A 57,671-nucleotide genomic window follows, 5' to 3' on the forward strand; every position below is an offset into this window, starting at 1 on the left:
ACGCCGGCCCCCGCCCGGTCGTCCGCCCCCCCCGGCCCGCCGCGCGCCCCCCAGCCTCCCCCCCGGGCCCGGTCGGGGGTGACCGTCTTGCCCCCCCGGCGGGGGGCGGGGGGCGCGCCCCCCCGGGCGGGTTCGGCCCGGATCCGGATCCGGGTCAGGCGTCGATGATGACGGGGATGATGAGGGGCTTGCGGCGGTGCGTGCGGAAAGCCCAGTTGGCCACCGCACGGGCGATCAGCTGTTCGAGCTGGCGCGCGTCACCGACGCCTTCCTCGGCGGCCGTGGCCAGGGTCTTCTCGATGACCGGGATGACGGATTCGAACGTCGTCTCGTCGTGGACGAAGCCGCGGGCCAGGAAGTCGGGAGCCTCGGCCAGTGCCCCGGTGTCGGCGTCGACGAGGGCGACGACGGTGACCACGCCCTCCTCGGCCAGCGTGAGACGGTCCTTGAGGGACGCCTCCGTGACGCCGCCGACCTCCGTGCCGTCCACGTACACGTTGCCCGCGGGCACCTTGCCCGTGATGGACGCGCGCCCGTCGACGAGGTCGACGACGACGCCGTCCTCGGCGATGACGACCCGCTCGGGATCCAGGCCCGTGCGGATGGCGAGGTCGCCGTTGGCCCGCAGGTGGCGGAACTCGCCGTGGACCGGCATGACGTTGCGGGGCTTGACGATGTTGTAGCAGTAGACGAGTTCGCCGGCGCTGGCGTGCCCGGAGACGTGCACCTTGGCGTTGCCCTTGTGGACGACGTGGGCGCCCCACCGGGTCAGTCCGTTGATCACCCGGTAGATGGCGTTCTCGTTGCCGGGGATCAGGGAGCTGGCGAGCAGTACGGTGTCGCCCTCGCCGATGCGGATCATGTGGTCGCGGTTGGCCATCCGGGACAGCGCGGCCATCGGCTCGCCCTGGGAGCCGGTGCACACCAGCGTGATCCGGTGGTCGGGGAGCTTCTCCAGCTCCCTGGTCGTCACGATGAGACCGGACGGGACCTTGAGATAGCCCAACTCGCGGGCGATGCCCATGTTGCGGACCATCGAGCGGCCGACGAAGGCGACCTTGCGGCCGTGCTGGTGGGCGGCGTCCAGGACCTGCTGGATGCGGTGCACATGGCTGGCGAAGCTGGAGACGATGACCCGGCGCGGCGCCGTACGCATCACCTGCTCGATCGCCGGATTCAGCTCGCGTTCCGACGTGGTGAAGCCGGGCACCTCGGCGTTGGTGGAGTCGGTGAGGAACAGGTCCACACCCTCCTCGCCGAGCCGTGCGAAGGCACGCAGGTCGGTGATGCGGTCGTCGAGGGGGAACTGGTCCATCTTGAAGTCGCCGGTGTGCAGCACCAGCCCGGCTCCGGTGCGGATCGCCACGGCGAGACCGTCCGGGATGGAGTGGTTGACCGCGACGAACTCGCACTCGAAGGGGCCGAACTTCCGCCGGTCGTCCTCCTTCACCCGTACCGTCCGCGGCCGGATGCCGTGCTCCTTGAGCTTGGCCTCCAGGAAAGCCAGCGTCAGCTTCGACCCGACGACGGGAATGTCGGACCGCTCGCGCAGCAGGTAGGGCACGCCGCCGATGTGGTCCTCGTGCCCGTGGGTCAGGACGACGGCCACGATGTCGTCCAGGCGGTCCCTGATCGAGGTGAAGTCGGGAAGGATCACGTCCACCCCGGGCTGCGTCTCCTCGGGGAACAGCACCCCGCAGTCCACGATGAGCAGTTTGCCGGCGTACTCGAAGACGGTCATGTTGCGGCCGATCTCGCCCAGGCCGCCCAGGGCAACGACCCTCAGGCCTCCGGCGGGCAGCGGCGGGGCGGTCTTCAGGCCAGGATGCGGATGACTCATACCTTGACGTTACCGGAGAGCCGAGCCCATGACGTGACCCCGCCACCGTCGCCGCCCGCACACCCCCCGGTGAGGGGCCGACGCGATGTCGGGGCTGGTCAGGCCCGGGGGCCGCAGCGGGGGCACGCGGCGGCCCGTACGCCTGTGCCTCTCGCCTCGTCGATCGCCTCGCCGCTCGCCCGTGCCGGGCCGGGCACCGAAGCGGGTTGTGGAGGATCTTCGCGAGGTCGTCGCAACGTGGGACGGCCTGCGCGGGGTTGGTCCCCCGACGGAATCGCCCGCGCCTCCCGCAAGCCGCTGCTGATCTACGCGCTCCCGATGGGAGCCGCGATGCTCACCGTGCACGCCTTTCTGCCGCCGCACCCCGGCGCCGTCGCGGTCGCCGCGACGATCGGCGCGAGCCAGGGCCTGATGCTGCTGCTGGGCATTCCCGTCACGGCCGTCGTCTCCCTCCTCGGCTACCTCGTCTCCCGTCGCCTCACCCGCCGCGAGTACCCGATGGACCCGGCGGTGTATGCCGAGGTGTACGGCGAAACGGACGCGGGCGGGGGCACGCCCGGCGCCGCGGTGACAGGTGGCGGTGTGTCGACCGGCCGGGCGACGGCGGTCAGGGCACGGCCGTACTGACCGAGCCGGCCCCCGCGGGCACCGATGTCCGGCCGCCCTCCTTCGGCATGGTCCTGACGCTGATCGTCACCCCCATCCTGCTGATCCTCCTCGGCACCCTCGGTCAGAACACGCTCGCCGAGGGCTCCACCACCCGCGCCGTACTCACCGTCCTCGGTGCCCCGATGGTGGCCCTGCTCATCGACGTCGCCCTGTGCGGCTATCTCCTGGGCGCCCGCCGCGGCTGGAACCGCGCGCACATCGCCGAGGTCATGGGTTCCGCGCTGCCGGCCGTCGCGATGGTCATTCTCGTGGCCGGTGCGGGCGGTGTCTTCGGCAAGGTCCTGGTCGCCGGCGGCATCGGCGACGCGATCGCCGACGTCCTGGAGCGCACCGGCCTGGCGGTGCTGCTGCTGGCGTTCCTGACGTCCCTCGCCCTGCGCGCGGCCCAGGGGTCGGCGACCGTCGCCCTCATCACCACCGCCGGCATCCTCACCCCTGCTCCAGCGGGCCGACCTGTCGACCGGTCAGCTGTCACTGGTCGCCCTGGCGATGGGCGCGGGCGCCCTGGCCCTGTCGCACATCAACGACGCCGGGTTCTGGATGTTCACCAAGCTCGCCGGTCTCGACGTGGCGGCGGGCCTGCGTACCTGGACGGTTTTGACGACCGTCATGGGATGCGCCGGTTTCGCCCTCACCGCGGCGCTGTGGCCGCTGGTCTGACCGCCCTTGACCGCCCTCCCCGCCGAACGTACGGAGCCGCCCGCCCGCGTCCTGACCGGTTCGGGCGGGCGGCTCCGCGCCGCGGCTGCCGACGTGGGTGAGGAAGCCGGCCCAGGTGAAGGCCGCCCGGCCCTCTTCCAGGTGATGAAGGTGTTCTTCGCCAGGTAGGTCTCGCGCTCGCGTCCGGCAGGTCGGCGAGGTGGCTGGTGGCCGAGAGGGCCGGGTTCTGCCTGACCAGCTGGTTCGTCGTAGTCGCGGGCCGTCGGCGTGGCGAAGCCGCTCAGGCCCCGCAGCTTCGGCTGCGCCTGGTGATCGGCGAACTGCGACCGAAGATGCTCGCGCCCACGGAATATTCGGCAGCAGATTGACCGGTTCCATTGACGTGCTCTTGGCCGAAACCTATCTTCCTTTCGAAGTTACGCACGGTGTTCGAAACTTCGAACCCGATGGCCGTCAAAGGGGACAGCCGTGTACCGCACCCGTTACTGGTTCACTCTCGTGGCTCCTCGGCCGGCCATGCCTGCTCCACGCCTCACCCAGCCCGCCGCCGCGCTGTCTCCGGTCGCTGCCCCGCTCAGGCGATGACTGCGGCTCCCGGCCGTTGATCAGCTCAACGCCCCAACGCCTCGACGTCCAAACGCCCCAACGCGACGTTCCGCGTCATGCGACAGCAGGTCCTGTCCCGCGGCACAGCGACGGCGGGTTTCCCCCTCGCCCCACCTTCACCCGATCATGGCACCCGTAGTACGACAGGAGACGCACATGGCCAGGCTCCTCGGCCGGCTGGCGGCGATATTGGTCGCCGCCTGCCTACTCTTCACGTCCCAAGCCTTGACCGCACCGGAGCGGGCCGCTGCCGCCGACCCGGGCTACCTGATGGTGCACTTCACCGGGGAGGGGTCGACCAACCAGCAGATGTACCTCTCGCACAGCACGGACGGTCTGCACTGGAACGACCTCAACGGCTCAGGCATGGTCCTGCGCTCCACGGTCGGCACGAAGGGGGTGCGCGACCCCGCACTGGTGAGATCCCCCGACGGCAGTAAGTACTGGATCATCGCGACCGACCTGTGCATCGGCTGCGGGCAGTCGTGGGGCGACTCCATGTCCAACGGCAGCCGCAATCTGGTGGTGTGGGAGTCGACGGACCTGGTCACCTGGTCGCAGCCGTGGCTGCTCAACGTCGCGGGTGCGATCCCCGACGGGCGCAACGCCTGGGCGCCGGAGGCGATCTGGAATCCGGCGACCAACGACTACGTCCTGTACTGGGCGACGAACGCCACCCTCAACGGCGTGCTGAAGCACCGCATCTACTACGCCCGCACCTCGGACTTCCGCACCGTCACGACCCCGCAGCTCTACATCGACCGCCCCGGCACCCAGGGCATCATCGACACCCAGATCATCGAGGTGCCGTCCGGCGTGGGCGACTACCGCTACGTGCGGGCCTCCGGCGACGGTCAGATCACGCTCGAAGGCAGCAACTCGATCCTGGGGACGTGGACCACCCTCGGCGACCTCTCCGGCGTCGGCCTCACCGGCTCACAGGTCGAAGGCCCGATGTGGATGAAGTTCAACGGCAGCAACAAGTGGGCCCTCTACGTCGACCAGTACGCCTCGAACGGCGGTTACATGCCGGTCGTGACGACGGACCCGTCCGATCCCGGCGCCTACCAGGTCCCGGCGTCGGGAAGCTACGACATGGGCGTCACCAAGAAGCGCCACGGCTGGATCCTGAACATGACGGCCGCCGAGGAGAGCCGCGTGCTCGCACGCTGGCCCAACACCGCGGTCAACCGGCTCCAGTCGTACAACTTCCAGGACCGGTACGTGCGGCACACCAACTTCGACGTGCGCATCGACCCGAACGTCAGCCCCGCCGACGACTCCCGGTTCCGGCTGCGGACCGGCCTGGCGGGCACCGGCACCGTCTCCTTCGAGTCGGTGAACTTCCCCGGGTACTTCCTGCGGCACTCCGCATTCGACTTCCAGCTCGCCTACAACGACGGCACGACCGCCTTCGCCCAGGACGCCACCTTCCGCCAGGTCGCCGGACTCGCCGACGCGACATGGTCGTCGTTCCAGTCCTACAACTACCCCGACCGGTACATCCGCCACTACGCGTACGAACTGAGGCTCGAGCCGATCACCACCGCGACAGGGCGCGGCGACGCCACCTTCCGTGTGACGAGCTGACCCGCGCGGAACAGGGATGCCGGCACGAGCTGCGCGTCGAACCCAGGCTTCCTCGGCCCGGGTTCGGTGATGTGGAAGGTCTGAGCCGACCGTCCGCCACGGGCACTTCCTGCCGCTGTACGACCTCGGCTTCGGCCTCGAGAGGCGTCGGTCGGGCCCGGCGCCTCTCCCGCCTTGCCCTCGCGGTCACCGCACGGAGGATGCCGCCGATGCCTTCGCACCGCTCATGAGAAGGGGAGTCGTGGAAGAGGCGTTCGGCCTCTGGCCGCCGAAGAGGGGCGGCGCAGAGGCCGCTGCCCGCGCCGGCTTGTTCGCCGAAGCCTCCTTCGCGCGTCAACCACGTCTCTCCGACGGGACGACCGTGTGGTCGGCCCGGGGATCTGATCGTCATTCCGCTGGAGGAGGCGGCGGAGGCCGGGCGGGAGCGCGACGGCCACGACGCGCGTGCTGCGTGGGTGCTACACGCGATGAGCCGGCCAGGTGAGTCGTGCCCGGACCGGTTCCTCAGTGGACTCGCAGGACGTCGAGCGCTGTGAGTGCGACGTGGAGTTCGGTGCGCTGTTCGCCGGATTCGAGGTCGCAGTCGAGTAGGCGCTCGATGGTGCGCAGGCGTTGGTAGAAGGTCTCGCGGGACAGGCTGCTGCGGCGCGCGGCGCTGGTCTTGTTGCCTGCGGCGTCCAGGTAGTGGCGGAGGGTCGGCAGCAGGTCGGTGTGGTGGCGGGTGTCGTGGTCGATGAGGCGGCCGAGTTGTCGTTCGGTGTAGTCCTGGACGCGGGTGTCCTCGCGGAGGGCGTACAGCAGGCGGCGGAGGCCGACATCGGACAGCTCGTGGAAGGAGCGGTCCTGGGGGAGAGGCTGGTGGGGCGGGGTGGCTTCGGCCACGCGTGTGGCCTCGTGGAAGGAGCGGGGGACGTCGGTGAGGTCGTCGACCTCGGTGCCGGCGCTCACGACGGCCTGTGGGGCGAGGCCGAGCACCGTACGGCTCAGCCGTTCGACCGCCGGCCGCCAGGCGGGGGAGGGGCTCAGGGCGAGCAGTACTCCCAGGCGGCCGGGGGTCAGTTCGCCGACGAGTGCAGGGATGCCTGTTGTCCGCAGTTCCTGGGACAGTTGGAATTCCGGCTTCGCCGTGGTCTCCTCCGCAGGGAGATCGACCACGACCATGAGGAAACGGCCGTCCCCGGTGGGCAGGCCCAGCGCGGCCAGCTGAGCGCGGGCGTCCTCGGGGGAGCGGTGGCGCTGCCCGACGAGGTCGCGGAGTGCGTTCCGGTGCGCGGTGCGCTCCCACGGTGTGGAGTGGATGAGGCGGGCGACGGTCAGGGCCATCGCCGTTCTCTCCAGCACGGTGATGTGCTCCGGCTCGAAGGCCGGCCCGTCGGGGCGGGCCGGGAGCATGACCACACGGCCCCAGCGCTCGCCCTGGTATTCGACCGGTGCGGTGAGCCAGCCCTCAGGGCCGCGTAGGTCGGCGCGGTCGCCGGGCGGGGTCGCTCTGGATCGTTGCTCCCAGCCGGTGAGCGCCTCCTCCAGCGTGGTTCCGGAGGGCTCGCAGATCAGCGCCTGCTGGACCAGGTTCTCCAGGACGACCGTGCGGCCGCTCATCTCCGCCGCCGCCCGCACCACGGCCTCCGGTCCCGCGCCGCGCAGTGTCAGGGCGCTGAACGCCTCGTGGATCCGCTGGGTCCGGCGCATCGCCTCGGCCTGGTTGCCGAGGATGAGCGCGTGGACGACCTGGGTGACCTCCAGGAAGTTGACGTCCTTGCCGAGGGTGATCAGTGGGAGGTCGCGGACCTGACAGGCGTGGACGAGGGCCTCCGGGGGGCGGTGGTAGCGCCGTACGAGTTCGATGACCAGGGCCGCGGCTCCGATGTCGGCGAGTTGGTCGACGTACCGGCGCACGCCCGCCGCTTCGTCGGGCAGCGGCATGCCGGTGGTCAGGACCAGTTCGCCGCCCTTGAGGAAGGAGGCGGGGTCGGTCAGTTCGGTGATGTGGACCCAGCGGACCGGCCGTGCGAGCTGGGTCACGCCGGTGACGACCTGCGGCTGTCCCGCAGTGAGGACCGGGAGCGCCAGCACGTCGGCCACGGTGAGAGGGCGGGCGGGCGTGGTGCTTTCCCGGGCGTCCGTGTCCGGCGGTCGCATCGTGGGGTGGTTCTCGTTCACGGTGTCTCCCTGTGTGCCCCGGTCACTGTGACAAGCCCCGCTGACCTGCGCAAGAGGTGTTTCACCCGGTCATGGCGGCAGTGAGTGCCGCATCCGGCCCACGCGGTTTGACACAACGTCCGAACACCGTCCCTCCGCTGGACAGATCGCGCGTTGTCGCGTTCCGGGACGGCCGGGATGCTCGGGAAGCCAGAACGGACCACGAGGACCGAACGGGTCACGCAGACCACGACACATGGCCGGGAGACGAACATGACCGCACTGTCGCCGCACCTTCGCCAGGCCACACCCGTGACGGCGGTCCGGGGCGAGGGCGTCCACCTCTACGGCGAGGACGGCCGCCGCTATCTCGACTTCACCGCCGGCATCGGCGTCACCAGCACCGGCCACTGTCACCCCAAGGTCGTCGCCGCCGCCCAGGAGCAGGTGGGCACGCTCATCCACGGGCAGTACACGACCGTCATGCACCGGCCGCTGCGGCAGCTCGTCGAAAAGCTGGGCGAAGTGCTGCCGGTCGGCCTGGACAGCCTGTTCTTCACCAACTCCGGCAGCGAGGCCGTCGAGGCGGCGCTGCGGCTGGCGCGTCAGGCCACCGGCCGGCCGAACGTCATCGTCTGCCACGGCGGCTTCCACGGTCGCACGGTGGCCGCCGCCTCGATGACCACCTCCGGCACCCGCTTTCGCTCCGGCTTCTCCCCGCTGATGAGCGGCGTGGTCGTCACACCCTTTCCGTCGGCCTACCGCTACGGCTGGGACGAGGAGACCGCGACCCGCTTCGCGCTTCAGGAGCTCGACTACACACTCCAGACGATCTCCTCGCCCGCCGACACGGCCGCCGTCATCGTCGAACCGGTGCTCGGCGAGGGCGGCTACGTCCCCGCGACCCGCGCCTTCCTCGAAGGGCTGCGGGAGCGGTCGGACCGGCATGGTTTCCTGCTGATCCTGGACGAGGTGCAGACCGGCGTGGGCCGTACCGGCCGTTTCTGGGGACACGACCACTTCGGCGTCACCCCCGACATCCTCGTCACCGCGAAGGGCCTGGCCAGCGGTTTCCCGTTGTCCGGGATCGCCGCCTCCGAGGAGCTGATGAGCAAGGCGTGGCCGGGCTCGCAGGGCGGCACGTACGGCGCCAACGCCGTGGCCTGCGCGGCGGCCGTCGCCACGCTCGACGTCGTACGCGAGGAGAAGCTCGTCGAGAACGCCGAGGCCATGGGCGCGCGGCTGCGCCAGGGACTGGAGGCGGTGGCCGACCGTACGCCGGCCGTCGGAGACGTTCGCGGCCTCGGGCTGATGCTGGCCACCGAGTTCGTCACCGAGGACGGCAGCCCCGACCCCGAGACCGCCGACCGCGTGCAGCGCGCCGCCGTCGACGAGGGCCTGCTCCTGCTTCTGTGCGGCGCCTGGAACCAGGTCGTCCGCATGATCCCGGCACTCGTCATCGACGAGACCGCGGTGGACGAGGGCCTCCAGGCGTGGGCGACCGCGGTGGAGGCCGGCACATCAGGAGCGTCGCAGTGACGACGGACACCGCCGGGCCCCTGGAGCCGTTGGCCGACCGGCTCGCTCGGACCGCGCCCGGTCTGAGGGTGGAGAGCGGCCCGGGTGCCACCGGCCTCTACGCCTACGACGCCTCCAACTACCGGGTCCCGCCACAAGCCGTGGCCTTCCCCCGCGGCGCCGACGACGTGGTCGCGGTGCTGCGGGCCTGCCGCGAGGCGGGCGTCCCGGTCACCGCGCGGGGCGGCGGCACCAGCATGGCCGGCAACGCGGTCGGGCCGGGTGTCGTCCTGGACTTCTCCCGGTACATGAACCGGATCCTGGACATCGACCCGGCCGCCGGGACCGCGCGGGTGGAGGCCGGAGTGGTCCTCGACGCGCTGCGCAGCGCGACCGCCCTGCACGGGCTCACTTTCGGCCCCGACCCGTCCTCGCACAGCCGCTGCACCCTGGGCGGAATGATCGGCAACGACGCGTGCGGCAACCGGTCGGTGCGGGACGGGCGGACCGGCAGCCACATCGAGGCGCTGGAGATCGTCACCGCCGACGGCGTGCGGGCCGTCGCGGACCGCACCGGTCTGCACCCGGTCGACCCCCGCGACGCCGACCGAGTCGCCCGCCTCGAAGCGGACGTACGACGCCTGATCTCCGACAACCTGGCGCAGATCCGTACCGAGCTGGGCCGCCTCCCGCGCCAGGTCTCCGGCTACCAGCTGCACCACCTGCTGCCCGAGAACGGCTTCGACATGGCCCGTGCCCTCGTCGGGACCGAAGGCTCCTGTGCCGTCGTCACCGCCGCGACGGTCCGCCTGATCGCCACCGCGCCGGCTGTGGCACTGCTGGCCCTCGGTTACGACGACGTCGTCGACGCGGCCGAGGACGTCCCGGAGATTCTGCGCCGGTCGCCCAGCGCCGTGGAGGGCATGGACGAGGCGATCGTCGCCACCATGCGCGCCCGCCGTGGCCCCGACTCCGTCACCGGCCTGCCCGAGGGCCGCGCCTGGCTCTACGTCGAACTCGACGGCGACGACGAGGCGACGGTCACCGCCCGAGCCGCCGAACTGCTGGACGCGCTCAAGGCCGGGGGCCGGATGACCGGCGGGCGGGTCGTGGAGAGCGCGGCCGAACGGCGCTCGCTGTGGCGCGTCCGGGAGGACGGCGCCGGGCTCGCCGCCCGTCTCGTCGACGGCGGGGAGTCCTGGCCCGGCTGGGAGGACTCGGCGGTCGCGCCCGAGGACCTGGCCGCCTATCTGCGGGACTTGCGCGAGCTGCTGGCCTCGCACGGGCTGACCGGCGTCATGTACGGACACTTCGGCGCGGGGTGCGTGCACGTACGCATCGACTTCGACCTCGCCACGGACGAGGGCCGCACCGCCGCCCGTCGCTTCCTGCACGAGGCAGCAGCCCTGGTCGTCGCGCACGGCGGGACGCTGTCCGGCGAGCACGGCGACGGCCGGGCACGCGGTGAGCTGCTGGAGGTCATGTACAGCCACCGGATGATCCGCGCGTTCGCCGCCTTCAAAAAGGTCTTCGACCCCGACGGCCTGCTGAACCCGGGTGTCATCGTGGACCCGACCCCCCTGGACGCCGACCTCGCCCTGCACACGCCGGAAGTGCTGTTGCCCGTCAGCACGCTGTTCTCCTTCCCGCACGACGAGGACGGCTTCGAAGGCGCTGTGCGCCGTTGCGTCGGCGTCGGCCGATGTCGCAGCGACGTGGGTGGCGTCATGTGCCCGAGCTACCGGGCCACGGGGGAGGAGAGCGACTCCACCCGGGGCCGGGCCCGCCTCCTCCAGGAGATGGTGCGGGGGGAGACGGTTCAGGACGGCTGGCGCTCGACCGAGGTTCGTGACGCCCTGGACCTGTGCCTGTCCTGCAAGGCGTGTTCCAGCGACTGCCCGGTGGGCGTCGACATGGCCACGTACAAGGCCGAGTTCCTGCACCAGCACTACAAGGGCAGGATCAGACCCCGCTCCCACTACTCGCTGGGCTGGCTGCCCCTGACCTCCGCCCTCGCCGGCTACGCGGCCCGACCCGTCAACGCACTGCTGCGCGGACCGATCGGCGGACTGCTGGCCCGGCTGGGAGGCGTGACCACCAACCGCACGATCCCCGCATTCACTTCCCGGCGCGCGCTGCGCTCGGTACTGCGAGGGACCCGAACGCAGGCACCGGCGAAAGCCCTGCTCTTCGTCGACAGCTTCACCCGCGCCTTCCGGCCCCAGGTGGCGGGCGCCGCGAGCCGCGTCCTCGCCGACGCCGGTGTCCCCACCACCGCACAGGACGGCCTGTGCTGCGGCCTGACCTGGGTCAGCACCGGCCAGCTGTCCGTGGCCCGCAAGATCATGGCCCGCACGGTCGCCCACCTGGACAACGGCGACGAGCGGCCCATCATCGTGGCCGAGCCCAGCTGCGCCGCCGCCCTCAAGCGCGACGTGCCCGAACTGCTCGGTACCGAGGCCGCCCGGCGCGTCGCGGACCGTGTCCGGACGTTCACCGGGGCTCTGACCGACCTCGCCGACCAGGGCTGGACCCCACCGCCGCTGCCCGAGAACGTCGTACTGCAGACGCACTGCCACGAGTACGCCACCTTCCAGGGCCACCGCCCCGCCGACCTGCTGCGCCGGCTCGGCGTACGAAAGGTCGACGAGGCCGAGGGCTGCTGCGGACTCGCCGGGAACTTCGGCTTCGAGGAAGAGCACTACGACACGTCCATGGCCGTCGCCGACCTGGCCCTCAAGCCCCGCCTCGACGGCATCGCCGATGCCGCGCGCACAGCCGTCGTGGCCGACGGCTTCAGCTGCGCCACCCAGATCGACCACCTCGCCGGTGACCGGGACCTCCGCGCCCTGCACCTCGCGGAACTCCTCGACCCCGCCGCCGATCAACCAGGAGAGACCTCATGACCGACACACCCACGCAGTTGTTCATCGGCGGTGCCTGGGTGGACGCCGCGGACGGCGCCACCATGCCCGTCGACGACCCCGCGACGGGCGAGATCATCGCCCAGGTCGCCGACGCGGGCGCGAAGGACGCCCGGCTCGCGGAGGACGCTGCCGTCCGGGCGCAGGCGCAGTGGGCGCGTACGGCACCGCGGGCGCGCAGTGAGATCCTGCGCCGGGCGTACGAGATCATCCTCGAGCGCACCGACGAGCTCGCCCACCTCATGACGGCCGAGATGGGCAAGCCCTTGCCCGAGGCCAGGGGAGAGGTGGCGTACGCGGCGGAGTTCTTCCGCTGGTTCTCGGAGGAGGCCGTGCGTATCGACGGTGGCGGCGGCATCCTGCCCGACGGGCGCCACCGCATGCTGCTCTCCCGCCGCCCGGTCGGACCCTGCCTGCTGATCACCCCGTGGAACTTCCCGCTCGCCATGGGCACCCGCAAGATCGGCCCGGCGATCGCCGCCGGCTGCACGATGATCCTCAAGCCTGCCCCTCAGACCCCTCTCTCCAGCCTGGCTCTCGCCGCGATCCTCAAGGAGGCCGGGCTGCCTGACGGCGTGCTGAACGTCGTCACCACCTCCCGTGCGGGGGAGGTGTGCGAACCGCTCCTGCGTGGCGGGCGGATTCGCAAGCTCTCGTTCACCGGCTCCACGCAGGTCGGTCGGCTGCTGCTCGCCCAGAGCGCCGACGCGGTGGTCCGCACATCGATGGAGCTGGGTGGGAACGCGCCGTTCATCGTCTTCGAGGACGCGGACCTGGACACGGCGGTGGACGGCGCGATGCTCGCCAAGATGCGCAACATGGGCGAGGCGTGCACCGCCGCGAACCGCTTCTTCGTCCACCGGTCGGTGACGGAGGAGTTCGGGAGGCGGCTCGCCGAGCGCATGGGCGCCCTCGTCGTGGGTCCGGGCACTCGCAGCGGGGTCGACGTCGGCCCGCTGATCGACCCCGCCGGGCGCGCCAAGGTCGAGGAACTCGTGGCCGACGCGGTGGAGCGTGGCGCCCGCGTGCTCGTCGGCGGTCGTGCGCCCGAAGGGCCGGGCTGCTTCTACCCGCCGACCGTGCTCACCGACGTCAGCCCCGGCAGCCGGCTGATGGAAACGGAGATCTTCGGACCGGTCGCGGCGATCCTCAGCTTCGAGGACGAGGACGAGGTGATCGGCCGGGCCAACGACACCCCCTGGGGACTGGTCGGCTACGTCTTCACCGAGGGCCTGGACCGCGCGCTTCGCGTCAGCGAACGGCTGGAGGTGGGCATGGTGGGCGTGAACACCGGGCTGGTCTCCAACCCGGCCGCGCCCTTCGGCGGCGTGAAGCAGTCCGGACTCGGCCGCGAGGGCGGCAGGGTCGGGATCGACGAGTTCCTGGAGTACCAGTACCTCGCGGTGCCCGTGCGATGACGGCGGTGGTCCTGGCCTGACATACCCGCCGCATCGCGCACCGCGCGGGCGCCCCGTACTCGGTCGCTCCTTCCTGACCGGGTACGGGGCCGTCTCCGCTGCCGGGTGCACCGTCCAGGCGGACGAGCGTGAGCTCCTTCGTACCGTGCGCTCTCGCGTACCGTCCGGTGCTGCTGAGGGCTCGAAGATCACCAGTCCCTGGCGCCGGGGCGACGCCCGCCCCGCGCCGACGAGGCCGCGCGGAGGAGCCGCTGTCAGCCCAGTCGGCGAACGGTGATCTCCGCCGCGGTGTCGGCGACCAGCCGGCCCAGCTCGGGCAGCCGGTCATGAGCGAAGCGGGAGTCGGGCAGGGAGACGGCCACGGCCGCGAGCGGCGTGCCGTCGCCGTCCAGGACGGGCGCGGCGATGGCGCAGACGCCGGGCAGGTACTGGTTGCGGTTCACGGCGTAGCCGTCGGTGCGGACGCGCCGCAGTTCGGCGCGCAGTTCCGTGGGGTCGGTGGGGGTGGAGTCGCTGTAGCTGTCGAGTCCACGGGTGACGATCTCGTCGACGTCCGCCTTCGGAAGATGCGCGAGGACGGCGTGTCCGGTGGCGGTGGCGTGCAGGGGTGAGGTGTCGCCGATGGCGTGGAAGGTCCGTACCGCCTGGTCGCAGTCCACGCGGTCGACGACGACCATGCACTGCAGGGCGTCCGGTACGGAGAGGTGGATGGTCTCGTTCACCGTGTCCCGGAGGCGGACCATGGGTTCGCGGGCGGCGGCGTAGAGGCTGGATCCCTGGAGGGCGGCGGGGCGTACGGCGAGGACGCGGGCGCCGATCTCCCAGCGGGTGGTGTCCTTGCGGTTGGCGCGCAGCCAGCCGGCTTCGGCCAGGGAGACCAGGGTGCGCTGCACGGTCGACTTGGGCAGTCCGAAGATCTTCGTCAGCTCGCCCACGGTCACCGGTTGATGTTGGGCGACCGCCTCCAGGATGCGCAACGACCTGGTCAGGCTTTTCATCTCCACCCGGTTTCCCCCGTTGCTCTTCGAAATATCCGGACGGCACCCTCTTGACGCCCTCCCGGACAACTGCCATTCTCGTGCCAGATTCTAGCACGTCATTCCACAATGTGGCACACACGGTAGGTGGGGTTGGCGTCGCTCGCCGAGGAATTTCTCGGCACCATGAACCTCGCGGTGCCGGTGCGATGACGGCGGTCATGCCCTGACTTCGCCGCCTCGCGCATCGCGTGGAGCCGCCCCGTGCCCCGGTCTCCCCCCGGCCGGGCACGGGGCAGGACTGCCTGCGCGGCCCTGTCACGATGTCCAAGACATGGAGGTGCCCTCATGGGCAGCACTGATTCCGCCGGGGACGACTTCTGGGAACGCGTTCGTGCTGCCTACCCGGAGCAGCGCCCGTTGCTGAACCTGAACAACGCGGCCGTGAGTCCGCCGCCGTTGGTCGTGGAGCAGGCGGCGATCGATGCCTACCGGTTGGTCAGTCGGAATCCCGACGTCAACATGTGGCAGAAGCTCGATCCCGCGCTCCCCGACGCCAAGGCGCTCCTGGCGCAGCTGATCGACTGCGAGCCCGACGAGATCGCGCTCAACCGCAACTCCACCGAAGGACTGTGCACGGCGGTCTTCGGTATCCCGCTGTCGGCGGGCGACCAGGTCGTGGTGTCGGCGTGGGACTACCCGAGCGTGCTCGCGGCCTGGCGGCAACGGCAGGAACGCGAGGGGATCGAGGTGGTGACGGCCGACTTCGATCTGATGGACAGCGACGACGACATCGTGGCGGCGTACACGGCAGCCCTCACGCCGCGTACGCGGGTGCTGCAGCTGACCCACATGTACCACTGGACGGGGCGGGTCGTGCCGGCCGAGCGGCTGTGCCGTCTGGCGAGGGAGAACAGCACCCTCACGGTCGTCGACGGTGCCCAGATCTTCGCGCAGATGCCGGTGAGCTTCCGCGAACTCGGCTGCGACTACTACGTGACCAGCCTGCACAAGTGGATGGGCGCGCCGGTGGGGAACGGCATGCTCGTGGTCAGGCGGGACCGGATCGACGACACCTGGCCCCTGCTGGCTCCCTTCGACCCGCCGCCGCTGCGCGTCGACAAGTTCGACCACTGGAATCTCGGCACGTACAACTCGGCCCTTCAGGCGGGCATCGCGCCGGCCGCACGGCTCCACCGGGAGATCGGCGTCGAGAGGATTCACGCGCGGCTGCGGGAGCTGACCCGATACTGGGTGGATCTCGCCCGGGACATTCCCGGATTCCGGCTGCACACGCCGCTGGACACCGAGAACCTGGGCGCCGTCACCTTGTTCTCGATCGACGGCCTGGACAACAGGGCCGTGGAGCGGGAGCTGAGAGACACCCACCAGGTGCATACGAAGTACCGCGAGGTACGGCATCTGAGCGGGCTTCGCGTGTCACCGGGCATCTACATGCGCAAGGACGAGCTCGACCGCTTCGTCGCGGCGCTCTCCGAGGTGGTCCACAAGGAGTACGCGGCGCGCGGGCTCCGCTGACTTCCGTGCCGGCTGCCCGGTCCGACGCCTGCCGGGCCGCCCCGTCGCGGCGCGGCTGCCTGGCCCCGCGCTCGCGGGGCCAGGCAGACCGTTTCGGTTTCAGGCGCCCAGGCGGCGCGCCGCGATCTCCGCCGCCGTGTCGGCGACGAGACGGCCCCACTTGGGCAGGCGGTCCGCGTCGTACCGGGAGGCGGGCATCGAGACCGCCACCGCCGCGAGCGGGGTGCCGTCCTCGTCCAGGATGGCCGCGGCCACCGCGCACACGTCCGGCCGGTACTGGTTGAGGTTCAGCGAGTAACCCTCCGCCCGCACGCGGTCCAGCTCGGCCCGCAGTCCGGCGGAATCGGTCGGCGTGGAGTCGCTGAAGCGCTCCAGGCCATGGTCGACGAGTTCGTCGACGTCCGCCCTCGGCAGATGCGCGAGGATCGCTCGCCCCGTGGCGGTGGCGTGCAGCGGTGAGGTGTCGCCGATGCCGTAGAACGTCCGTACCGCCTGGTCGCAGTCCACGCGGTCGACGACGACCATGCACTGCAGGGCGTCCGGTACGGAGAGGTGGATGGTCTCGTTCACCGTGTCCCGGAGGCGGACCATGGGTTCGCGGGCGGCGGCGTAGAGGCTGGATCCCTGGAGGGCGGCGGGGCGTACGGCGAGGACGCGGGCGCCGATCTCCCAGCGGGTGGTGTCCTTGCGGTTGGCGCGCAGCCAGCCGGCTTCGGCCAGGGAGACCAGGGTGCGCTGCACGGTCGACTTGGGCAGTCCGAAGATCTTCGTCAGCTCGCCCACGGTCACCGGTTGATGTTGGGCGACCGCCTCCAGGATGCGCAACGACCTGGTCACACTCTTCATTTCCATCCGGTTTCCCCCTGTTAATCCTGAAAACATCTGGCCGACACCCTCTTGACTCCCTTCGGAGTCGCTGTCATTCTCGTGCCAGATTCTAGCACAGCGTTCCACAATGTGGCACAGGCTAGCGAGAGAGCAGTCTGAAGCCCTTTCCCCGGACAGTGCGGGCGTGACCCTCGGTCCGTCATCGCAGTCCCTCCGGAATCCGAGAGTCCGCAAACCGGGCGTTCAGCATCCCCGCCCCGGGAGACGAAAGGAACCCCTCGTGTCTGCCAAGAAGCGCGTCGCCGTCGTAGGCGTCGGAACGATGGGCGCTCAGGCCGCCTGGCGGCTGGCCGTCCGCGGAGCCGAGGTCGTCGGGTACGACCGCTTCGCACCGGGCCACGACCGCAGCGCGGCCGGGGGCGAGACCCGGATCTTCCGCAGCGCCCACTTCGAGGACTCCCGCTACGTACCGCTGCTCCAGCACGCCGACGCCCTGTGGGAGCAACTCCAGCGGGACACCGGCCGTGAGCTGCGCCGGCTGACCGGATGCCTGCTGATGGGGCCCACCGAGCACCACCAGATGGCCACCGTCCTGCAGTCCGTCGCCGAGCACGGGCTCGACCACGAGGTGCTCGACGGCGAGGCGCTCGCCAAGCGCTTCCCGCAGTTCCGCATCGAGGACGGCGACGCGGCCGTACTCGACCGCCGGGCCGGCTTCATCCGGCCCGAGCTGACGATCCAGACCGCGGCCCGGCGGGCGGAGGAACTGGGTGCCCGCATCCACCGCTACACCACGGTCCGCGAGATCGTGCCCAGCGGCAGCGGCGTGGAGGTGCGCACCGACGACGGCGGTGAGCACTTCGACGCGGCCGTGGTCAGCCCCGGCCCGTGGGTGAACGACCTGCTGCCGGACCTGCCGTGGGAGGTGGACATCCGCCGACTGGTCAGCGCGTGGTACGTGCCCACCACCGACACCTGGTTCGGCGAGGAGCACCCGGCGTTCATCCGCACGGCGCCCACGCACTGCTACGGCCTGCCCTCCCCGGACGGCGTCTCCGTCAAGCTCGGCCTGTCGCGCGCCCTGCACCGCCCGGCCGGCGACCCGAACCAGCTGGACCGGACGGTGGCGCCGGAGGAGCTGGAGATCTTCACCGAGCTGATCGGCCGCCACATGCCGGACCTGAACCCCGACCCGACCCGGCTCTCCGTCTACATGGAGGGCTACACCGAGAGCAGCCGGCCACTGGTCGGCCCGCTGCCGGGCAACGACGACGTCGTGCTCCTGGCGGGCTTCTCCGGACACGGGTTCAAGCTCTCGCCCGCGTTCGGCGACATCGCGGCCGACCTCGCGCTCGACGGCACCTCGGCCCAGCCCATCGACTTCATCTCCACCCTGAACCGAGCGGACGCGTGACGACCATGGCCAAGCACCTGACCGTCGGCGCCCTGAGCGCCGAGCCCGGCGCCAAGACCCGTGGCACCGTCCCCGCCGACCTCGGCACCCTCACCGTGGACATTCCGCTGACCCTGGTCAACGGCGCTCGCCAGGGCCCTCGCGTCGTTGTCACCGCGGGCGTGCACGGCGGCGAGTTCAGCGGCATCGACGCGGCCACCCGGCTCGCCGCCCTGCTCGACCCGGGCGAGGTGCACGGCCAGGTCGTCGTCTGCCCGGTCGCCAACCCCCCGGCCGTGTACGACGGACGCCTGGGCATCTCCCCGCTCGACGGCGTCAACATCAACCGCGTCTTCCCCGGCGTCCCCGACGGCAGTCCTACCGAACGGCTGGCCGCCTGGCTCTTCGAGAACCTGCTGGACGGCGCGGACGCGTACATCGACCTCCACTCCGGCGGCATCGACGAGGTCCTCGAGGACTTCGTCGGCTACCGCCTCACCGGCGACCCCGAACTCGACGCGAGGACCGCCGCCATGGCCCGCTCTGTCGGTATCGAGGACGTCATCTTCGGCCTGAACGCCGACGGCGGCAACAGCCACGCCGCCGCCGTCCGCCAGGGCGTCCCGTCGATCCTCGTCGAGACGGGCAAGCTCGGCGAACGCGAGGCCGAGACCGCCCGGCGCCTCGTCCTCAGCCTGTACGGGGTGCTGAGCGGGCTCGGCGTCCTGGACACCGAGCCCCAGGCCACGACGGCCCCGCGCGAGTGGGTCTGGGCCGCCGGCATCACCGCCGAGGCCGCCGGCCTGTGGTACCCGGAGTTCGCGGCCGGTGACGACGTGACCGAGGGCCAGGTCATCGGCCACGTCATCGACCCGGCCGACGGCACCGAGCGCAAGGTCCACACCCCCGCCACGGGACGGGTCTTCTACGGCATGCACGGCCTGACCGTCGCCCCCGGAACCGAACTCGCCGCCATCGCCGCCCCCGCCCCCGGCGATTCCGGCCACTGAGACCCCCACCCCCCGCAGCCGCATCAGAAGAACGAGTCGTCACCAGCACGAACCCTCCCCCTGTTTCTCATCCCACACCGCACCCAGGAGGCCCCCGTGAGAGATGTCCGGATAGACCGCAGAGTGTTCCTGCGCGGCGTCGGCGGAGTCGCCGCAGGCATCGCCGCCACCTCGCTCACCGCCTGCGGCACCGGCAGCAGCCGGTCCGTCGGCAGCGGCGGCAAGAGCTCCAAGACGCTCGTCGTACGCGACACCGGCGGCACCTACGGCGAGGCCAACCAGAAGGCCATCTACGAGCCGTTCACCAAAGAGACCGGCATCCAGGTCAAGGTGCTGAACATCGGCTACGCGCAGATGCTCGCCCAGATCAAGCAGGGCCGCCCGCAGTTCGACGTCATCGACGACTCGATGGCCGACTACGTCCTGTTCAAGAAGGAGGACGCCACCGAGGAGCTCGACTTCGACCGGCTGAAGAACTTCGAGAACGCCGGCATCGCCAAGAGCCTCGTGACCTCCAACGCGGTGGGCAAGAACTACTGGGCCAGCGTGATGGCGTACAGAACGGATGCTTTTGGGGGGAAGAAACCTTCCTCCTGGGCCGATTTCTGGGACACCGGGTCGTTCAAGGGCAACCGTGCCCTCCAGGCGCTCGACGCCGACTACCCCGAGCTGGAGTTCGCGTTGCTCGCCGACGGCGTGGCGCTGGACAGGCTCTATCCGCTCGATGTGGACCGCGCCTTCCGGGTCCTCGACGAGATCAAGGGCTCCGTCAGGAAGTTCTGGGATACGGGCGCTTTGCCCGGCGTGCTCCTCGGCCGCAAGGAGGTCGTGGCCTCCAGCGTGTGGCACGGCCGCCTCGACGCGCTGATCAAGGGCGGCGCGTCGCTCGCCTACCAGTGGAACGGCGCGCGTCGGCAGAGCAACGGCTGGGGCATCCCCAAGGGCGCCGCCAATGTCGACGCCGCCTACCAGCTCATCGACTTCTCGCTGCGTCCCGAGGTGCAGGCGGCCTACGCCGAGCTCTACCCCATGGCCCCCGTCGTGCCCGCCGCCTACAAGAAGCTCTCGACGACCACCGCCGCGAACCTCGCCAGCTCGCCCGGACACCTGGAGTCCGGTTTCGACCTGGACGTCGAGTGGTGGATCAACAACCAGGACGCCGTGTCCAAGCGCTGGCAGGAGTGGACGCATGCCTGAGACCGATGTCATGACGGAGCTGCCCCTGACCTCCCCGGCGAGCCTGTCGGGATCCGGAAAACCGCTGTCCGTGACGCGACTTCGCAAGACGTACGGCGGCGTCACGGCCGTCGACGAGGTCTCCATGGAGATCGCGGCGGGCGAGTTCGTCACCTTCCTGGGTTCCTCCGGCTCCGGCAAGACCACCACCCTGATGATGATCGCCGGGTTCTGCGAGCCCGACTCCGGCAGCATCGTCGTCGGTGGCCGTGACGTGACCCGGCTGGCACCGCAGAAGCGCGGCCTGGGCTTCGTCTTCCAGCAGTACCTGCTCTTCCCGCACATGACGGTCTGGGACAACGTCGCCTTCCCGCTGCACCTGCGCGGTGTGCCGAAGGCGGAGCTGCGGCGCCGGGTCGGCGAGACCCTGGAGATCGCCGGACTGTCCGCCATGGCCCGCCGCCGGCCGCGCGAACTGTCCGGGGGCCAGCAGCAGCGAGTCGCCCTGTGCCGCGCCCTGGTCTACCGGCCGCCGGTCATCCTCATGGACGAGCCGCTCGGCGCCCTGGACAAGAAGCTGCGCGACCAGCTGCAGACCGAGATCAAGCGCATCCAGCAGGAACTCGGTCTGACCGTCATCTACGTGACGCACGATCAGGAGGAGGCGCTCGTCCTCTCCGACCGGATCGCGGTGATGCGGGACGGGCGGATCGACCAGTTCGACACCCCGCAGGAGCTCTTCGAGCGTCCCCGCACCCCGTTCGTCGCCGACTTCCTCGGCGCCGCGAACTTCCTCCCGGGCCTCCTGGAGGAGCAGACGGCGGAGCACACGCTCGTACGGCTCGACACCGGGGGTCTGCTGAAGGCTCGCCCGCAGGCGGTCCCGGAGGGCGCACGGGTACGGGCCGCGGTCCAGCCCGGCCGCCTCGCCCTGTGTCCGCCGGGCGACGGGGTCTGTACCGGGACCGTCGAGACGGTCACCTACGTCGGCACCCTTGTGCGCGTCACGGTCCGCCCCGTCGGCGGCCCGGACACCCAGCTCGTACGGCTGGAACTGCCCGCCGGCCGCGCCCCCGCCCTCGGCGAGCGCATCGGCCTCACCGCGGACCCCGAGAACGTCAGCGTCTTCCCTGACGTGCTCCCCGACACGGAACAGGGGGGCTGACCATGGCCGGCACCGTACTGGCACCCAACCCGGCGCCCACCGCCACACCCTCACCGGCCGTGGCCAAGAACCGCCTCGGCCGCGCGCTGTCCGACCGCCGCACCCGGTTCGGACTGCTCAACGCCGCCCCCGTCGTCATCTTCCTGCTGATCCTCTTCGTCTATCCGATCTTCAGCACCCTGATGCTGAGTCTCAAGGGCGAGGACGGCGCCTTCACGCTGCACTGGTACGCGGACGCCTTCAGCGGAGCCGACCTGAAGATCCTGCTCACCACCTTGCGGATCTCCGCCGAGACCTCCCTGCTGGCCCTGGTCATCGGCTTTCTGCTGGCCTCCGCCATCTCCCGGCTCAAGCCCCTGTGGGCCGGCCTGGCGATGATCGTCGTGGTCGTGCCGCACTTCATCAGCGCGCTGGTGCGCACCTACGGCTGGATCATCCTGCTCGGTGACAACGGCGTGGTGAACAACGTCCTGACGGGCCTTCACTTCCCGGGCGCCCCCTTCCAGTTGCTCTACAACGAGATCGGCGTCGTCATCGGCACCACCGCCGTGATGCTGCCCTACACCGTCCTCCTGCTGTACGCCGTCATGAAGGGCATCGACCGCCGGCTGCTCGCCGCAGCGGCCAGCATGGGCGCCGGCCGGATCACCATCTTCCGCAGGGTGTACGTCCCTCTCGTGGCCCCGGGTCTGGTCAACGCGGGCGTTCTGTCCTTCATCCTCTGCCTCGGCTACTACCTCACCCCCGCCCTCATGGGCGGTGAGAAGCAGACCATGGTCGCCTCCCTCATCGACGAGCAGGTCATGAAGCAGAACCAGTGGAACGGCGCCTCCGCGCTCGGCATCATCCTGCTGCTGCTCACCTTCGCCGGACTGCTGCTGCTGAGGCTGCTGAAGTCGGTCGGCGAAGCCCTCCGGAACCGGGGGACGGCGTCATGATCGAGCTCCGTTCCACCCTGGCCGGACGCATCACCCTGGCCGTCTTCTCCACGCTGATCCTGCTGTTCCTGGCGCTGCCGATCATCGTCATCGTCGTGACCTCCTTCGGCAAGGACGCCTTCGGCAACTTCCCGCCGGACGCGTGGACGTTCGGCTGGTACAAGGTGCTGTTCGCCGAGGGCAGCAAGTGGCCTGCCGCTCTCTCGCTGAGCGCCCTGATCGCCTCGCTGACCACCGTCTTCTCGCTGCTGCTGGGCATGACGGCGGCCACCGCCCTCGTCCGCAGCGAACTGCCGCTGCGCACGGCGGTCTACGGCCTGGTCCTCGCTCCGCTGGTGATCCCCCAGGTCGTCATCGCGCTGGGTCTGTTCCTGCTCCTCGAGCCCGCCTCGCTGCTCGGCAGCCCGGTCGCCATCGCCCTCGGCCACACCGTGCTGGCCTCACCGATCGCCGTGATGATCCTCATGGCCACGCTGAAGGGCATCGACGAACGCCTGGAGGACGCGGCCGCCAGTATGGGCGCCGGTCGGCTGACCGTCTGGCGGCGGATCACCCTCCCGCTGGCCATGCCCGGAATGGTCGCGGCCGCGATCTTCTCCTTCATCACCAGCTTCGACGAGTTCTTCATCTCGCAGTTCATGTCCTCCGTGGACACCGTGACCCTGCCCGTCCAGGTGTTCAACGTCCTCCAGTACGACGTCGACCCGTCGGTGACCGCCGTCAGCGCAATCCTCATCGCGGTCGCCGTGGTGGCCCTCGCACTGGTTGGCCTGGTGCGCCGGCTCAGCGGCTCCGGCAAGCAGGACGGCCTGCTGCCCACAGAACCCGGAGTGGGCCTCTCCGCCGGAAGTGAGACCAGATCATGACCACCAGCACCAGCACCAGCACCAGCACCAGCACCCCGGCCGGTGAACTGTCCGCGACGGCGGCCAGGCACCTCCTGCTGAACATGACCCCCAACGGCTCGCTCGGCGCCGAGGGCGAGAACCTCTTCGTCGTCCAGCGTGGCGAGGGCCCGTACGTCGACGACGCGGAAGGCAAGCGTTACATCGACGGCCTGTCCGGCCTGTACTGCTGCCAGCTCGGCTACTCCTACGCCCCCGAGTTCGCCGAAGCCGCCGAACGGCAGCTGCGGGAACTGTGCTTCAGTCCGCTGTGGTCCTCCTCCGCGCACCCGACGGCCATCGAACTGGCCGAACGACTGGCCAGGATCGCTCCTGTGGACATCGAGCACACCTTCTTCTCCGGGGGTGGCGCCGAAGCCGTCGAGACCGCCTGGAAGGTGGCCCGCCGTTACCACGCCCTGCGGGGGGAACCGGGCCGGGTGAAGGCGATCTCCCGTCGCGGCGCCTACCACGGGCTGACCATCGGGGCCCTGTCGCTGACCGACGACCCCGGCCTGCGGGAGCCCTACGGCCCCGGCGCGATCGAGACCCGGTTCGTGTCCAACACCAACCGCTTCGGTCTCGCCCCGGAGTTCTCCGACGACGCGGCCTTCGCGGCTCACCTGCTCGCCGAGGTGGAGGCCGAGATCCTGGCCGCGGGCCCGGAGACCGTCGCCATGCTCATCGCCGAGCCGGTGCAGAACCGCGGCGGCTGCATCACCCCGCCCGAGGGCTACTGGCCGGGCCTGCGGGTTCTGGCCGACCGCTACGGCTTCCTGCTCGTCGCCGACGAGGTCATCACCGCCTTCGGCCGCCTGGGGGAGTGGTTCGGCGGTGACCGCTACGGCGCCCGCCCGGACATGGTCACCGTCGCGAAGGGCATCACCGCCGGGTACGCCCCCATGGGCGCGACCCTCGTCAGCAACCGGGTCACCGAGGTCATCAACCGGCCCGGCGTGGTCCTCAACCACGGCTACACCTTCGCCGGGCACCCGCTGAGCGCGGCCATCGCCCTGCGCAGCCTGGAGATCATGGAGCGCGACCGGATCCTGGAGAACGTCCGCGGCCTCCAGGACCACCTCGCGGGCCGCATGGCCTCCCTGGCGGACCTGCCGATCGTCGGCGACGTCCGCGGCGCCGGATTCTTCTACGCCTGCGAACTCGTCGGCGACCTCGACGGCGGCGGCTTCAGCGACACCACCCGGGCCGACCTGATCACCGAACTGATCCCGCGCCGGCTGCGCGAGGCCGGGCTGCTCGCCCGCGTCTACAACCGCGCCGCCCCGCTGGTCCAGATCGCACCCCCGCTGATCGGCGACCGTCACCTCCTCGACCGTATCGCCGACATCCTCGCCGACACCCTCGACGAGGCGTCCGCCCGCCTGTGATCCACGCATGAGTCCCTCGACTCACGCCTTCGAAAGGAACTCCCTGATGTACTCCATCGGTCCGCTGACCGTCGCCCCCGGCGAGCGCGCCCAGGGACTCATCCCCGTCGGCACCAGCACCTACGGCGTGGAACTCGGCATCCCTCTCGTCGTCGTCAACGGCGCCCAGGACGGCCCGGTGCTCTGCGTGGACGCGGGCGTGCACGGCGACGAGTACGACGGCCAGGAAGCCATCCGCCGCGTCCTCGCCGAGACCGACTCCGCCACCCTGCGCGGCACCCTCGTCGGCATCCCCTGCATGAACACCCCCGCCTTCGAGGCCGCCGCCCGCACCAGCGGCCTCGACCACCTCAACCTCAACCGCATCTTCCCGGGCGACGCGGACGGCTCGTACTCCCTGCGCCTGGCCGCCACCTTCGTCGAGCAGGTCGTTCCCGCCATCGACGCCCTGGTGGACCTGCACACCGGCGGCACCTTCGGTGAGATAGCCCCGCTCGTGATCCTCCAGGGCGGCTACGAGGAACTGGCCACGGACCTCGCCCTCGCGTCCGGCCACGAGCTGGTCTGGAAGGGCGGCAAGTGGGGCGGCACGGTCCGCCACCCCACCCTCGCGGCCGGCAAGCCCGCCATCACCATCGAGGCGGGCGGCGGCACCTACCGCGAGGCCAACGTCGAGCTGCACATCCACTCGATCCGCAACATCATGCGCCGACTCGGCATGATCGACGGCGAGGCGGAACTGCGCGACACGTACACGGCCGTCTCCGGCACCTTCGCCCGCTCCGCCGCCGGCGGCTTCTTCCTCGGCCACGCCGAGCCGGGGGAGACCTGCAAGGAAGGCGACCTGATCGCCCACATCGTCGACCACTACGGCAACACGCTGGAGGAGGTCCGCGCCCCGCAGGACGGCATCGTGCTCTGGGTGCGCCGGATCCGCACGGTCCGTCCGGGCGACGAGGTCGTCATCTTCGGCGAGGTGCAGGGGGAGATCCGGCCATGAGCAGCGATACGCAGTTGCTTCTCGTCGACGGCAAGCAGATCCCGGCCGCCGACGGCCGCACCTTCACCGTCCTCGACCCGTCGGACGGCACGGCCATCGCCCGGGTGGCGCTGGCCGGCCCGGCGGACGTGGACCAGGCGGTGGCGGCGGCCCGCACGGCCTTCACCTCGCCCGAGTGGGCCAGGATGCGCGCCGCCGACCGCGGCCGGATCCTCTACCGCATCGCGGAGGCGATCCGCTACCAGGGCGAGCGGCTGGCCCGGCTGGAGAGCCAGGACGTCGGCAAGCCGCTCAGCCAGGCCAAGGCCGATGTCGAGGGCGCCGCGCGCTACTTCGAGTTCTACGCGGGCATCGCCGACAAGCTCGGCGGCACGACCGTCCCCCTCGGCCCCGGCCTGATGGACTACACCGTCCGAGAGCCGATCGGCGTCTCCGGCCAGATCATCCCCTTCAACTACCCGCTTCAGAACACCGCCAGGGGCTCCGCCCCGGCGCTGGCGGCGGGCTGCACGGTGGTGCTCAAGCCCTCCCCGGAGGCACCGCTCACCCCGCTGGAGATCGGCCGCATCGCGCTGGAGTGCGGGCTGCCGCCGGGCGTGCTGAACGTCGTCCCCGGCGACGGCGAGACCGGCGCGGCCCTCGCCGGCCACCCCGGAATCGACCAGGTCACCTTCACCGGCTCGGTGCCGACCGGCATCAAGGTCGCCCAGGCCGCCGCCGCCAACGTGGTGCCCTCCGTCACGGAGCTGGGCGGCAAGTCGCCGTTCATCGTCTTCGCCGACGCCGACTTCGACCTGGCCCTGCAGGCGGTCCTGGGCTGGTCGTTCAGCAACGCCGGCCAGATGTGCTCGGCGGGAACGCGGCTGCTGCTCCAGCGCGGCGCCGAGGAGTTCCTGGACCGGCTGGTCGAGAAGATCGCCGGCCTGCGCGTCGGACCGGGCCTCACGGACCCGGACATCGGCCCGCTGGTCGCCGCCCGGCAGCGCGACCGGGTCCTGGGATACCTGGACCTGGCCCGCCAGGAAGGCGCCGAGGCCCGGGTCGGCGGAGGCGCTCCGTCCGCGCCCGAACTCGCCGACGGCTACTTCATCGAGCCGACCGTCCTGACCGGCCTGACCAACCAGGCCCGGTGCGCGCGCGAGGAGATCTTCGGCCCTGTCGTCACCGTCATCGAGTTCGACGACGCGGACGAGGCCCTTCAGATCGCCAACGACAGCCCGTACGGCCTCTCCTCCTACGTCTGGACCCGCGACCTCGACAAGGCGATGACCCTGGCCGAGGGCATTCGGGCCGGCCAGGTCTACGTCAACGTGACCAGCGCGGGCACGGGCATCGAGCTTCCCTTCGGCGGCTACAAGCACAGCGGCTGGGGCCGGGAGAAGGGCCTCGAAGCCCTGGCGAGCTACACGCAGACCAAGAACGTCTGCATCGGATTCGGGGACCGCTCATGAGATACCGCACGCTCGGCGAGCGCGGTCCGGCCGTCTCGGTGGTCGGGGTCGGCGGCAACAACTTCGGTTCCCGCCTGGACGAGGAGGGCACGAAGGCCGTCGTCCACGCGGCCCTCGACGCCGGAATCACCCTGTTCGACACCGCTGACATGTACGGCGGCTTCGGCGAACAGGGCGGCACGCGCGGCGACGGCGAACGCCTTCTCGGCGCCGCCCTCAAGGGGCATCGCGACGAGGTCGTCCTCGCCACCAAGTTCGGCATGGAGGTGGGACCCGACGCGGACCTGTACGGCCGACGCGGAGCCCGCGCCTACATCCGGTACGCCGTCGAGTCGTCGCTTCGCCGCCTGGGCACCGACCGCATCGACCTGTACCAGTACCACGAGCCGGACGGCGTCACCCCGCTCGACGAGACGATCGCCGCTCTGCGCGAACTGGTGACCGAGGGCAAGATCGGCCACATCGGCTGCTCCAACCTGCCGGCCGAGGACCTGTCCGAGGCGTTCGTCAGCACCCAGGCCGCCTACCACCTGCTCGACCGCAGCGTGGAAGCCGACCTGATCCCGGCCTGCCTGCGCCACGGGCTCGGTCTGCTGCCGTACTACCCGCTGGCCAACGGCCTGCTCAGCGGCAAGTACCGGCGCGGCGAGCAGCCGCCGCCCGGAAGCCGCCTGTCGTGGCGGCAGGGCTGGCTGACCGACGCCGCCCTCGACCGCGTCGAGGCGCTCACCGCGTACGGCGCCGAGCGCGGCCTGACCCTCCTCCAGGTCGCGGTGGGCGGACTGGCGGCCCTGCCCGCCGTCGGCTCCGTCATCTGCGGCGCCATGAACCCCGGACAGGTCACCGCCAACGCGGCGGCGGCCGACTGGATCCCCGACGCGGCCGACCTGGCCGCACTCGACGCGATCGTCACCCCCGGCGAACAAGTCGTCTGACCCGCAGCCCAACTCCCTCTGCACGAACCGGAAACCGAGGTTGAACACCATGCGAGAGATCGTCACCTTCGACGCCTACGGCACCCTGGTCGACTTCCAGCTCGGCCCCACCACCCTCAAGGTCCTCTCCGACCGGCTGGACCTGGACAACCTCGACGTCGACGAGTTCCTCGACGACTTCCGCGTCATGCGCTTTCAGGCCGTCCTGGAGGCATACCGCCCCTACCACGAGATCCTGCACTCCAGCCTGCGGATGGCCATGCGCCTGCACGGCCTGGAATACCGCACCTCCGACGGCGACGCCCTCGTCGAGGCCGTCCCCACCTTCGGTCCCTTCCCGGAGGTCCCGGACGCCCTGCGCGCGCTGAAGTCCCGTTACGAGATCGCCATCATCACCAACAGCGACGACAACCTCATCGCGCGCAACGTCGAGAACATCGGCGTCGAGTTCGACCACGTCATCACCGCCCAGCAGGCGGGCGCGTACAAGCCGGACCGCCAGACCTTCGAGCACGCCTTCAAGACCATGGGCGTCGAGCCGTCGCAGGTCATCCACACCGCGCAGGGCTGGGAGTACGACCACATCCCGACCCGCGACCTCGGTTTGAAGCGCCGGGTGTGGATCAACCGCTTCGGCCGCCCCGGCAGCGCCGACTACCAGCCCTACGACGAGCTGACCGACCTGTCGGGTCTGCCGGCCCTGCTCGGCTGCTGACCAGGGCGACACAGGACAGAGAAACAGAGGACGCACGCCATGAAGCAGATCCCCTACTGGCTCGACACCGCTCCCGCCCTGCCCGACCGGTCCGGAAAGGACCTGCCCGGCGAGGCGGACGTGGTGGTCATCGGCGGCGGCCTCACCGGCCTGTCCACCGCCTACCACGCCGCCCGCAAGGGCGCCCGGGTCGTCCTGGTCGAGAAGGACAAGGTCGGCTCGGGCGCCTCGGGCCGCAACGGCAGCATGTGCACCCAGGGCCTCACCATCGGTGTCGGGGAGGCCCGCAAGCGCTACGGCCAGGAGCGCGCCCGTGAGCTGTACGACTCCTTCCGCGAGGCCGTCGACGTCGTCGAGGAAATCACGCACACCGAGAAGATCGAGTGTGACTTCAACCGCTCCGGCCGCCTGGGCGTCGCGTACAAGCCGCAGCACTTCGAGAGCATGAAGGCCACGCAGCGCGACCTGGCCGACAACTTCGACCACGAGACGCAGCTCCTGACCCGCAGCGATCTGAAGTCGGAGCTGGGCTCGGACTACTACCACGGCGCCCTGCTCGACCCGCTCAGCGCCGCCCTGCACGTGGGCAAGTACGTCCACGGCCTGGCGGAGGCCGCCGAGCGCGCCGGCGCGGAGATCCACGAGCGGAACGCGGCCACCGGCCTCACCCGTCTGCCGGGCGGCGGTTTCCTGGTCGAGACCCTGCACGGCACCATCCGCGCCAAGCAGGTCATGGCCGCGACCGACGCCTACACCGACAAGGCGCTGCCGTGGTTCCGCAAGCGGCTGATCAACGTCGGCAGCTTCATCATCGTCACCGAGCCGCTCGGTGAGGCGCGCGCCAAGGAGCTGATCCCCAACGCCCGTCTGGTGGTCGACTCCAAGAACATCGGCCACTACCTCCGCCTCACTCCCGACAACCGCCTCGCCTTCGGCGGCCGGGCCCGCTTCGCTCCCTCCGACCCGGCCTCCGACGTCAAGAGCGGCGACATCCTCAAGCGGGAGATGACGGAGATCTTCCCGCAGCTGGCGGGGGTGCGGGTCGACTACGTGTGGGGCGGCATGGTCGGCTTCTCCTGGGACCGCCTCCCGCACGCTGGGGAGGCGAACGGCCTGTACTACTCCATGGGTTACTGCGGCCACGGCGTCCAGATGGCCACGTACATGGGCCGGGCGGTGGCCGAGATGATGGACGGCAAGCCGGAGGCCAACCCGCTGCGCGGCCTCGGCTTCCCCAAGGTTCCGGTCCCCTTCTACAACGGCACCCCCTGGTTCCTGCCGTTCGGTGGCGCCTACTACAAGGCCAAGGACCGCCTGCGCTGACACCCGATGAACCAACAGAAGGGCCAGTGCCGGCGTCCGCCCGGCACTGGCCCTCTCGATGCAATCGGCTTCTCGGTCTGCCGCTGGGACCGCATCTGATCCTCCACCGGATCGACATCGTCGCCGAGGAGCTTCGCATCGGATCGGCCTGACCCACGGCGACTGGCTGGTTCTTGTTCGCGACCAGCCGGCTCTCTTGCGCGACCAGCCCGGCGTGTTCGGCCCTGTTGCCTCCGCCCCAACCATCCGGTGGCGCGAATGAGGAGCTCGGGCTGCTGGCGCCTGAGACAGCGGCCGCCATCGTCGCGGCCTGCCGTGAGATCTGGCCGCCGCGCCCAAGGAGATCGGCGGCTCAGTCACGCCGCCGGCGACGGCGCTACCCCCGTCGCCGGCGCCGTGTCCGTGGACCAGGTCACCATCGACTGCGGAGACGAGCCGGTCGAACCCGGCGACGAGGTCGTCCTGATGGGCGAGCAGGGAGGCGACGTCATCTCGGCCGACGACATCGCGGGGTGGGCCGGGACGATCGCCGACGAGACCGTGTGCCGCATCACCGAGCGGGCGCCCCGCACCTACGTGGGTGCGCGGCCGGGCACCGGCCCCGCACCTACGTGGGTGCGCGGCCGGGCACCGGCCCGAGCATCTGACGCCGAGGTCGGATCTCCCACCGAGCGGGGTACGGGGCTGACGGGCGGGTGCTGGTGTGCACGCATCGGGCAGCCGCCTCGGGACGAGGGCCTGCGGCATCGCGGCACTCCCCGACGTCCCTGCGGACGGGAGGACCGACCGGTTCGCCCCGAGGATCGTCAGCGTGCCGCGTCCACGCCCCCGGTCCGTCCCGGGCGGCGCGGCACCAGGGCCACCGCCAGGGCTGGGACAGCGGCGAGGACGAGCCAGGGAACGGCGGCCGGGAGGCCCAGGTCGAGCAGGGAGCCGGTGGCCGCGCTGCCGATGAGGACGATCAGGCCGGAGACGGAGGACAGCGCGCCGATGTAGAGGCCGATCCGGCCGTCCTCGGCGAGGTCGGGCACCCACGCGCGGGCGGCGGGGACGACCAGCATCTGCCCCAGGGTGAGCAGGACGATGAAGCCCGCGGCGGGCAGCAGGCCCGTGGTGCCGGTCAGTTCGGCCGGGCGGGCCGCGGCCACGACCGCGAATCCGGCCGCGATGAGCAGCAGCCCGGCGGTCATGGAGTGACGCAGGTCGAGCCGGTCGCCCGCCCAGCGGGTGACCGGGAGCTGGGCGAAGACGACCAGCAGGGAGGAGAGGGCGAACAGCCAGGACAGGGGAGCCTGGGAGCCCGCCGCACGCTGCACCTCGTCCGGCAGGGCCAGGTAGAGCTGGTTGTAGGCGAGCAGATAGCTGCCGTAGGCGCAGCACAGGGCGAGGAAGCGGCGGTTGCGCAGCAGTGCGCGCATCCCGCCCCGCTTCCGGGTGGGGACCCGGCCGGGGATGTGCTGGGGCATCAGCCGTGCGTGTCCGGCGAGGACCAGGACGAAGACCGCGGCCCCGGCGAGGCAGGCGGTGCGGAAGTCCACGGCGAGCAGCAGTGCGCCGAGCAGCGGGCCGACGAAGGCTCCGGCCTGGCCCGCCACGGTGAACAGGGCCAGCACCCGGGTACGCGGGCCGTTGCCCTCCTCTTCCCAGGCCACCGCCTGCCGGGCCACCTCGGACTCCACGGCCGGGGAGAACAGCGCCGCCGCGAAGCCGATCACCAGTACCGCGCCGATCACGGCCCAGGTCGCCTGCGCGTACCCCAGCCACGCGAACCCGGCGATCCGCAGCACGCAGCCGGCCAGGACGACGGGGCGCACGCCGTACCGGTCGACGAGCCAGCCGCCGACCACGAACAGGCCCTGCTGACTGAAGGTCCTCAGACCGAGGACGAATCCGACGAGCCAGCCCGCCATGCCGATCGCTGTGCCGAGATGCTCGGCGAGGAACGGCAGCACGGCGTAGAAGCCGATGTTGAAGGCGAGTTGGGTGATGATCAACAACCGCAGGAGCGGTGACAGGGCCTTCCACGTCACCCGGATGCCTTCGCGTGGGGACTTCGGGGACCGCTCGGCCCGGCGGGTCAGGGCACGGGAGATGAGATCCGTCATGTGGTGTCCGTAGGGGAGATGAGTACGGGGGTGGGGAGCGGCTCGAGCGCGGACGGCTCCCGCTCGACGGGGCGGCCCTGGCGCTCGGCCGGTGCCGCCCCGGAGCGCTGGAGCCGCCGCGGGAGCCGGGGCCTGCGCACGCCACCCGCCGCCGTCACCGCCAGGGCCCCGAGCAGGGCGAGGACGGCGGCTGGTGCCAGGACCGCCCAGGGGGCGCGTTCGGCGTAGGGCTGGTTCTCGGCGAGCAGCAGGCCCCACTCGGGCGACGGGGGCCGGGCGCCCAGGCCGAGGAAGCCGAGGGCGGCCAGCGACAGGGCGATGCCGGGCAGTCGGAGCAGGGCGTGGCGGGCGACGGGCGGCAGGATGGCCGGGAGCAGCTCGTGGGTGAGCAGGTACCAGGGGCCGGCGCCGAGGGCGCGGGTGGCGGTCAGATGGGTGGTGGCGCGTTCCTGTTGCAGGAGGGCGGAGGTGTGGGTGGCCAGCGGGGACCAGGCGACTGCGGCCACGGCGAGGGCGGGGGTCCACGGGCCGCTGCCTGCGATCCCGGTGACGAGGAGAGCGACCAGGACGGGCGGTACGGCGTTGACGGTGTCGACGAGTGGCCCGGACAGCCGGGGCAGCAGGCCCAGCAGCACCCCGGTCACGAGGGCGGTGACGCTGACCGCGAGGGCGAGGGCGAGCGTGTTGAGCGCGCCGTGGGCGATGCGGGCGAGGATGTCGCGGCCGAGCGCGTCGGTGCCGAAGGGGTGTGCCGCGGAGGGGGCTTGGAGCCGGACGGCCGTGTTCAGCACGAGTGGATCGCGGGGCAGGCCGAGGCCGATGACGGCGAGGAGCAGCGTCCCGTACAGCAGGGGCAGTGTCCGGGGCGCGGGTGGGGTGGGCCGGTGCAGGGAGTGCAGGGCGCCGTCGCGCAGCGCGGGTCCGATCAGCCACCGGGCCGTGAGCCGGGCCACGACTCCGACGGCGGCCGCGAGGAGCACCAGGGCGAGTGTGCCTGTCTGCAGGACGGGCAGGTCCTGGGCGAGGGCGGCGCGCAGCGTGAGCCGGCCGAGGCCCGGTATGTCGAAGATCTGCTCCACGGCGACCGACCCGCCGGTCAGGCCGACCACGAACAGCCCCAGGTTGGGCAGGAGTCCGGGCAGGCTGCGGCGCAGCGCCTGCCGGGCCACGCTCCTTGGTGGGACGCCGCGTGCGGCGGCGGCCAGCGCCCACGGCTCGGCGAACGCGGCGGGCAGGAGGTCGTCCAGCATCCGCCCCAGCACGGCCCCGGCAGGCAGGCCCAGGGCGAGCGAGGGCAGCACCATCCACTGTGGGCCGTACCAGCCCAGAGCGGGCAGCCAGCCGAGCTGCACGCCGATGACCGAGGCCGACACCGAGGCGAGGAGGAACTCGGGCAGTGCGGCCAGCACGGCCGTCATGGTGCCGCCCGGTGTGCGCTCACCGAGCCGGCGCCGCGAGCCGAGCCACAGTGTGCGGGCGCACACCGCCGCGGCCGTACCGACGGCGGCCGCGAGGGCCCCGGCCATCAACAGCAGGGAGACGCCGAGGGCCTGCGTGGCGGACGGCAGCGCGTCGGTGCCGGAGATCCACGACTGACCGGCGTCGCCGTGCAGCAGCCCGCCCAGCCATCGCCCGAGCAGTGTCAGCGGGCCGTCGTCCAGGCCGAGTTCGTCCCGTACGGCCCGCAGCGCCTCGGGGGTGGGATCGCGTTCGACCGAGCGGGCCTTGAGCACGGTCAGCGCGGGGTCCGTACGGGACAGCCACGGCAGCAGGCCGATCCCGCCCACCAGTGTGGCCGCGAGCAGCGCCCGCCACAGCAGGGTGGGGGCGCCGCCCCGCGCGAGGCGGCGCAGGGCGGCCGGGCTGCCTCCGGCCGGAGAGACGGGCATGCGGTTCAGCGCCGGGTCCCCGTGCCGACGAAGGCACGCTCGTACGGGTCGAGCAGCGTGCCCTGCACCGAGGTGACGATGCCGGTGACGACCTTCAGGTGCACGAGCGGAACGACCGCGTCGGTGCCGAGGACCGTGGCTTCCGCCGCCATGGTGGCGTCCTGCCGAGCGCCGGTCTCGGAGACGGCCTGGGCCTTGGCGACGGCGGCGTCGACCTTCTTGTCGCACAGCAGCGACAGGTTGTACGTGCCGTCACAGGTGAAGTCGGAGGCCAGGACGGAGACGGGGTCACCGGTGTCGAGCATCATGTTCCGGGAGAGAACGAAGGCGTCGAACTTCCCGGCGAGCGCGTCGCTCTCCAGCCGGGAGTAGTCGCGCACCTCCAGCTTCACCGCGAAGCCGGCCTTCTCGAGCTGCTGTTGCAGCACCTGGGCGACCTCGGGCAGCTCAGGCCGGTTGTTGTACGTCGCCAGGGTGATGGACGTGCCGTCGGGAGCGGCGGCCTTCGCCCGTCCGGCCGGCCCGATCCGCTTGCCCGCGGCCCAGCTGAGCGCCGGGCCGTAGATGCCCCGGGCGGGCTCGGCGTAGCTCTCGTAGATGTCCTTGGCGATGACGGCGGTGTCGATCGCCTCGCGTGCGGCGGCCCGCAGCTTCGGGTCGGCGAAGGGACCGGACCTGGTGTTCAGGTGCAGGCTGGTGTTGCGTGCGGTGTTCGACTCGTGGACGGTGGCCTTGTCGAGGGAGGCGACCTGCGCGACGGGCAGGGCCTCGGCGATGTCCGTCTCCCCGGTCCGCAGTGCGTTGGCTCGGGCGGTGCCGTCGGCGATGAACTTCGCGTCGATGCCGGACGCCTGGGCACGACCGCCCCAGTAGTCGTCGAACCGGTCCAGGGTGGCCGCGGTATCGCCGGTGATCCTGGTCAGTTCGAAGGGACCGGTGGCCGTACCGACCGGGTTCGCCGTGCCCTTCTTGCCGTACGCCTTCGGGGAGAACACCGCCAGGCTCGGGTTGGACAGCCGCAGCGGCAGCGCCGGGTCGGCGACACCGGTACTCACCCGGACCTGCTCCTCGCCCGCCGCCTCCGCGGTCAGCTTCACCCCGGACAGGGCAGCAGGCGCGGGGTCCGCGTCGGCGGCGTGGGTGAGGGCCGCGGCGACGGCCTGCGCGGTCACTGTGCCGCCGTCCTGGAACTTCGCGTCCCGGAGCGTGAACAGCCAGCTCCGGCCGCTCTTCTCGGCGCTCCACGACTCGGCGAGCGCGGGGACCGCGGTGCCGTTGGCGTCCAGCCGGGTCAGCCCCTCCGCGACCCCCAGCCGGGACAGGTGGAAGGCGTCCTGCCCGAACGGGGAGAAGTTCTGCGTCGGCGTGAAAGCCAGCGCCACGTGCAGGCGACCGCCGTCGGAGCCGGACGAGTCCGAGGACGACGTGTCATCGCCGGAAGAGGAGAAGCAGCCGGAGAGGAGCGGAGCGAGCAGCAGGCCGGCTGTCAGCCGACGGCGGGGAGATCTCATGGTCTTCGTTCTTGCCTTTCAAGGGCTGATATCAGCCACAAGCTACATGAACATGGTTGTCATTTAAATCATGGGGATCTCGAAGTGCACGACGCCACTGCCGCCGCCGGATACTTCCTCCCGCTCGTCGCAGACCTTTGTGCCGAGCGTCTGCCAAAGGCCCATCGCGCCCGGCGCGTGCGGATACGTGTGCAGATACACCGCCCGGTAACCCCCGTCGGCCTTCGCGAAGTCCAGCAGTCCGTCCACCAGTTGCCGGGCCAGGCCGCGTCGCCGGTGCTCAGGGCGTACGTACACCCGCCGCAACTGCGCGGTCACCCCCGACGGATACCTCTCGGCCAGCCGGCGGGGGTTCGGCGGATGGGCCGGCCCGCGCGCGTCCAGCGCTCCGGTGGCGGCCACCGTCCCGTCCCGCTCGTCGACGGCGACCAGCAGGGTGTGCCGTGGTGGTGTGACGTAGAACGTCTCCGGGTCGATGATGTCGGCGTGCCAGTGCGGCACGTACCCGGTGCCGAAGTCGCGGTACACGGTGTCGAGCATGACGACCCGCGCCTCGTCGAGGTCTGCTGCCGTTGCCGTTCTGATGCGGTAGCTATGCACTTGCACATCATATGCAGTAGTGATTTCGGTCCCGTGGCCGGTCGACCGGGTCCAGGCCGCCGGGTGGAGGCCGCCGGCTCCAGGCCGCCGGGTGGGGACCCGTGGGTGACGGCTCGCATGATGACTCCCCGCCGCTCGCCCGACCCGGACAGCCGGTAGGAGTACGCGTTCTGGAGCCGGCCGGGCCGACACCGTCGAGGATGTCGTCGAGCAGCCGCGACGGGCCTTCACCACATCGAAACCGTCGTGCCCGACCTGCACACTGCCCTTCGGGCACAGGAGCGTCGCGCGGGTCACGGAGGCGCCGGGCAGGCCCGGGAAGGAGAGGGAGCAGACGACGGCGCCGTGGGTCCAGGCGGCCGTGCCGGAGCGCTCGAACTCCTGCCGGCACACATGGCACTCTTAGGTCACGGCGCTGGGGTTGCCGTTACCGTCCAGGAGTGGCTCGGTGATGACGTCGTCGGTGCCGCTGGTCAGGACGGTGTCTACCGACCCCCCGTCATAGGGGCGTCCGTGACAGATGAGAGGGTCTTGCGGGTGAGTGAGACACCACCGAACACCCTGCAATACCGCTTTGACGGGCCAGAAGAGGCTCCCGTCCTGATCCTGGGTCCCTCCCTGGGTACCACCTGGCACATGTGGGACCGGCAGGTTCCCGAGCTGGCCCAGCAGTGGCGGATCTTCCGGTTCGACCTGCCCGGTCACGGCGGGTCCCCGGCCTATCCGGCGGGCTCCGTCAGTGACCTCGCCGAGCGGCTGCTGGCCACGCTCGACGCGCTCGGTGTGCAGCGCTTCGGCTACGCGGGCTGTGCGTTCGGCGGTGCGGTCGGTGTGGAGCTGGCGCTGCGTCACCCCGAGCGGGTCGCCTCGCTCGCGCTCATCGCGGCCTCGCCGCGGTTCGGCACGGCGGACGAGTTCCGGCAGCGCGGTGTGATCGTCCGGACGAACGGCCTCGACCCCATCGCCCGTACCTCGCCCGACCGTTGGTTCACCAGCGGCTTCGCCGCCGCGCAGCCCGCGATCACCGAGTGGGCCGTACAGATGGTGCGCACCACCGACCCCGGCTGCTACATCGCGGCCTGCGAGGCGCTCGCCTCCTTCGACGTGCGGGCCGAACTCGGCATGGTCGGCGTGCCGACGCTGGTCCTCGTCGGCTCGGACGACCAGGTCACCGGCCCCGCCGAGGCCCGCACGCTGGTCGCGGGCATCCCCGACGCCCGCCTCGCCGTCGTCCCCGGCGCCTCCCACCTGGTCCCGGTCGAGCAGCCCGCCGCCGTCACCGACCTCCTGGTCCGGCACTTCTCGACCGCCTGGCAGCCCGCCCACGAGCACAGCACGGGCCAGACCGCCGTCCCCGGCGTCTCCCTCAGGCCGCCGCAGGCCGTGTCCCCGCACGCCGCGCCGATCGCCGAGATCGCCCCCGCACCGGTCGTCGCGCCGCCGCAGGTCACGGGCCGCCCCGACCCGTACGACGCCGGGCTGAAGGTACGCCGCGAGGTCCTCGGGGACGCCCATGTGGACCGGGCGCTGGCAGAGGCCGACGACTTCTCGGGCGACTTCCAGGAGCTGATCACCCGCTACGCCTGGGGCGAGATCTGGGACCGCCCCGGCCTCGACCGCCGTTCGCGCTCCTGCGTCACGCTCACCGCGCTGGTGGCCGGCGGACACCTCGACGAGCTGGCCTTCCACACCCGCGCCGCCCTGCGCAACGGCCTCACCCCGGACGAGATCAAGGAGGTCCTGCTCCAGGTGGCGGTCTACTGCGGCGTACCGGCAGCGAACAGCGCGTTCCGGGTGGCGCAGCAGGTCATCCGGGAGGAGACGACGCCCTCCGAGTGAGCCGGTCGCCCGGCGGCGGCAGGATGGGATCATGACGCCCATGACGCCCATGACCCCCAAGTCGCCCGTGACGCCCATGAAGCTGACGAAGAAGGCGCATGCCTGTGTCCGTCTGGAGAAGGACGGCCGCACGCTCGTTCTCGACCCGGGCGCGTTCACCGAGGAGGACGCGGCGCTCGGCGCGGACGCGATCCTCGTCACGCACGAGCACCCCGACCACTTCAGCGAGGAGCGGCTGCGGGCGGCCCTGGAGGCCGACCCGGCCACCGAGATCTGGACCCTCGCGTCGGTCGCGGAGAAGATCGCCGGCGCCTTCCCGGGCCGCGTCCACACCGTCGGCCACGGGGACGCCTTCACCGCGGCGGGCTTCGACGTCCAGGTCCACGGCGAGCTGCACGCCGTGATCCACCCGGACCTGCCGCGCGTCACCAACGTCGGCTTCCTGATCGACGGCGGCCGCGTCTTCCACCCCGGCGACGCCCTCACCGTCCCCGACCACCCGGTGGAGACCCTCCTCGCTCCCGTCCAGGCCCCCTGGAACAAGATCGCCGAGGTCATCGAGTACGTCAGGGAGGTCGGGCCGCGGCGGGTCTACGACATCCACGACGCCCTCCTCACCGACCTCGCCCGCCCGATCTACGACACGCACCTGGGCAATCTGGGCGGCGCGGACCACCAGCGGCTGGCCTCGGGAGCCTCGGCGCAGATCTGAGCGACGGCGTTGTCGGACCCTCCGGGTAGGTTGTCGTTCATGCGCATCGCGACCTGGAACGTGAACTCGATCACCGCCCGCCTGCCGAGGCTCCTGGCCTGGCTGGAGAGCAGCGGCACCGACGTGCTCTGCCTCCAGGAGGCCAAGGTCGCCGAGGACCAGTTCCCGTTCGACCAGCTGCGCGAGCTGGGCTACGAGGCGGCGGTCCACGCCACCGGCAGGTGGAACGGCGTGGCGGTGCTCTCCCGCGTGGGCATCGAGGACGTGGTCAAGGGCCTGCCCGGCGACCCGGGCTACGACGGGGCCCCGGAGCCCCGCGCGATCGCGGCGACCTGCGGCCCGGTCCGCGTCTGGTCGGTCTATGTGCCCAACGGCCGCGAGGTGGAGCACCCGCACTACGCGTACAAGCTCCAGTGGTTCGAGGCCCTCAGGGCCGCCGTCGCCGGTGACGCGGGAGGCAGCCGCCCCTTCGCCGTGCTGGGCGACTACAACGTGGCGCCGACCGACGACGACGTCCACGACGTGGCCGCCTTCGAGGGCTCCACCCATGTCACCCCCGCCGAGCGCGCCGCCCTCGCCTCCCTGCGCGGCGTGGGCCTCTCCGACGTCGTCCCGCGCCCCCTGAAGTACGAGCACCCCTTCACGTACTGGGACTACCGCCAGCTCTGCTTCCCCAAGAACCGCGGCATGCGCATCGACCTGGTCTACGGCAACGCGCCCTTCGTCAAGGCCGTGAAGGACTCCTACGTCGACCGCGAGGAGCGCAAGGGCAAGGGCGCCTCGGACCACGCGCCGGTCGTCGTCGACCTGGACGTGTAGGCCCCGGAGGCCCCCCAGGGGCGTCACAGCAGCCGCCGGTCCACGGGCTCCGCGAGGACCGCGTACCCAGCGTCCCCGGCGTGCAGTTGGTCCCCGCTGTCGTACGCGGGCGGCAGCCGCCCGCGAGCGGCCGGGTCGCGCAGGGCGCGGTCGGCATCGGGGACGCCGTCGAGGACGCCGCTCTCCCGGTCCAGGCGTTGACCGCGGTGCGCCCGGCCTCCACGTCCGGTGTGCACCGCGCGAGGCCTCCGCAGTGCGTCAGCGTCGTCCCGCATCCGCATCCGCACCCGCAGCCCGCGCAGCCGTGCCCGCTCGGCGGTCGCCCGCAGACCGGCCGTGAGCCACTCCGCCGTCGTCCCGGCGAGCAGGTCGCTGATGCCCTCGGCGACAACGGTCCGTACCGGGGCCTCGATGGCCACCCGGTTGCCCGCGCTGCCCTGGTTGAGCACGCCGTACCGCGGCACGTCTCTTCCTGCCGACTGAGCCGACTGAGCCGCTCAGCCGACTCAGCCGGGCGGCCGGCACGTCGGGCCAACGGCCGTCGGGGTCGGCCGTCGGGGTCGGTCGTCGACCGGTCGCCGTCGGTGATCGAGTCCCCGAGCAGTACCACCGACCCCGGCCCGCCGCCGACGTTCCCCCCCCCGGTCGGCAGCGGCCGGCTCGTCAGCGTCGCGCCGTACGCCGTCCCGTCACCGTCCGCCGTGTGGTCCCCCGGCCCGCTCATGTGCGACCGCCGCACCGCGAGCCCGTGCGACGGGACCGCCGCCACCGTCCTGGGCAGGTGGAAGCCGACCGGCAGGCCGGCGCCCGCGGGCACCGTGAAGGCGAGGGGATCGCCGGCCGCCTGCGCCCCGCCGACGGCTCGGCTCCCGCCGCACCCCGAAGGACAGCGGCAATGCCGCTCCAGGGTCAGCGGTGCGGCCCGCGCGGCCTGTACGGGCCTGCCCGGCGGGAGGAACAGCGAGCCGAGGGGCAGGACCACCAACGGAAACCAGCGCACAGGACGGCGTACGTACCGACTCCTCCCGTACGTCCGGTCGATCATCAGGGCACCGCGACGGCAGGGAAAACGCCGCGTACCGGTCAATTCGACGTGCGGGCGGGGGAGGGGGATCCGGCCGCTCGCCGCTGTCCGCGCGCCTGTGGTGCGCACGCCGGTGTGAATGTCACGCTGGACGTATGAACATCCCTTTCCTGGGCAGCAGGCGCAAGAAGCACGCCGAGGCGACGCTGACCGCCGCCGACCCCGAAGGGGTCGCCGAACTCCTCTCCGAGTGCGAGTTGCTGCGCGCTCTGGCGGAGCGGGAGGGCATCCGGCTCGACGACACACCGGCCTCGCTGGAGGCGCTCGACCAGTTGCTGCCGCGCTGGCGCGACGACGAGGAGAACCTGCCGTGGCTCGGCAACGACGCCGGCCTCTACCTCGGCACGGTCATCGTACGCACCGTCCCCGGCGCCGCCTGGGAGGTCTGGCCCGGCGGCCAGCCCGTCGTTCGACTCGCGTCGGGCCGGGAGTTCGACGTGGTGACGGCCGGGCAGGAGTGGGCCGCCAACGGCGTTCCGGAGCTGTCGCAGCGCTACGGCGAGATGGCGGAGGTCTGAGGCGAGGTTCGAGTGGAGGCTTGAGTGGCGGTTCGATACGGGCGTAAATACGGCTAATGCGGGGGAAGTGCGTGTCGAATCTTTAGGGCGGTTTTATCTGGATAGTTTGCGGCAGCACGGGACAGCTGAGAGTGAGTAGGGCTGCGCATGGCCGTCGATCCGTTGATCGAGCTGCGTGACGTCAACAAGTACTACGGGGAACTGCATGTCCTCCAGGACATCGACCTCACCGTCGGCAAGGGGGAGGTGGTCGTGGTCATCGGCCCTTCGGGGTCGGGCAAGTCGACGCTCTGCCGGGCCATCAACCGGCTGGAGACCATCCGCTCGGGCACCATCCTGCTGGACGGCAGACCGCTCCCGGACGAGGGCAAGGAGCTGGCCCGGCTGCGCGCCGACGTCGGCATGGTCTTCCAGTCCTTCAACCTGTTCGCGCACAAGACCGTGCTCCAGAACGTGACGCTGGGCCAGGTCAAGGTCCGCAGGACCGACAAGTCGAAGGCCGAGGAGAAGGCGCGTGCCCTGCTCGACCGGGTCGGCGTGGCCAGCCAGGCCGACAAGTACCCCGCACAGCTCTCCGGCGGCCAGCAGCAGCGCGTGGCCATCGCTCGGGCCCTCGCGATGGAGCCCAAGGCGCTGCTGTTCGACGAGCCGACCTCCGCCCTCGACCCGGAGATGATCAACGAGGTGCTGGAGGTCATGCGGCAACTCGCCCGGGACGGCATGACGATGGTCGTCGTCACCCACGAGATGGGCTTCGCCCGCTCGGCCGCCAACCGCGTGGTGTTCATGGCCGACGGCCGCATCGTCGAGGACCGCAGCCCGGACGAGTTCTTCACCGATCCACGCAGCGACCGGGCCAAGGACTTTCTCTCCAAGATCCTCAAGCACTAGCCGAGTACGCGCCCGCCATGACCCCCGGGACGGAACCTCGTCTAGGATGGGCCGTTCATCTGGGCCGTAGGGGCAGAGTCACAGGAGCCATACCCGCCCGGCGGCGGCCGGAGATCACTGTTCGCGCAGCGGAATCGACACGTACGACGGGTCGTTCGCCGGCGAGGAGAAGGTCAGCCGCGCGCCGGTCGGGTTGTGCTCCAGGTAGAGCGGGTCGACCGTGTCGACGACCAGTGCCAGCCGGTGCCCCGCCGGGACGTCGTAGGCCGTGGAGAACAGCTCCAGGTCCACGCCGAACGGCTCGCCCGGGGTGCGCCCGTGGAAGGTGTACGGCGCGTTGGTGACCAGCTTGCCGAGACCGAGCGGCCCCACGTCGTAGAGGTAGGCGACGAGGGTGCCGCTCTCCTCGGTCGGCGTCACCGTGGTGTGCAACCTGGCGGTGCCGCGCACCTGTTGGGTCCTCGCGTACGACTCCGACTGCCAGACGGCGGCCCAACGGCGGGGGAGCAGGGGGATCGAGGCCACCGGGGGCAGCCGGGCGATCTGGTCGAAGGTGCTCGACAGGAACACGATCCCGCCGTCCGCGCCCGAGTTGACGTCGGCACGGATGGTGGCGGTGCCGGCGAGGTTCACCTTGCGGGTGGTCGCGGTAACCGATTTCCAGTCCGGGTAACCCTCGTAACCGCTTGTGGAACGGGACTTGAGCCGCACCGGCTGCTCGCGGTCGATGCCGTTGTCCACGCCCCTGAGGTGGTGGTCGAACCAGCGCACGGTGTCGGTCCACACGTCGTTGGGCAGTCCGAACAGGCCGGTGAGTTCCGCCGTCGCGTGGTCGCCGGGCCGGAACGCCAGCCGCTTCGGGCCGGTCAGCTTCTCGTAGAAGTCCGCGTACTGGTTGGGCGGGAAGACCGTGTCCCCCCAGGTGTTGGCGAGCATGACCGCCGCGCCGTTCTGGTTGAGCTGGTCCAGGTAGGTCCTGGGGGAACGTTTCTTCCCCCAGGCGATCAGGTCCTGTTCCCTGGAGAGGTCGGCGGAGTAGAAGTCGTCGAAGGCCCGGCGGGTCTCGGCGCTGTGGCGGCCGGTGACCGTGCCCGTGGCGTCCAGCAGGGCGGCCGCCTGGACGTGTTCGGTGCGGCCGGAGTAGATCGACCCGGTCAGGTCGGCCCAGCCGCTGAGCGCCGCGACGGCCTTGATGCGCGGGTCGTGCGCGGCGGCGAGCAGGCTGATGCCGGCGCCGTAGGAGACGCCCCCGATGCCGATGCGCCGGGGGTCGGCGGCGGTGTGCGCGAGCGCCCAGTCGACCACCGTGGAAGCGTCGGCCACGTCGGGCGGACCCGCCACCTCTATCTCGCCGCCGGACTGCCAGAAGCCGCGCACGTTGTACGTGAGCACGATGTAGCCCGAGTCGGCGAGCCTCCGGGCCTGGGCGAGGTACTCGATCTGGGGGAAGGACCAGCTCGTCGGGAACACGATCAGGGGGTGGCGGCCGGTGCCGTCGACGCCCGCGGGCGTGACGACGTTCGCCTTCAGGACGGTGCCGTCGGCGCCCTGGATGTCGACGAAGCGGATGCCGCTCGTGGCGGCCTGCGCGGCGGGGGCGAGACCGAGGACGCCACCGGCTACCAGGGTCGCGGAGACGGCGCCGACGGCGGTCGTGCGCAGGGCCGTGCGGTGGTGTCCCACGGTCACTCCTCACTCGTGTCAGTGCAAAGTGACCCGACGGTAACCTCCCGCCCTTACCATGAGTACCCGCCGGTAAGTTACGTGCCAGTAACGATTGTTGACGTGTGCGGGGAGTTGTCGGCGAGCGGCGGTGTGCGGGGAGTTGTGTGTGGGGGGGGCTCAGGGCGCGCGGTGCGAGGCGCGGGTGGAGGCGGCCTGCGCGGGCAGCGGCGTCTGGGCGGCCCGCGTCACGTCGGCGACCAGTTCCACCACATCAGGGCCGTACGCCTGGGAGTTGACGACCTTCAGCAACAGCACGAAGGAGTTGTTTCCGTGCTTTCGGTACAGGCGCTCATGGTTGCGGGCCAGATAGCGGGTGGCTGCCTGGTTGGTGATCGCGCGCTGGCCGCAGAAGAGGAACACCGGGCGGGCGTCCCGGCGTTGGGCGGCGGTGAGCCGGGCCAGCAGCACGTACTCGGTGGCGCCCGCCTCCAGGCGGTGCCGCTCGGTGCCGATCTGGAACGCACCCCGGTCCGGGCCCGGTTCGGCGTCGACGTTGACCCGCACGCCGGGCAGCATCGCCGCCATGTGCGCCATCATCCGCCGGTTGGAGGCCGGGCCGCCGACGCAGAACTCGGTGCGCTCGCCGAAGCCCTGCTGGGCCGTGTCCTGGGTGACCACCTGGACGTTGGCGCCACAGTCCTTGATCAGCGCGGACAGCTCCAGGAGCGCGAAGACGTCGAAGCGGTGGACCGCCGGTTCCGAGGTCGCCGGGTCGCGGTTGACGACCAGCAGGCACTCCGAGTTGTCCGGCAGCCCGAAGAAGGCCTGCTTGCGCCGTAGTTTGCGTCGCCAGAGGTAGGTGCGGGCCACCCATCCGAGCGCGGCACTGATACCGGCCGCGACCACACCCAGAACGATGTTGCGCACGTCGTCATTCATGGGCGCGCATAGTAGTGGGATCCCATGGCCGGAACGTACCCGTGTTCGATGTGTGCCAGTCGTATGACACTGCCCGGAAGGGGGCTGTCGGGGGCACCGCGTTGTGGTTACGCTGCGCGGACGTTCCCGGACTGGAGGTACGGATGCGTCGCACTGTCGCGCGGAAACTGTCGGTCCTGGCGGTTTCCGCCGCCGTGGTCTCGGTGGGAGCGGCGGCGCCACCCGCCGCCGCCGGGAGGACGGCCGCCGAGAAGACACCCGTCGCCGTCGGCTACGGCGGTGCCGTGGCCAGCGTCGACGCGGACGCCTCCGCGGCCGGCATCGAGGTCCTCCGCAAGGGCGGCAACGCGGTCGACGCGGCCGTCGCCACCGCCGCCGCCCTCGGCGTCACCGAGCCCTACTCCGCCGGTATCGGCGGAGGCGGTTACTTCGTCTACTACGACGCCAAGTCCCGAACGGTGCGCACGATCGACGGCCGGGAGACCGCGCCGCTCACCGCCGACGCGACCCTGTTTCTCGAGAACGGCAAACCCCTCCCCTTCGCCGACGCCGTCAGCAGCGGCCTCGGCGTCGGCACCCCCGGCACGCCCGCCACCTGGGCGACGGCCCTCGACCGGTGGGGCAGCAGGAAGCTGGGCACACTGCTCAAGCCCGCCGAGCGCCTGGCCCGCGACGGCTTCACCGTCGACGCCACCTTCCGCAGCCAGACCGCCGCCAACGAGACCCGCTTCCGCTACTTCCCCGACACCACCGAACTGTTCCTGCCCGGCGGACAGCTCCCGGCCGTCGGTTCCACCTTCAAGAATCCCGATCTCGCCCGCACCTACGCCGAGTTGGGACGCAAGGGGGTCGGAGCGCTCTACCGGGGCGACATCGCCGAGGACATCGTCGACACCGTGAACAAGCCGCCGGTGGACCCGGCTTCGGGCTGGAACGCCCGGCCCGGCGAGCTGTCCGCGAAGGACCTCACCGCCTACCGCGCCAAGCTCCAGGCCCCCACCAGGACCACCTACCGCGGCCTCGGCGTGTACTCCATCGCGCCCTCCTCCTCAGGCGGCACGACCGTCGGCGAGGCCCTCAACATCCTGGAGCGGACCGACCTGTCCAAGGCGAGCCGGGCCCAGTACCTGCACCGGTACATCGAGGCCAGCCGCATCGCCTTCGCCGACCGCGGGCGCTGGGTCGGCGACCCCGCCTTCGAGGACGTACCGGCCAGGGAACTGCTGTCGCAGCGGTACGCCGACTCGCGGGAGTGCCTGATCAAGGACGACGCGGTGCTCACCAGCCCGGTCGCGCCCGGCGACCCGCGCCACCCGGCGGCCTGCACCACGGGAGGCACGGCGGCGCCGACGACGTACGAGGGCGAGAACACCACGCACCTGACCGTCGCCGACAAGTGGGGAAACGTCGTTTCCTACACGCTCACCATCGAGCAGACCGGCGGCAGCGGCATCACCGTCCCGGGGCGCGGATTCATCCTCAACAACGAGTTGACGGACTTCTCCTTCGCCCCGGCCAACCCGGCCGTGCACGACCCGAACCTGCCCGGTCCGGGCAAGCGGCCGCGTTCCTCGATCTCGCCGACCATCGTCCTCGACCGGCACGACCGGCCGGTGGTGGCCCTCGGTTCGCCCGGCGGCGCCACCATCATCACCACGGTGCTCCAGACCCTCACCGGGTTCCTCGACCGCGGGCTCCCGCTCGTGGACGCCATCGCCGCACCCCGTGCCAGCCAGCGCAACGCCGCCCAGACGGAACTCGAACCCGGTCTCTACGGCACCGACCTGGCCGAACGGCTGGAGGCGATCGGGCACTCGTTCCGGCTGAACCCGGAGATCGGCGCCGCGACCGCCGTACAGCGGCTGCCGAACGGCAAGTGGCTCGCGGCGGCCGAGACCGTACGGCGGGGCGGCGGCTCGGCGCAGGTGGTGCTGCCGGCGCCGTAGGACGCCGGGGGCCTCACAGCTCGGGAGCGGGCGGCTCGTCGCGACTCGTGCGGAACGCGAGCCGCCCGTCCTCGACGTCGACCGACACGCGGGCACCCTCCTGGACCCGCCCGTCGAGCAGCAGACGGGACAGCTGGTTGTCGACCTCACGCTGGATGGTGCGGCGCAGCGGACGGGCGCCGTACTCGGGCTGGTAACCGCGTTCGGCAAGCCAGTCGACGGCCGCGTCGGAGAACTCCACGGCGATGCCCTGCGAGTGCACCAGCCGGCGGGTCCCGTCCAGCAACAGGTCGGTGATCCGCCGCAGTTGGTCACCGCTGAGCTGCCGGAAGACGACGATCTCGTCGATGCGGTTGAGGAACTCCGGCCGGAAGTGGTCGCGCAGCGGGCGCAGGATCTGCTCCCGGCGCGCCTCCTCGTCGGCCTCGGCGCCGCCCGCGCCGAAACCGATTCCCGCACCGCGCCGGATGATCGCCTCGGAACCCAGATTGCTGGTCATCACGATCACCGTGTTGGTGAAGTCGACCGTGCGGCCCTGCGCGTCGGTCAGCCGCCCGTCGTCGAGGACCTGGAGCAGGATGTTGAAAACATCCGGATGCGCTTTCTCCACCTCGTCGAGCAGCAGCAGCGAGTACGGGTGACGACGGACCGCCTCGGTCAGCTGGCCGGCCTCCTCGTGGCCGACGTAGCCGGGCGGGGCGCCCACCAGGCGGCTCACGGTGTGCCGCTCCTGGTACTCGCTCATGTCCAGGCGGACCATGCGCTCCTCGCTGCCGAACAGCGCTTCTGCGAGCGCGCGGGCCAGCTCGGTCTTGCCGACGCCGGTCGGGCCGAGGAACAGGAAGCTGCCGATCGGCCGGTCCGGGCTCGACAGCCCGGCACGCGAGCGCAGCACGGCGTCCGAGACGACCCGCACGGCCTCGTCCTGGCCGACGACCCGCTCGTGCAGATGCTGTTCCAGGCCGAGCAGCCGGTCCTTCTCCTCCTGGGTGAGGCTCGCGACGGGGATGCCGGTCTGGCGGGAGACGACCTCGGCGACGGCCTCCGCGGTGACCTCCAGATGCTGGCCCTCGTCGGCCTCGCCGCCCCCGGCCGCGTCCACCATCCGCTGCTTCAACTCCATGATCCGGTCCCGGAGTTGGGTGGCCTGCTCGTACTGCTCGTCGGCGACCGCCTGGTCCTTGTCGCGGGTGAGCTGCTCGACCTCGCGCTCCATGGCGCGTACGTCCGTGCCCTTGGTGCGGGCACCGAGGCGCACCCGGGCGCCGGCCTGGTCGATCAGGTCGATGGCCTTGTCGGGCAGCCGCCGGTCGGTGAGGTAGCGGTCGGACAGCTCCACGGCCGCCACCAGCGCCTCGTCGGTGTAACGGACCTGGTGGTGGGCCTCGTACCGGTCGCGCAGACCGCGCAGGATCTCGATCGCGTCCGCGGCCGACGGCTCCGGCACCAGGATCGGCTGGAACCGCCGGGCCAGCGCCGCGTCCTTCTCGATCCGCCGGTACTCCTCCAGCGTCGTGGCGCCCACGATGTGCAGCTCGCCGCGGGCCAACGCCGGCTTGAGGATGTTTCCGGCATCCATCGAGCCGCCCTCGCCGCCGCCACCCGCGCCGACGACCGTGTGCAACTCGTCGATGAAGACGATGAGTTGGTCGGAGTGCTCACGGATCTCGTTCACGATGGCGTTGAGGCGCTCCTCGAAGTCGCCCCGGTAACGGGTTCCCGCAACCACGCCGGACAGGTCCAGGGCGACGACACGGCGGCCGGTCAGCACGTCGGGCACGTCGCCGTCCGCGATGCGCTGCGCGAGCCCCTCCACGATGGCGGTCTTGCCGACGCCCGCGTCACCGATCAGCACGGGGTTGTTCTTGCCGCGCCGGGACAGCACCTCGATCGTCTGCTCGATCTCGTCGTCCCGGCCGATCACCGGGTCGATACGGCCCTTGCGCGCCAGGTCGGTCAGATCGCGGCCGTACTTGTCCAGGGTCGGCGTGGAGGCGGGCCGCTGCCGCTCCTGGCCGGCCTGCGGGGGCAAGGTGTCCGCGGGCTCGGACGGGCCCGCGGACGGCGCGAAGCGGGCCGCGTTGAGGATGTGCCCGGCCGCGGAGTCCGGATTGGCCGCGAGGGCGCTCAGCACGTGCTCGGGGCCGATGTAGCCCGCGCCGCGCGAGCGCGCCAGGTCGTGGGCGTCCAGCAGGGCCCGCTTTGCGGCCGGCGTCAGCGACAGCGACGTGGGCGGCGGCACCTCGCCCGGCGGGTGCTGCGCCGGGCCCGAGCGCTCGTCGATCTCCGTCGCGAGGGAGTCGGGGTCGGCGCCGGCCCGGCTGAGCAGGCTGCGGGTCGGCTCCGCCGCGAGGGCCGCGCGCAGCAGGTGCTCGGTGTCCAGATCGCGGCTGCCGTGCTCGGCGGCGTACTGGGCCGCGCCGCGGACCAGCTCCCTGGCCGGCTGGCTGAGGAGCTGGCCGATGTTGATCTGGCGGGGGCCGGGGCGGGGCCCGCCGAAGAAGCGGGCCAGGAATTCACCGAAGGGGTCGCCCTCAGGGCCGATGTAGCCGCTGGTCATGGCATTCCGTTCCCTCGACTGCGTTGCCGGTGCGGACGGGTTTCCTGTCCGGGTCGGGCTACACCACGATGACACGTTCCTTTTGGGGTGGCATGTCCTGAGGTGCCTAAAGGAGTCCGCAGGGCTTCTGAGTGTTTCGGAGGCGTTTGTGAGTGTTTCCTGCGGAGGCGGGTCGTGAACGCGGCGAGCGGCTCGGCGGACTGCTCGATGCGGCCCGCGACCCGCGGCGCTCGCCGCATGACCGCGGTCGGCGCGGTCGCCGCGAGCGCCGGGATCTCCGCCGAGCGCTTCGCGAGATGAAGGCCGGCCCCGCGCCGGCTCCCCCCGCCTTCTTCACCGACTCCGTCTCCGTCCTCGCGCGCGCTCGGCCTGCCCCTGGACGAACCGGCGGCGCGGTGCGTCCTCGTGGCGGCCGCCCAGGCCGGCGCGGCTGATATCGGCGGAGCGGCGGACCGGGCAGGGGACCGGTCAGGTCGGTCGGGTGGGTCGCGTCGCGTGAGTGGTTGGTCGCGGTGACCGGAAACCGGTTCCGCTCATCCGTCGGGACGGCGGCGGGAGACCGTCGCGTCCCCAATGAAAACTCCTCGTATCCGCGCTGTAACACGCATGGTGTTTTCTACGGACCGGAGTGTTCCGGTCGGCGGGAGTTGGGCGATGGCTTTGGATCAACTCCCAGGGCAGCTGCGGGAGTTTGCGAACTACCTGGACGGACTGCTGGCGCGCCTGGATCAGGGCTCCGGCTGGTGCGCGGTCTTCTGGCAGCGCGACCCGGACGGTATGCGGGCCTGCCTCGACGGCCGTGAGGTGCCGCCCTGGGACGTCGTGGAGGCCCTGCTCCAGGACCTCGCCGCGAACCACGGCACCCCCGTCGCCGCCCAGGAGGCGGAACGGGCCCGGCCCCTGCACATCGCCGCTCTCGCCGCCCACGACGCCGGGCCCGGCGCCCGCGACGCCCTGGGGGACCGGCTCGACGTCATGCTCCGCGAACAGCGCTACGCCGTCGACCGGCAGGCCGAACTGGGCCGTCTGCTCGCCGCCGCGACCACCCGCGAGGAGGCCGAGGCCATCCGCCTCGACCTCGCCTGGGCCCACGACGACCACGAACGGGCCACCGCCCGCTGTGCCGAACTCCGCTACCGCATCTCGGAGTTGGACCGGCGTGGTGGCGGCGGTACAGGTGGTGCCGGTACCGGTGGGAGTGGGGGTGGGGGCGGCCGGATCGACGGGGCCGCGCCGGTCCGGCCCGGAGAAACCGACACATACGGTTACACCCGGCCGTCCCCGGCTCCCGCCCCCGGCGAGCCGCGTACCTCCCAGGTCTCCCCGTACGGAGACCCCCGTACCTCCCAGGTATCCCCGTACGCCCCGTACGACGACTCCCGTACGTCCCCGGTGTCCCCGCACCCCGAGGCGGCCCCGACCTCGCCCGTCCGGAACCCGGGGGACGCCGGCGCGCACTCCCGCGAGGAACCGCACTCCTGCCAGGGGCCACTCGCCGACCCGGCCGCCCACGGGCACGCCCCCGACGACACCGCCCCGGCCTCCGTCCCCAAGCAGCGCAAACGCCGCCGGGGCGGTGCGCGGTTCGCCGGGATGGCCGACGAGGAGGCCGCCCCGGTCGCCGTACCGCCCGCCGTTGAGGCCGCGCTGCCGGCGCCCGCGCCGAGCACGCGCCGTACCCCGCGCGGTGCCCGGTTCGCCGGTGCCGCCGAGGAGCCGCGGCAGCGGCCGGAGTCGTCCGCCCAGCCGGTGGACACGGCGGCCCGGCGCGAGACCGCCGAGGCGGTGGAGCGGCTGATCCGGCTCCGCTCCGAGGGCCGCAGCGGCGAGGCGCACGCGCTGCTCGTCGAGTTCGCGTACTGGCCCGCCGCCCGCATCCCGCTGCTCGCCGCCGGCCTCCAGCGCTCCGGGCTCACCGCCGACTGGACGACCCTGCTGTGGGAGGCCGCCTCACTGCCCGCCGACCGGCTCGTCGCCGCGGCGGACGCCCTGGTCGAGGCGGGCCGCACGGCCGACGGTGAGCAGATCCTGCGCCAGGGCGTCGCCCGCCCGGCCGACGAGATCGGGGAGGCCGTCGGCGCCCTGGCGGCCGACGGGCGCCGCCGCGAGGTGCACGCGCTGCTCGACGCCTACGTCCGCGTCCGTACCCCCGAGGAGGCGGCCCGCAGCGTCGCCCCCGACCCGCAGCTCCTGGTCCCGCTGCTGCTGACGGCCGCCCGCGGCGTCTCGGACGAGCGCCACTGGGATCTGGTCCACGCCCTGCGCGTCGCCGGCTTCACCACCTGACCCGCACCCCCGTCCGTACGCCGTACGCCCGCGACTCACCCACCGGAGTGTGAAACGCGATCGACTCCGCGGGTTAACGACGATGGTCTTGGCAAGCCCGTCCCCGAGGCTTACGTTCGTCCCTCTACGGCCCCGTGTCTACGGGCGTAGAGGGCCCTGACGTTTCCCGTCGAAGGAGCAGCTCATGGCCAACGTCGTACGTGCCGCTCTGGTCCAGGCCACCTGGACCGGCGACACCGAGTCCATGGTGGCGAAACACGAGGAGCACGCCCGCGAGGCGGCCCGGCAGGGCGCGAAGATCATCGGTTTCCAGGAGGTCTTCAACGCCCCCTACTTCTGTCAGGTCCAGGAGCCGGAGCACTACCGCTGGGCCGAGCCGGTCCCCGACGGACCGACCGTGCGTCGTATGCAGGAGCTGGCCCGCGAGACGGGCATGGTGATCGTCGTCCCGGTCTTCGAGATCGAGCAGTCCGGTTTCTACTACAACACCGCGGCCGTGATCGACGCGGACGGCACCTACCTCGGCAAGTACCGCAAACACCACATCCCTCAGGTAAAGGGTTTCTGGGAGAAGTACTACTTCAAGCCGGGCAACCTCGGCTGGCCGGTCTTCGACACGGCCGTCGGCAAGGTCGGCGTCTACATCTGCTACGACCGCCACTTCCCGGAGGGCTGGCGCCAGCTCGGCCTCAACGGTGCCCAGTTGGTCTACAACCCGTCGGCCACCCACCGAGGGCTCTCGTCCCACCTCTGGCAGCTGGAGCAGCCCGCGGCGGCCGTCGCCAACGAGTACTTCGTCGCCGCCATCAACCGGGTCGGCGTCGAGGAATACGGCGACAACGATTTCTACGGCACGTCCTACTTCGTCGACCCGCGCGGACAGTTCGTCGGCGGGACCGCCGACGACAAGGACGAGGAACTCCTCGTCCGCGACCTCGACTTCGACCTGGTCGAGGAGGTGCGGCAGACGTGGGCCTTCTACCGCGACCGCCGCCCCGACGCCTACGAAGGGCTGGTCCAGCCGTGAACGACCTCTACGCCCGCCACCGCCGGGTCCTGCCGGACTGGCTCGCCCTCTACTACGACCAGCCGCTGGAGATCACCCACGGCGAGGGCCGCCACGTGTGGGACGCCCAGGGAAACAAGTACCTCGACTTCTTCGGCGGCATCCTCACGACCATGACCGCGCACGCGCTGCCCGAGGTCACGAAGGCGGTGAGCGAGCAGGCCGGACGGATCGTCCACTCCTCCACGCTCTACCTCAACCGCCCGATGGTCGAACTCGCCGAGCGCATCGCCCGGCTGAGCGCCATTCCGGACGCCCGCGTCTTCTTCACCACCTCCGGCACCGAGGCCAACGACACCGCCCTGCTGCTGGCCACCACCTACCGGCGCAGCAACACGATCCTGGCGATGCGCAACAGTTACCACGGCCGTTCCTTCAGCGCCGTCGGCATCACCGGCAACCGGGGCTGGTCGCCCACCTCGCTGTCCCCGCTCCAGACGCTGTACGTCCACGGAGGCGTGCGCAGCCGCGGCCCGTACGCGTCGCTCGACGACACCGCTTTCATCGCGGCCTGCGTCGAGGATCTCAAGGACCTGCTCGGTCACACCCGGCCGCCCGCCGCCCTGATCGCCGAGCCGGTCCAGGGCGTCGGCGGCTTCACGTCCCCGCCGGACGGACTGTATGCGGCATTCCGCGAAGTGCTGAACGCATACGGGATCCTGTGGATCGCCGACGAGGTGCAGACCGGCTGGGGCCGCACCGGCGACCACTTCTGGGGCTGGCAGGCACACGACCGCAACGGCCCGCCCGACATCGTCACCTTCGCCAAGGGCATCGGCAACGGCATGTCCATCGGCGGTGTCGTCGCCCGCTCCGAGATCATGAACTGCCTCGACGCCAACAGCATCTCCACCTTCGGCGGCACCCAGGTCACCATGGCCGCCGGCCTCGCCAACCTGGCCCATCTGCTGGAGCACGACCTCCAGGGCAACGCCCGGCGGGTCGGCGGACTGCTCATCGAACGGCTGCGGGCCGCCGCCGCCCAGGACCCGGGCGTACGGGAGGTACGCGGACGCGGGCTGATGATCGGCATCGAGCTGACCAGGCCCGGCACCGACGACGCCGACCCCGACCGGGCCGCCGCCGTCCTGGAGGCCGCCCGCGCCGAGGGCCTGCTGATCGGCAAGGGCGGCGGCCACAGCACCAGCGCCCTGCGAATCGCCCCACCCCTGTCCCTCACCGTCGCGGAGGCCGAGGAGGGCGCCGCGATCCTCGAAAGCGCGCTGAGAAGCACGCAGTAGCGCCTGAGCGCGCCGCAGCGCCCGAGCGCACGCAGCGTCTGAGCAAGGGAACCACGCCATGACCACCACCACCCGGGAGTACTGGGGGCCAGTCGAGCCCCTGGAGCCCGCCCTGTCGGTCCGTCAGGTCCTCGCGCTGGAACGCGTGCTGGCCGGGGAGCCGGAGGTGGTGGCCGGCGCGGCCCAGCTCGACCGGCCCGTCCGCTGGGTGCACGTCGCCGAGGCCGCCGACGTCGGCGTGATGCTCAGCGGCGGCGAGATGGTCCTCACCACCGGAGTTCTGCTCGCCGGCGACGAGAACGCGCAGGCCGAGTACATCCGCTCGCTGCACCGCGCCGAGGCCGCCGCCGTCGTCCTGGGTCTCGGCCGGGCCTTCCCCGCCCCGCCGGACACGATGCGGCGCGCCGCCGAACGGTGCGGGCTGCCCATGGTCGTCCTGCACCGGCCCTCTCCCTTCGCGGAACTGACCGAGGAGGTCCAGTCGCGGCTCGTGCGGCGCAAGTTCGCCGCCGTCAGCCTGTCCGAGGCCGTACGCACCGCGCTCACCGGACTGATCACCGCCGGTGCGCCGTTGCAGCACCTGCTCGACGAGATCGCCCACCACACCGGCTGTCCCGTCGTCGTCACCAACCTCGCCCACCGGGTCCTGGCCACCGCCGGGGAGCGGTCCGCGGTCGACGACGTGCTGCGCGACTGGGAACGCATCGCCCGCCAGGCCGGCGGCAGCGAGGGCGACGGCTGGATCCGCGCCGAACTGGGCGGACGCGGCGAACGCTGGGGCCAGATCATGCTCTGTGGCTACCGCGGCGACACCGCGGGCGGGCGGCTGCTCGCCGACCGGGCCGCCGAGGCCCTCGTCCTGCACCGCATGCTCGGCGGCGCCACCGCCCACTCCTGGGAGGAACAGTCCGCGCAGGGCCTGCTCACCGACCTGGTCTCCGGCGTCGTGGCGGCCCGCCAACTGCTGCCCCGCGCGCGGGCCGCCGGACTGCCGGTCAACCGGCGCACCTTCGTCCCGCTGGTCGTCCGCGACGGCGACTGCGCCCAACTGGAAAGAATGCTCCGCCTGTTGGGCATGGCCGGGCTGGTCGCCGAACTCGCCGACGGGGCCACCGCCGTACTGCTCAGCCTCGCCCGGGACCAGGACGCCGAGGCACTCGCCGCGCACTTCGCGGCCCGGCTGCGCACCGAGTCCGGGGAGAGCGGCACCGTCGTGGCCGCCGCCGCGCCCCGCACCGCCTGGGACGACGTGCCCGCCGGGCTGCGCGAGGCCCAGCACGTCGCCGACGCCGTCGCCGACTCCTCCGCCGTCCTCGACCTCCCGGCCGTCGTCCGCCTCAGGGACGTCCATCTGCGCGGCCTGATACGGCTGTTGCGGGACGACCCGCACGTGCAGGCCTTCGCCGAACGGGAACTGGACGGGCTGCTGTGCACGGCCGGGGAGGATCTGCTGGCCGTCCTGCGCACCTACCTCGCCACCGGCCGCAACAAGTCCCGTACCGCCCAGCTCCACCATGTCTCACGGCCCGCGCTGTACCGGCGGCTGGAGGCGATCCAGGGACGGCTCGGCGTGGACCTCGACGACTTCGAACAGGCCGCGTCGGTGCACATCGCCCTCCTCGCGCACGACGCGCAACAGGCATGAGCCGCGCCGGTGCGGCCGGTGTCACCGGCGTGGGACCGGTCGGCAACCTGCGGGAAGGCGCGGCGCACAACAAGGAGAAGACGGCCGGCGCAGCCGGTGCGCAACAGGAGTGAAACATGCGACGACCTGGGAAAACGGGGGTGAAACATGCGTCGACGAAGTCGTGACACCGTGGCACGCCGGACGCCCCCAGACGTGACACGGTGCACCTCAAAGCCCGCTTTCGGACTTCCTAGGCTCCTCGCACACCGAGCGACCGGAGGTCCCGATGAGCAGAGTGATCCGAGCCGCCGTCTTCCAGACCGCGTGGACCGGCGACAAGGAGTCGATGATCCAGGTGCACGAGCAGGCGGTGCGCGACGCGGCCGCCCAGGGTGCACAGGTCCTGTGCTTCCAGGAACTGTTCTACGGACCGTACTTCTGCCAGGTCCAGGACCCGGCCTTCTACGAGTACGCCGAGCAGATCCCGGACGGCCCGATCGTCAAGCGTTTCCAGGCCCTTGCCAGGGAGCACGGCATCGTCCTGGTGCTGCCGATGTACGAGGAGGAGCAGCCCGGCGTCCTCTACAACACCGCCGCGGTGATCGACGCGGACGGCTCGTACCTCGGCAAGTACCGCAAACACCACATCCCGCAGGTAAAGGGTTTCTGGGAGAAGTTCTACTTCCGCCCCGGCAACGTGGGCTGGCCCGTCTTCGACACCGCCGTGGGCAAGATCGGCGTGTACATCTGCTACGACCGCCACTTCCCCGAGGGCTGGCGCGCCCTGGGACTGGAAGGCGCCGAGATCGTCTTCAACCCGTCGGCCACCTCGCGCGGTCTGTCCGCCTATCTCTGGCAGCTGGAGCAGCCGGCGGCGGCCGTCGCCAACGAGTACTTCGTCGGCGCGATCAACCGGGTCGGCGTCGAGGAACTGGGCGAGAACGATTTCTACGGGACTTCGTACTTCGTGGACCCGGAGGCCCAGTTCGTCGGCGAGGTGGCGAGCGACAAGGAGAGCGAACTCGTCGTCCGCGACCTGGACATGGCCAAGCTGCGCGAGGTCCGCGACCGCTGGCAGTTCTACCGGGACCGCCGTCCCGACGCCTACCCCCCGCTGACCGCGCCCTGACCGGTGCGGTTCCCCGCGTCCCCCGTGCGGGGCGAAGCCCTCGTCCGGGGGCGCGGGGCGGGGTCCCCGTGAGCCCTGTGCGGCCCGGCCCCGGGACGCGACCCGTCGCCCACGACCCGTATCTGCCGACCACAACCCAGCGGAGCGTCAACGCATGAGCCGAACCGTCATCCGTGGTGGCCTCGTCATCACCGCGTCCGACGAGATCCACGCCGACGTCCTGATCGAGGACGGCCGTATCGTCGCCCTCGCCGCCTCCGGTACCCCGGCCGCCGAGGCCTGGACCACCGAGAGGGTTGTCGACGCCACCGGGAAGTACGTCATCCCGGGCGGGGTCGACGCCCACACCCACATGGAGCTGCCGTTCGGCGGCACCTTCGCCTCCGACACCTTCGAGACCGGCACCCGCGCGGCCGCCTGGGGCGGCACGACGACGATCGTCGACTTCGCCGTGCAGAGCGTCGGCCACACCCTGCGCGAGGGTCTGGACGCCTGGCACGCCAAGGCCGAGGGCAACTGCGCGATCGACTACGCCTTCCACATGATCGTCTCCGACGTGAACCAGGAGACGCTCAAGGAGATGGACCTGCTGGTGGAGGAGGGCGTGACCTCCTTCAAGCAGTTCATGGCCTATCCGGGCGTCTTCTACAGCGACGACGGCCAGATCCTGCGCGCCATGCAGCGCTCCGCCGAGAACGGCGGCCTGATCATGATGCACGCGGAAAACGGTATCGCCATCGATGTCCTGGTCGAGCAGGCGCTGGCGCGCGGTGAGACCGACCCCCGCTACCACGGCGAAGTACGGAAGGCGCTGCTGGAGGCCGAGGCCACCCACCGCGCGATCAAACTCGCGCAGGTCGCCGGCGCTCCCCTCTACGTGGTGCACGTATCGGCGATGGAAGCGGTTGCGGAACTGGCCCGGGCGCGTGACGAGGGTCTGAACGTCTTCGGCGAGACCTGCCCGCAGTACCTGTTCCTGTCCACCGACAACCTCGCCGAGCCCGACTTCGAGGGCTCCAAGTACGTGTGCAGCACGCCCCTTCGCCCCAAGGAGCACCAGGCCAAGCTGTGGCAGGGCCTGCGGACCAACGACCTCCAGGTGGTGTCGACGGACCACTGCCCCTTCTGCTTCGTGGGCCAGAAGGAGCTGGGCCGGGG

The 57,671-nt window shown here is 71.3% G+C and carries 44 protein-coding genes and 2 pseudogenes (1 of these 46 running past the window's edge); 34 read left to right on the forward strand and 12 right to left on the reverse strand.

Going from position 1 to position 57,671, the window contains the following annotated elements; genetic code table 11:
* Window positions 1-154: 154 nt before the first annotated feature.
* A complete protein-coding gene (locus tag ACFWJX_RS01755; RefSeq protein WP_383235251.1) occupies window positions 155-1,840 on the reverse strand; it encodes a ribonuclease J in 1,686 nt (561 codons plus the stop codon).
* A 237-nt stretch (window positions 1,841-2,077) separates the two neighbouring features.
* On the opposite strand from ACFWJX_RS01755, the gene ACFWJX_RS01760 reads away from it, so the two are divergent.
* The 4 genes and pseudogenes from ACFWJX_RS01760 to ACFWJX_RS01775 all read left to right on the forward strand — a co-directional run bounded on the left by ACFWJX_RS01760 (window position 2,078) and on the right by ACFWJX_RS01775 (window position 5,365).
* Window positions 2,078-2,467 carry a hypothetical protein gene (locus ACFWJX_RS01760; RefSeq protein ID WP_383235253.1) on the forward strand — a complete coding sequence of 130 codons (390 nt, stop codon included), beginning with the start codon at window positions 2,078-2,080 and terminating at the stop codon, window positions 2,465-2,467.
* A gap of 47 nt (window positions 2,468-2,514) precedes the next feature.
* Window positions 2,515-2,895, forward strand: a pseudogene (locus ACFWJX_RS01765) (transporter); the annotation flags it as partial.
* A gap of 103 nt (window positions 2,896-2,998) precedes the next feature.
* The gene (locus ACFWJX_RS01770) at window positions 2,999-3,169 is read left to right on the forward strand and encodes a hypothetical protein (RefSeq protein ID WP_383235909.1); all 171 of its coding nucleotides are present in this window, start codon (window positions 2,999-3,001) and stop codon (window positions 3,167-3,169) included.
* Between the two features lie 762 nt (window positions 3,170-3,931).
* Window positions 3,932-5,365 carry a glycoside hydrolase family 43 protein gene (locus tag ACFWJX_RS01775; protein WP_383235256.1) on the forward strand — a complete coding sequence of 478 codons (1,434 nt, stop codon included), beginning with the start codon at window positions 3,932-3,934 and terminating at the stop codon, window positions 5,363-5,365.
* Between the two features lie 504 nt (window positions 5,366-5,869).
* Here the strand turns inward: ACFWJX_RS01775 and ACFWJX_RS01780 are convergent.
* Window positions 5,870-7,525 carry a PucR family transcriptional regulator gene (locus tag ACFWJX_RS01780; RefSeq protein WP_383235258.1) on the reverse strand — a complete coding sequence of 552 codons (1,656 nt, stop codon included), beginning with the start codon at window positions 7,523-7,525 and terminating at the stop codon, window positions 5,870-5,872.
* 252 nt (window positions 7,526-7,777) lie between these two features.
* Between ACFWJX_RS01780 and ACFWJX_RS01785 the strand changes: the two genes are divergently transcribed.
* The 3 genes from ACFWJX_RS01785 to ACFWJX_RS01795 are packed head-to-tail and all read left to right on the forward strand — an operon-like array spanning window position 7,778 to window position 13,364.
* Entirely contained in the window at window positions 7,778-9,043 is a 1,266-nt protein-coding gene (locus ACFWJX_RS01785; RefSeq protein ID WP_383235261.1) for an aspartate aminotransferase family protein, read from the forward strand.
* Complete coding sequence (locus ACFWJX_RS01790; protein WP_383235264.1) at window positions 9,040-11,928, forward strand: FAD-binding and (Fe-S)-binding domain-containing protein; 2,889 nt, start codon at window positions 9,040-9,042, stop codon at window positions 11,926-11,928. The genes ACFWJX_RS01785 and ACFWJX_RS01790 overlap by 4 nt, the downstream gene beginning before the upstream one ends.
* Complete coding sequence (locus ACFWJX_RS01795; protein ID WP_383235265.1) at window positions 11,925-13,364, forward strand: NAD-dependent succinate-semialdehyde dehydrogenase; 1,440 nt, start codon at window positions 11,925-11,927, stop codon at window positions 13,362-13,364. Before ACFWJX_RS01790 ends, ACFWJX_RS01795 begins: the two co-directional genes overlap by 4 nt.
* A 254-nt stretch (window positions 13,365-13,618) precedes the next feature.
* Here ACFWJX_RS01795 and ACFWJX_RS01800 read toward each other — a convergent pair whose 3' ends face one another.
* Entirely contained in the window at window positions 13,619-14,362 is a 744-nt protein-coding gene (locus ACFWJX_RS01800; protein ID WP_383235267.1) for an IclR family transcriptional regulator, read from the reverse strand.
* Window positions 14,363-14,689: 327 nt separating this feature from the next.
* Between ACFWJX_RS01800 and ACFWJX_RS01805 the strand changes: the two genes are divergently transcribed.
* A complete protein-coding gene (locus tag ACFWJX_RS01805; RefSeq protein WP_383235268.1) occupies window positions 14,690-15,880 on the forward strand; it encodes an aminotransferase class V-fold PLP-dependent enzyme in 1,191 nt (396 codons plus the stop codon).
* Between the two features lie 99 nt (window positions 15,881-15,979).
* Here ACFWJX_RS01805 and ACFWJX_RS01810 read toward each other — a convergent pair whose 3' ends face one another.
* Window positions 15,980-16,726: an IclR family transcriptional regulator gene (locus tag ACFWJX_RS01810; RefSeq protein ID WP_383235912.1), complete on the reverse strand. Its 747-nt coding sequence runs from the start codon at window positions 16,724-16,726 to the stop codon at window positions 15,980-15,982.
* Window positions 16,727-16,988: 262 nt separating this feature from the next.
* Between ACFWJX_RS01810 and solA the strand changes: the two genes are divergently transcribed.
* From solA to ACFWJX_RS01875, 13 genes and pseudogenes are all read left to right on the forward strand, one after another.
* On the forward strand, window positions 16,989-18,122 hold the full coding sequence (solA, locus tag ACFWJX_RS01815; protein WP_383235270.1) for an N-methyl-L-tryptophan oxidase: 1,134 nt from the start codon (window positions 16,989-16,991) through the stop codon (window positions 18,120-18,122).
* Between the two features lie 5 nt (window positions 18,123-18,127).
* Entirely contained in the window at window positions 18,128-19,111 is a 984-nt protein-coding gene (locus ACFWJX_RS01820) for a succinylglutamate desuccinylase/aspartoacylase family protein (RefSeq protein ID WP_383235273.1), read from the forward strand.
* Window positions 19,112-19,207: 96 nt separating this feature from the next.
* Window positions 19,208-20,308, forward strand: a complete 1,101-nt coding sequence (locus ACFWJX_RS01825; protein ID WP_383235275.1) for an ABC transporter substrate-binding protein — start codon at window positions 19,208-19,210, stop codon at window positions 20,306-20,308.
* Window positions 20,301-21,452: an ABC transporter ATP-binding protein gene (locus ACFWJX_RS01830; RefSeq protein ID WP_383235278.1), complete on the forward strand. Its 1,152-nt coding sequence runs from the start codon at window positions 20,301-20,303 to the stop codon at window positions 21,450-21,452. Before ACFWJX_RS01825 ends, ACFWJX_RS01830 begins: the two co-directional genes overlap by 8 nt.
* A gap of 2 nt (window positions 21,453-21,454) precedes the next feature.
* The gene (locus ACFWJX_RS01835) at window positions 21,455-22,390 is read left to right on the forward strand and encodes an ABC transporter permease (protein ID WP_383235282.1); all 936 of its coding nucleotides are present in this window, start codon (window positions 21,455-21,457) and stop codon (window positions 22,388-22,390) included.
* The gene (locus ACFWJX_RS01840; protein ID WP_383235285.1) at window positions 22,387-23,256 is read left to right on the forward strand and encodes an ABC transporter permease; all 870 of its coding nucleotides are present in this window, start codon (window positions 22,387-22,389) and stop codon (window positions 23,254-23,256) included. Before ACFWJX_RS01835 ends, ACFWJX_RS01840 begins: the two co-directional genes overlap by 4 nt.
* Entirely contained in the window at window positions 23,253-24,662 is a 1,410-nt protein-coding gene (locus ACFWJX_RS01845) for an aminotransferase class III-fold pyridoxal phosphate-dependent enzyme (protein WP_383235288.1), read from the forward strand. Before ACFWJX_RS01840 ends, ACFWJX_RS01845 begins: the two co-directional genes overlap by 4 nt.
* A gap of 7 nt (window positions 24,663-24,669) precedes the next feature.
* Complete coding sequence (locus tag ACFWJX_RS01850) at window positions 24,670-25,662, forward strand: succinylglutamate desuccinylase/aspartoacylase family protein (RefSeq protein ID WP_383235291.1); 993 nt, start codon at window positions 24,670-24,672, stop codon at window positions 25,660-25,662.
* Window positions 25,659-27,113, forward strand: a complete 1,455-nt coding sequence (locus tag ACFWJX_RS01855; protein WP_383235294.1) for an aldehyde dehydrogenase family protein — start codon at window positions 25,659-25,661, stop codon at window positions 27,111-27,113. Before ACFWJX_RS01850 ends, ACFWJX_RS01855 begins: the two co-directional genes overlap by 4 nt.
* Window positions 27,110-28,048, forward strand: coding sequence for an aldo/keto reductase (locus tag ACFWJX_RS01860; RefSeq protein WP_383235296.1), 939 nt, complete (start codon window positions 27,110-27,112; stop codon window positions 28,046-28,048). Before ACFWJX_RS01855 ends, ACFWJX_RS01860 begins: the two co-directional genes overlap by 4 nt.
* Before the next feature lie 49 nt (window positions 28,049-28,097).
* On the forward strand, window positions 28,098-28,763 hold the full coding sequence (locus ACFWJX_RS01865) for a haloacid dehalogenase type II (RefSeq protein ID WP_383235299.1): 666 nt from the start codon (window positions 28,098-28,100) through the stop codon (window positions 28,761-28,763).
* A 39-nt stretch (window positions 28,764-28,802) separates the two neighbouring features.
* On the forward strand, window positions 28,803-30,086 hold the full coding sequence (locus ACFWJX_RS01870; RefSeq protein ID WP_383235302.1) for an NAD(P)/FAD-dependent oxidoreductase: 1,284 nt from the start codon (window positions 28,803-28,805) through the stop codon (window positions 30,084-30,086).
* Window positions 30,087-30,401: 315 nt separating this feature from the next.
* Window positions 30,402-30,650 (forward strand): annotated as a pseudogene (locus ACFWJX_RS01875) (alanine racemase C-terminal domain-containing protein); the annotation flags it as partial.
* A gap of 242 nt (window positions 30,651-30,892) precedes the next feature.
* Here the strand turns inward: ACFWJX_RS01875 and ACFWJX_RS01880 are convergent.
* The 4 genes from ACFWJX_RS01880 to ACFWJX_RS01895 form a co-directional block, all read right to left on the reverse strand.
* Window positions 30,893-32,191 (reverse strand): MDR family MFS transporter, encoded by a 1,299-nt coding sequence (locus ACFWJX_RS01880; RefSeq protein WP_383235305.1) that lies wholly within the window; start codon window positions 32,189-32,191, stop codon window positions 30,893-30,895.
* A complete protein-coding gene (locus ACFWJX_RS01885) occupies window positions 32,188-34,080 on the reverse strand; it encodes an ABC transporter permease subunit (protein ID WP_383235308.1) in 1,893 nt (630 codons plus the stop codon). The genes ACFWJX_RS01880 and ACFWJX_RS01885 overlap by 4 nt, the downstream gene beginning before the upstream one ends.
* A 5-nt stretch (window positions 34,081-34,085) precedes the next feature.
* Window positions 34,086-35,591: an ABC transporter substrate-binding protein gene (locus tag ACFWJX_RS01890; RefSeq protein WP_383235311.1), complete on the reverse strand. Its 1,506-nt coding sequence runs from the start codon at window positions 35,589-35,591 to the stop codon at window positions 34,086-34,088.
* Window positions 35,592-35,654: 63 nt separating this feature from the next.
* Window positions 35,655-36,191, reverse strand: a complete 537-nt coding sequence (locus ACFWJX_RS01895) for a GNAT family N-acetyltransferase (protein WP_383235314.1) — start codon at window positions 36,189-36,191, stop codon at window positions 35,655-35,657.
* 537 nt (window positions 36,192-36,728) lie between these two features.
* On the opposite strand from ACFWJX_RS01895, the gene pcaC reads away from it, so the two are divergent.
* From pcaC to ACFWJX_RS01910, 3 genes are all read left to right on the forward strand, one after another.
* A complete protein-coding gene (gene pcaC, locus ACFWJX_RS01900) occupies window positions 36,729-38,030 on the forward strand; it encodes a 4-carboxymuconolactone decarboxylase (protein WP_383235317.1) in 1,302 nt (433 codons plus the stop codon).
* Window positions 38,031-38,106: 76 nt separating this feature from the next.
* Complete coding sequence (locus ACFWJX_RS01905; RefSeq protein WP_383235915.1) at window positions 38,107-38,742, forward strand: MBL fold metallo-hydrolase; 636 nt, start codon at window positions 38,107-38,109, stop codon at window positions 38,740-38,742.
* A 39-nt stretch (window positions 38,743-38,781) separates the two neighbouring features.
* Window positions 38,782-39,561 (forward strand): exodeoxyribonuclease III, encoded by a 780-nt coding sequence (locus tag ACFWJX_RS01910; protein ID WP_383235320.1) that lies wholly within the window; start codon window positions 38,782-38,784, stop codon window positions 39,559-39,561.
* A gap of 23 nt (window positions 39,562-39,584) precedes the next feature.
* On the opposite strand, the gene ACFWJX_RS01915 is transcribed toward ACFWJX_RS01910, so the two are convergent.
* Window positions 39,585-40,025: a hypothetical protein gene (locus tag ACFWJX_RS01915; protein WP_383235323.1), complete on the reverse strand. Its 441-nt coding sequence runs from the start codon at window positions 40,023-40,025 to the stop codon at window positions 39,585-39,587.
* A 715-nt stretch (window positions 40,026-40,740) separates the two neighbouring features.
* On the opposite strand from ACFWJX_RS01915, the gene ACFWJX_RS01920 reads away from it, so the two are divergent.
* Both ACFWJX_RS01920 and ACFWJX_RS01925 read left to right on the forward strand, forming a co-directional pair.
* Window positions 40,741-41,163 carry a DUF6278 family protein gene (locus ACFWJX_RS01920; protein WP_383235326.1) on the forward strand — a complete coding sequence of 141 codons (423 nt, stop codon included), beginning with the start codon at window positions 40,741-40,743 and terminating at the stop codon, window positions 41,161-41,163.
* Window positions 41,164-41,310: 147 nt separating this feature from the next.
* Window positions 41,311-42,054, forward strand: coding sequence for an amino acid ABC transporter ATP-binding protein (locus tag ACFWJX_RS01925; protein WP_383235329.1), 744 nt, complete (start codon window positions 41,311-41,313; stop codon window positions 42,052-42,054).
* Between the two features lie 114 nt (window positions 42,055-42,168).
* Here the strand turns inward: ACFWJX_RS01925 and ACFWJX_RS01930 are convergent, their stop codons facing one another.
* A complete protein-coding gene (locus ACFWJX_RS01930) occupies window positions 42,169-43,737 on the reverse strand; it encodes a CocE/NonD family hydrolase (protein WP_383235332.1) in 1,569 nt (522 codons plus the stop codon).
* Between the two features lie 159 nt (window positions 43,738-43,896).
* Complete coding sequence (locus ACFWJX_RS01935) at window positions 43,897-44,658, reverse strand: hypothetical protein (protein ID WP_383235335.1); 762 nt, start codon at window positions 44,656-44,658, stop codon at window positions 43,897-43,899.
* A 143-nt stretch (window positions 44,659-44,801) separates the two neighbouring features.
* Here ACFWJX_RS01935 and ggt point away from each other — a divergent pair, with 143 nt between their 5' ends.
* The gene (ggt, locus tag ACFWJX_RS01940; RefSeq protein ID WP_383235338.1) at window positions 44,802-46,604 is read left to right on the forward strand and encodes a gamma-glutamyltransferase; all 1,803 of its coding nucleotides are present in this window, start codon (window positions 44,802-44,804) and stop codon (window positions 46,602-46,604) included.
* Window positions 46,605-46,617: 13 nt separating this feature from the next.
* On the opposite strand, the gene ACFWJX_RS01945 is transcribed toward ggt, so the two are convergent.
* Window positions 46,618-49,164, reverse strand: a complete 2,547-nt coding sequence (locus ACFWJX_RS01945) for an ATP-dependent Clp protease ATP-binding subunit (protein WP_383235341.1) — start codon at window positions 49,162-49,164, stop codon at window positions 46,618-46,620.
* Between the two features lie 174 nt (window positions 49,165-49,338).
* On the opposite strand from ACFWJX_RS01945, the gene ACFWJX_RS01950 reads away from it, so the two are divergent.
* The 7 genes from ACFWJX_RS01950 to hydA form a co-directional block, all read left to right on the forward strand.
* Complete coding sequence (locus tag ACFWJX_RS01950) at window positions 49,339-49,464, forward strand: hypothetical protein (RefSeq protein ID WP_383235344.1); 126 nt, start codon at window positions 49,339-49,341, stop codon at window positions 49,462-49,464.
* Between the two features lie 354 nt (window positions 49,465-49,818).
* Window positions 49,819-51,450, forward strand: coding sequence for a hypothetical protein (locus ACFWJX_RS01955; protein ID WP_383235347.1), 1,632 nt, complete (start codon window positions 49,819-49,821; stop codon window positions 51,448-51,450).
* Window positions 51,451-51,634: 184 nt separating this feature from the next.
* The gene (locus tag ACFWJX_RS01960) at window positions 51,635-52,477 is read left to right on the forward strand and encodes a nitrilase-related carbon-nitrogen hydrolase (protein ID WP_383235350.1); all 843 of its coding nucleotides are present in this window, start codon (window positions 51,635-51,637) and stop codon (window positions 52,475-52,477) included.
* Complete coding sequence (locus tag ACFWJX_RS01965) at window positions 52,474-53,757, forward strand: aspartate aminotransferase family protein (RefSeq protein WP_383235353.1); 1,284 nt, start codon at window positions 52,474-52,476, stop codon at window positions 53,755-53,757. The genes ACFWJX_RS01960 and ACFWJX_RS01965 overlap by 4 nt, the downstream gene beginning before the upstream one ends.
* A gap of 58 nt (window positions 53,758-53,815) precedes the next feature.
* Window positions 53,816-55,402, forward strand: coding sequence for a PucR family transcriptional regulator (locus ACFWJX_RS01970; protein WP_383235356.1), 1,587 nt, complete (start codon window positions 53,816-53,818; stop codon window positions 55,400-55,402).
* Window positions 55,403-55,670: 268 nt separating this feature from the next.
* Complete coding sequence (locus ACFWJX_RS01975; RefSeq protein ID WP_383235358.1) at window positions 55,671-56,513, forward strand: nitrilase-related carbon-nitrogen hydrolase; 843 nt, start codon at window positions 55,671-55,673, stop codon at window positions 56,511-56,513.
* Between the two features lie 154 nt (window positions 56,514-56,667).
* Window positions 56,668-57,671, forward strand: the 5' portion of a protein-coding gene (gene hydA / locus ACFWJX_RS01980; protein WP_383235361.1) for a dihydropyrimidinase. It continues 397 nt past the right edge of the window; 1,004 of the gene's 1,401 nt are visible here — the first part of the coding sequence; its start codon is at window positions 56,668-56,670; its stop codon lies off the right edge, out of view.

This window comes from Streptomyces sp. NPDC058335, from assembly GCF_042723915.1.
GTDB lineage: Bacteria > Actinomycetota > Actinomycetes > Streptomycetales > Streptomycetaceae > Streptomyces.

Coding starts and splice junctions, on each gene's coding strand:
- ACFWJX_RS01755 (WP_383235251.1), bottom strand. CDS start 1,840: ATGAGTCATCCGCATCCTGGCCTGAAGACCGCCCCGCCGCTGCCCGCC.
- ACFWJX_RS01770 (WP_383235909.1), top strand. CDS start 2,999: ATGGGCGCGGGCGCCCTGGCCCTGTCGCACATCAACGACGCCGGGTTC.
- ACFWJX_RS01775 (WP_383235256.1), top strand. CDS start 3,932: ATGGCCAGGCTCCTCGGCCGGCTGGCGGCGATATTGGTCGCCGCCTGC.
- ACFWJX_RS01785 (WP_383235261.1), top strand. CDS start 7,778: ATGACCGCACTGTCGCCGCACCTTCGCCAGGCCACACCCGTGACGGCG.
- ACFWJX_RS01795 (WP_383235265.1), top strand. CDS start 11,925: ATGACCGACACACCCACGCAGTTGTTCATCGGCGGTGCCTGGGTGGAC.
- ACFWJX_RS01800 (WP_383235267.1), bottom strand. CDS start 14,362: ATGAAAAGCCTGACCAGGTCGTTGCGCATCCTGGAGGCGGTCGCCCAA.
- ACFWJX_RS01805 (WP_383235268.1), top strand. CDS start 14,690: ATGGGCAGCACTGATTCCGCCGGGGACGACTTCTGGGAACGCGTTCGT.
- ACFWJX_RS01810 (WP_383235912.1), bottom strand. CDS start 16,726: ATGAAGAGTGTGACCAGGTCGTTGCGCATCCTGGAGGCGGTCGCCCAA.
- ACFWJX_RS01820 (WP_383235273.1), top strand. CDS start 18,128: ATGGCCAAGCACCTGACCGTCGGCGCCCTGAGCGCCGAGCCCGGCGCC.
- ACFWJX_RS01830 (WP_383235278.1), top strand. CDS start 20,301: ATGCCTGAGACCGATGTCATGACGGAGCTGCCCCTGACCTCCCCGGCG.
- ACFWJX_RS01835 (WP_383235282.1), top strand. CDS start 21,455: ATGGCCGGCACCGTACTGGCACCCAACCCGGCGCCCACCGCCACACCC.
- ACFWJX_RS01840 (WP_383235285.1), top strand. CDS start 22,387: ATGATCGAGCTCCGTTCCACCCTGGCCGGACGCATCACCCTGGCCGTC.
- ACFWJX_RS01845 (WP_383235288.1), top strand. CDS start 23,253: ATGACCACCAGCACCAGCACCAGCACCAGCACCAGCACCCCGGCCGGT.
- ACFWJX_RS01850 (WP_383235291.1), top strand. CDS start 24,670: ATGAGTCCCTCGACTCACGCCTTCGAAAGGAACTCCCTGATGTACTCC.
- ACFWJX_RS01855 (WP_383235294.1), top strand. CDS start 25,659: ATGAGCAGCGATACGCAGTTGCTTCTCGTCGACGGCAAGCAGATCCCG.
- ACFWJX_RS01860 (WP_383235296.1), top strand. CDS start 27,110: ATGAGATACCGCACGCTCGGCGAGCGCGGTCCGGCCGTCTCGGTGGTC.
- ACFWJX_RS01865 (WP_383235299.1), top strand. CDS start 28,098: ATGCGAGAGATCGTCACCTTCGACGCCTACGGCACCCTGGTCGACTTC.
- ACFWJX_RS01870 (WP_383235302.1), top strand. CDS start 28,803: ATGAAGCAGATCCCCTACTGGCTCGACACCGCTCCCGCCCTGCCCGAC.
- ACFWJX_RS01880 (WP_383235305.1), bottom strand. CDS start 32,191: ATGACGGATCTCATCTCCCGTGCCCTGACCCGCCGGGCCGAGCGGTCC.
- ACFWJX_RS01885 (WP_383235308.1), bottom strand. CDS start 34,080: ATGCCCGTCTCTCCGGCCGGAGGCAGCCCGGCCGCCCTGCGCCGCCTC.
- ACFWJX_RS01890 (WP_383235311.1), bottom strand. CDS start 35,591: ATGAGATCTCCCCGCCGTCGGCTGACAGCCGGCCTGCTGCTCGCTCCG.
- ACFWJX_RS01905 (WP_383235915.1), top strand. CDS start 38,107: ATGAAGCTGACGAAGAAGGCGCATGCCTGTGTCCGTCTGGAGAAGGAC.
- ACFWJX_RS01910 (WP_383235320.1), top strand. CDS start 38,782: ATGCGCATCGCGACCTGGAACGTGAACTCGATCACCGCCCGCCTGCCG.
- ACFWJX_RS01920 (WP_383235326.1), top strand. CDS start 40,741: ATGAACATCCCTTTCCTGGGCAGCAGGCGCAAGAAGCACGCCGAGGCG.
- ACFWJX_RS01925 (WP_383235329.1), top strand. CDS start 41,311: ATGGCCGTCGATCCGTTGATCGAGCTGCGTGACGTCAACAAGTACTAC.
- ACFWJX_RS01935 (WP_383235335.1), bottom strand. CDS start 44,658: ATGAATGACGACGTGCGCAACATCGTTCTGGGTGTGGTCGCGGCCGGT.
- ggt (WP_383235338.1), top strand. CDS start 44,802: ATGCGTCGCACTGTCGCGCGGAAACTGTCGGTCCTGGCGGTTTCCGCC.
- ACFWJX_RS01945 (WP_383235341.1), bottom strand. CDS start 49,164: ATGACCAGCGGCTACATCGGCCCTGAGGGCGACCCCTTCGGTGAATTC.
- ACFWJX_RS01955 (WP_383235347.1), top strand. CDS start 49,819: ATGGCTTTGGATCAACTCCCAGGGCAGCTGCGGGAGTTTGCGAACTAC.
- ACFWJX_RS01960 (WP_383235350.1), top strand. CDS start 51,635: ATGGCCAACGTCGTACGTGCCGCTCTGGTCCAGGCCACCTGGACCGGC.
- ACFWJX_RS01970 (WP_383235356.1), top strand. CDS start 53,816: ATGACCACCACCACCCGGGAGTACTGGGGGCCAGTCGAGCCCCTGGAG.
- ACFWJX_RS01975 (WP_383235358.1), top strand. CDS start 55,671: ATGAGCAGAGTGATCCGAGCCGCCGTCTTCCAGACCGCGTGGACCGGC.